Origin of the sequence: Streptomyces sp. NPDC102451, from assembly GCF_044765485.1 — a bacterium.
Lineage (GTDB): Bacteria > Actinomycetota > Actinomycetes > Streptomycetales > Streptomycetaceae > Streptomyces.
On sequence record NZ_JBIWKD010000008.1, the window covers coordinates 1 to 57,671 of the forward strand.

The window sequence follows — 57,671 nt, forward strand, 5'->3', positions numbered from 1 at the left end:
GCCAGGCAGACCGCGAGCCGCTCCGTGTCGGCGAGGGTCGCGAAGAGCCCCGCGTGGCCCGCGATCCCGCCGAGGACGGCCGCGTTCTCGTCGTGGACCTCTCCCATGACCGTCCTGCCGCGCCAGGGGCACCGCTCGGTCGCGACGGCCCGCTCCCGGTCCCCGGGGCCAGGTGCGAAACCGGTGTCCTCCATGCCCAGCGGGGTGCACACCAGCTCGTCCACCAGGGCGTCCAGCCCCTGCCCGCCCGCGTGTTCGGCGATGAGGCCGAGCAGCATGAAGCCCTGGGAGGAGTATTCGACCCGGACCCCCGGCGCCGACCGCAGCGGCAGGGTGCCCAGGCCGGTGAGCAGGGACTCCCGGGTGGGGTGGCCGCGGTACATGGGGACCCGTCCGGGCAGGCCCGAGGTGTGGGTGAGGAGTTCGGTGACGGTCAGCCGCGCCTTGTCGGTGTCCCGGTAGCGCGGGAGGAGTTCACCCACCGTGCCGGCCAGGGACAGCGCGCCGCGCTCACAGGCCCGTGCCCAGGTCGCCGGCCCGTGCCTCTCGGCGGGCCACCGCGAGCCCGGGCCGCCCGTCGGCCCCGAGCTCCGCGGAGACGCGCGGGCCGCGGCGCGGACCATCGGGCCGTACAGCTCGACGCCCGCGCGGTCCAGGGTGAAGACGAGCCCGGTGCGCCGCGCGGATCCGGCCGGGCAGCAGCTCCACGGCCCCCAGCGTGCGGGGAACCGCCGCCACCACCGGACCCGGCACGGGGTCCGGCACCAACCGCAAGGGAGAACGTTCATGCGCCATACGCCGACTCTGCCACGTGAGTGTTCCGGGGAGACAGCCGCATGAGTTACCGGAACCTGACCGGAACCACCTGGCTGGAGACGCGCGAGTCCGCCCCGGACGCCATCGCGCTGCTCCCCGTCGGCTCCCAGGAGCAGCACGCCGGGCATCTCCCGATGGGCACCGACACCCTTCTCGTGGAGGCCGTGCTCGACCGGGCCCTCGCCCTCCTCGACGAGGAGGCCCCGACGGAGGCACCGGCGCTCGTCCGGCGCTCCCCCAGGGCGTGCGACAGGCCTCCACTCCCCGGCGGACCGGGGGGGTGGAGGCCTGTGCGACGTGTGTGTGCGGAACCCGGCCCTCAGGCCTTGCGCTGCATGTCCCGGCGCGCGGGGTTGCCCTGCTGCTCCGCCTTGGGGTCCTTCTCGCCGGCCTTCGCGCGCACACCCTGCTCGATGCGCTTGCCGATGGCGCTGTCGATGTTCGACCAGTAGGTGAACGCGCGCTGGAGCACGGGCTCGGTCACGCCGTTGAGCAGGTGGCCGACCACGTTGTCCACCAGCCGGTCCCGCCCCGCGTCGTCGAGGACCTCCCGCACCATGGTGCCGGGCTGCCCCCAGTCGTCGTCCTCGGCGTGGTCGACATAGGCCGCCCGGGTGATGTCACCGTCCGCGTACCAGCTCGGCGGGGTCCCGTAACGCGCGGTGTCGGCCGCCGGGCCGCCCTTGGAGTTCGGCGCGTAGACCGGGTCCGTGGTCTTCCGGTACGCCATCGCCCCGTCCTTGGAGTACGTGTTCACCGGGACGACCGGGGCGTTGACGGGCAGCTGCTGGTAGTTGCCGCCGATGCGGTAGCGGTGCGCGTCCGCGTAGGAGAACAGCCGCGCCAGGAGCATGCGGTCCGGGCTCGGGCCGATGCCCGGCACGAAGTTGTTCGGCTGGAAGGCCGCCTGCTCGATCTCGGCGTGGTTGTCGGTGGGATTGCGGTCGAGCGTCATCCGCCCCACCTCGATCAGGGGGTAGTCGCTGTGCGGCCACACCTTGGTCAGGTCGAACGGGTTGAACCGGTAGTCCTTGGCGTCCTCGTACGGCATGATCTGGACCTTCAGCGTCCAGCTCGGGAACTCCCCGTCGCGGATGTGCTCGAAGAGATCACGCGTGTGGTAGTCCGTGTCCGCGGAGGCCATCTGGTCGGCCTCGTGCTGGGTGAACGTCTCGATGCCCTGGTCCGTCTTGAAGTGGTACTTCACCCAGAACCGCTCGCCCTGCGCGTTGATCCACATGTACGTGTGCGAGGTGTAGCCGTTCATGTGGCGCCAGGTGCGCGGGATGCCGCGGTCACCCATCAGCCAGGTGACCTGGTGCGCCGACTCCGGCGAGAGGGTCCAGAAGTCCCACTGCATGTCGTGGTCGCGGAGGTTGTTGTCCGCCCGGCGTTTCTGGGACCGGATGAAGTGCTGGAACTTCATCGGGTCCTTCACGAAGAACACGGGGGTGTTGTTGCCCACCATGTCGTAGTTGCCTTCGCTGGTGTAGAACTTCACCGCGAAACCGCGGGGGTCCCGCCAGGTGTCCGGGCTGCCCCGCTCCCCGGCGACGGTGGAGAACCTGATGACCAGGTCGGTCTTGGCGCCGGGCTGGAACAGCGCGGCCTTCGTGTACGCGGAGACGTCCGCGGTCACTTCGAAATTCCCGAAGGCGCCGCTGCCCTTGGCGTGCGGCTGGCGCTCGGGGATGCGTTCACGGTTGAACTGGGCCATCTGCTCGATCAGGTACGAGTCCTGGAGCAGGATCGGCCCGCCCGGGCCGACGGTGAGCGAATGCTCATCGCTCTCCACCGGGGCGCCCGAATCGGAGGTGGTCGGCTTGTGCGAGGTGTCGGTCATGTGCGTCGTTCCCCTTCGTCTGTCCCCTGCGCCTTGCACTGGTAACCCTCTACCAATGTAGGCAAACATGGACAACCGGCCAGTCAAGGGACGAGTCGGCATCCGTGGGGGAGCCGGTACCGATCGCCTGTCCGTACCGAGGGGATTCACACGTGGACGCGGTCTAGCACTCGATGATGTTCACCGCGAGCCCGCCGCGGGCCGTCTCCTTGTATTTGACGCTCATGTCCGCGCCCGTCTCCTTCATGGTCTTGATGACCTTGTCCAGGGAGACCTTGTGGCTGCCGTCGCCGCGCAGCGCCATCTTGGCCGCCGTGACCGCCTTGACCGCCGCCATGCCGTTGCGCTCGATGCACGGGATCTGGACGAGGCCGCCGACCGGGTCGCAGGTCAGGCCCAGGTTGTGCTCCATCCCGATCTCGGCGGCGTTCTCCACCTGCTCGGGCGAGCCGCCCAGGACCTCGGCGAGGGCGCCCGCGGCCATGGAGCAGGCGGAGCCGACCTCGCCCTGGCAGCCGACCTCGGCGCCGGAGATGGAGGCGTTCTCCTTGAAGAGCATGCCGATCGCGCCGGCGGCCAGCAGGAAGCGGACGATGCCGTCCTCCTTCTCGGCCTCCGTGCAGCCGCTCGCGGCGAACTTCATCCAGTAGTGCAGGACGGCGGGGATGATGCCCGCCGCGCCGTTGGTGGGGGCGGTGACTACACGGCCCCCTGCGGCGTTCTCCTCGTTGACGGCCATCGCGTAGAGGGTGATCCACTCCATCGCGTGCGTCTGGGGGTCGCCCTCGGCGCGCAGCTGCCTGGCCGAGTTCGCGGCGCGGCGGCGGACCTTCAGGCCCCCGGGCAGGATGCCCTCGCGGGACATCCCGCGCGCGATGCAGGCCTCCATGACGCGCCAGATCTCCAGCAGACCCGCCCGGATCTCGCCCTCGGTCCGCCAGGCCTTCTCGTTCTCCAGCATCAGGGAGGAGATGGACAGCCCGGTCTCCCGGGCGAGCCTCAGCAGCTCGTCACCCGTGCGGAAGGGGTGCTTCAGGACGGTGTCGTCCGGGACGATCGGGTTCTCACCGGCCACGGCGTCCTCATCGACGACGAAGCCGCCGCCCACCGAGTAGTACGTCTTCTCCAGGAGCGGGGCGCCGTCACGGTCGTACGCCAGGACCGTCATCCCGTTGGCGTGGTACGGCAGGGCCTTCCGCCGGTGCAGCACCAGCTGCTCGTCGGCGTCGAAGGGGATGTCGTGCATGCCCAGCAGGTTGATGCGGCCCGAGGCGCGGATCTCCTCGACGCGGGCGTCGGCGCCCTCGACGTCGACCGTGCGGGGCGACTCGCCCTCCAGGCCGAGCAGCACGGCCTTCGGGGTGCCGTGCCCGTGGCCGGTCGCGCCGAGCGAGCCGTACAGCTCGGCGCGTATCGACGCGGTGTGGGCCAGCAGGCCCTCGTTCTTGAGGCGGCGGGCGAACATGCGGGCCGCGCGCATCGGGCCGACCGTGTGGGAGCTGGACGGGCCGATGCCGACCGAGAAGAGGTCGAAGACCGAGAGGGCCACGGGAGTACTCCTAAGGCGTTGGTGGACGTCTTTGTCCGCCGGGTGGTGCGGGACGGGCCGGGTGGGCCCGGGAGCGCGGGGCAAAGGGGTGGGGGCACCGGGCTCACTGTGTTCAGTGTGCGCGGTGCCCCCACCCTGCGTGCAAATTGCGGGTGACTACTTGATGCCGGGGTACAGCGGGAACTTCTCGGCCAGAGCGATCACGCGCGCCTTGAGGTCGTCCGCGTCGTACGTCGGCTTCAGCGCGGCCGCGATGATCTCGGCGACCTCGGTGAAGTCCTCGGCCCGGAAGCCGCGGGTGGCCAGCGCCGGCGTACCGATGCGCAGGCCCGAGGTGACCATCGGGGGCCGCGGGTCGTTCGGGATGGCGTTCCGGTTGACCGTGATGCCCAGCTCGTGGAGCCGGTCCTCGGCCTGCTGGCCGTCCAGCTCGGAGTTGCGCAGGTCGACCAGGACCAGGTGCACGTCCGTACCGCCGGAGAGGACGGATACGCCCACCTCGGTGACGTCCGGCTGCACCAGGCGCTCGGCGAGGATGCGGGCGCCGTCCAGGGTGCGCTGCTGGCGCTCCTTGAACTCGTCGGTCGCCGCGACCTTGAAGGAGACCGCCTTGGCCGCGATCACGTGCTCCAGCGGGCCACCCTGCTGACCGGGGAAGACCGCCGAGTTGATCTTCTTGGCGAGCTCCTGTGTCGACAGGATCACGCCGCCGCGCGGACCGCCGAGGGTCTTGTGCGTGGTGGTGGTGACGACGTGGGCGTGCGGCACCGGGTTGGGGTGCAGACCCGCGGCGACCAGACCGGCGAAGTGCGCCATGTCGACCATCAGGTACGCGCCGACCTCGTCCGCGATGCGGCGGAAGGCGGCGAAGTCCAGCTGACGGGGGTAGGCGGACCAGCCGGCCACGATGAGCTTCGGCTTCGACTCCTTGGCGAGGCGCTCGACCTCGGCCATGTCCACGACGCCGGTGTCGTCGACGTGGTACGGGACCACGTTGTAGAGCTTGCCGGAGAAGTTGATCTTCATGCCGTGGGTCAGGTGACCGCCGTGGGCCAGGTTCAGGCCCATGATCGTGTCGCCCGGCTTCAGCAGCGCGAACATCGCGGCGGCGTTGGCCTGCGCACCGGAGTGCGGCTGGACGTTCGCGGCCTCGGCGCCGAAGAGCGCCTTGATGCGGTCGATCGCGATCTGCTCGACCACGTCGACGTGCTCGCAGCCACCGTAGTAGCGGCGGCCGGGGTAGCCCTCGGCGTACTTGTTCGTGAGGACGGAGCCCTGCGCCTCCATGACCGCGACCGGAGCGAAGTTCTCCGAGGCGATCATCTCGAGGGTGGACTGCTGACGGTGGAGCTCGGCGTCGACGGCGGCGGCGACGTCCGGGTCCAGCTCGTGGAGGGAGGAGTTGAGAAGCGACATCAGTTAAGTCCCTAAGGTCTCAGTTGCCGGAGAACGCGGTGTACTCGTCGGCGGAGAGAAGGTCCTTCGGCTCCTCCGCCACGCGCACCTTGAACAGCCAGCCGCCCTCGAAGGGAGCGGAGTTCACCAGCGACGGGTCGTCCACGACGTCCTGGTTGGCCGCGGTCACCTCGCCGGTCACCGGCGAGTACAGGTCGCTGACCGACTTGGTCGACTCCAGCTCACCGCAGGTCTCGCCCGCGGTCACCGTGTCACCGACCTCCGGGAGCTGGGCGTAGACGACGTCACCGAGCGCGTTGGCCGCGAACTCGGTGATACCGACCGTGGCCACGCCGTCCTCGAGGGCCGACAGCCACTCGTGCTCCTTGCTGTACCGCAGCTGCTGGGGGTTGCTCATGACCTGAATTCTCCTGTACGCGGGGGAGTGCTGATGAACGGTGGTCTTACGGTGTGAGACACGACTGCGTCACGTGCGCGGCGCGCGGTGTCACTTACGGCGCTTGTAGAACGGCAGCGCCACGACCTCGTACGGCTCGTGCGTGCCCCGGATGTCGACGCCGACACCCTCGGTGCCGGGCGCGGCGTGCGCCGCGTCCACGTAGGCCATGGCGATCGGCTTGCCCAGGGTGGGCGACGGCGCACCCGAGGTGACCTCGCCGACGACCTCCCCGCCCGCCACTACGGGGTAACCGGCGCGCGGCACCCGGCGGCCCTGGGCGACCAGGCCGACGAGCTTGCGGGGCGGGGTGGTCCCGGCCCGCTCGGCCGCGGCGGCCAGCGCCTCGCGGCCGACGAAGTCGCCCTCCTTCTCGAACTTCACGACCCTGCCCAGGCCCGCGTCGAAGGGCGTCAGCGCGGTGGTCAGCTCGTGCCCGTACAGCGGCATGCCCGCCTCCAGGCGGAGCGTGTCACGGCAGGAGAGCCCGCAGGGGATCAGGCCGTACGGGGCGCCCGCCTCGGTGAGGGCCTTCCACAGCTGCTCGGCGTGGGCCGGGTCCACGAAGAGCTCGAAGCCGTCCTCGCCGGTGTAGCCCGTACGGGCGATGAGCGCGGGGACACCGGCCACCGTTCCGGGGAGGCCGGCGTAGTACTTCAGGCCGTCCAGGTCGGCGTCCGTGACCGACTTCAGTACGGCGGGGGAGTCGGGGCCCTGGACGGCGAGCAGCGCGTACGCGTCGCGGTCGTCCCGCACCTCGGCGTCGAAGCCGCCGACGCGCTCGGTGAGGGTGTCCAGGACGAGCTGGGCGTTGCCCGCGTTGGCGACCACCATGTACTCGGGGGCCTCGGCGTCCGCCAGGCGGTAGACGATCAGGTCGTCCAGGATCCCGCCGTCCTCCGCGACGATCATCGTGTAGCGGGCCCGGCCCACGCCGACGGTGGCGATGTTGCCGACCAGCGCGTAGCTCAGGAAGGCCGCGGCCTGCGGGCCGGTGACGGTGATCTCGCCCATGTGCGACAGGTCGAACAGGCCGGCCCGGGTGCGTACGGCGTTGTGCTCGTCGCGCTCGCTGGCGTACCGCAGCGGCATGTCCCAGCCGGCGAAGTCGGTCATGGTCGCGCCCAGGGACCGGTGCAGGGCATCGAGGGCGGTGAGACGGGCAGTGCTCATGGACATGGCTCCAGGGCATGACGACAGGGGGTGGTTCCCTCCCCATCTGTCATCGGAACCTGAGAGGTTCGCCGAGAGCCCCTGAAAGGGTCCGGCTTGCACCTTGGGTGGAGCCGCAGAGCGGCCCGCTTTTCAGATCTGCCTCATCCACGCGGTACGGGGCCTGAGAGATTCAAGGGAGGAACTTGCTCCTTCGGCGCCCGGCGCACACAGTGACCGGGACTCTCCCGCGCGGATTCAAACGGCCGGTATGCAGTTGGCGGGGTCATCATCGCACGCATTGCGGGAGAGTGGGGCGTCCTGGTCCGCACCGGCGAAAGCCCCGACACGTACGGGTGGAACCGGTTGTGCCGCATTACCTTTTCTTTACACTTCTTGGGCAGGTCAGTGGGTGACTCGGCAGGGGGAGGGCGATGACGTTGCAGCGCTACGCGACCACCGCGGGGGCGGCACGCGGTGCGATGCCCCGGCAGCCGGGCGTCCCGGACCGGGAGCCGACGGGCGGGCACGCCCCGGTGGTGCGTGATCTGCGGGGCCGGGGCGGCCGGGTGCCGGGCAGCCTGGACTTCGCGGCCGGCGATGTGGTGGTGGTCTCGGGGCTGCCCGGCAGCGGGAAGTCGACGCTGATCCGGCGGGCGGTCCAGGAGCACGCGATCGACTCCCAGGACGCCAGGGACCGCTGGGCGGCGGCCGTGCCCGGCTTACTCCCGTACGCCCTCTACCGCCCCCTGGTGCGCGCCGCGCACTACGCCGGGCTGTGGCGGGCGCTGCGCTCGGGCGGATCCGTCGTCGTGCACGACTGCGGTACGCAGGCCTGGGTGCGGCGCTGGCTGGCGCACGAGGCCCGGCGGCGGGGCGGCGGCCTGCACCTCGTCCTGCTCGACGTCACCCCCCTGGTGGCCAGGCAGGGGCAGCGGGAGCGCGGGCGCGGGGTGTCCGGATACGCGTTCGCCCGGCACCGGCGCGCCGTCGGCCGGCTGCTGCGGGACACCGAGACCGGCCTGCTGCCGCCGGGGTGCGCCTCGGCGGTGCTGCTCGACCGGGACGCGGCGGCGGCGATCGGCCGGATCTCGTTCCCGGAGGCGCGGCTCCCGCAGCGGTAGGCCGCGCAGGCGTCACCGTTCGCATACGCACAGTTCGCAGGTGTCCGGCAGGCCGTCCGGTATCTGGACGGTGCCGTGGACAGGTGCGGTGGACCGGGCACCGCACCTGCCTGCGGCGCTGCCTTCGTGGCGCGACCCGGTCTATGGTTTCAGCCGCACCGCATGGCGAGAGAGGGACACAGACACCGTGGACATTCCGGCTCAGGCCCAGGCCCCGTCGCATCCGTCGCAGGGATGGCCGGCCAATGAGCTCGAAGAAGTGCTCAGCGCCTCGCTCGGCGTACCCGGGGCGGGCGGACGGCTGGTCGAGGTGCTGGGCCGCAGCCAGGTCTGGGTGCCCCTGCCGAACGGCGGCGGGCCCGACAGCACCGGCCTCGACCTGCCGACGGTCGACATCGACGGCGGCGCGTACGTCCCCGTGTTCAGCTCCGAGGCCCAGTTCCTCCAGTGCGTCGGCACGCATCTCTCCTTCACCGTCGCGCCCGCACGCGAGTTCGCCCGCGGTCTGCCGCCACAGCTCGGTATCGCGGTCAACCCCGGCGGTGCCGTCGGGGTCCCCCTGCCGCCCGGAGCCGTCGCCGAGCTCTGCCGGGCCGGGCGCACCCCGCTGGACGGCCCCGCGAGCGGCGGCCGGGTGCGGCTGTACGAGCCGGACTGGAAGGAGGACCCCGTCGACTTCCTCTCCGCGGTGTCCGCCGAGTTCCAGGAGACCGGGGTCGTGAACACCGCGCGCCGGACGCTGGCCAGCATCGAGGGCGACAGCCCCGTCCTCATAGTCGGAGTCGAGGCCGCCGTGTGGGACGCCGCCGCGCAGAGCGCCCCGCTGGAGGCCCTGGGCCGCGCACTGGGCCGGGTCCAGGTGCCCTGGCCGGTCAATCTCGCCCTGCTCGACGTGGCCCAGGACCCGGTCGGCGACTGGATGCTGGAGAAGGTACGCCCGTTCTACCGGCGCGACGCGTACTGAGAGCGGGGACCCCGGTCACCACGTGGCGTCAAGCCGGTGTCAGAGGCGGCGCATAAGCTGGTTGGATGACGAGGCCGCCCCGTGTGCCCGGGAGTGGCGCCACAGCACCGCGCTCCATGCGGAACAGCGGAACGAAGAGGGGCGGGACCCAGGGTGAGTGCGTCAGGCGCCGCGGCGGCCGGGCAGGTCGAGCACATGCTTCGCCAAGTGACCCCCGAGCGCCTCGACGCGTACGAGTCGCTGCTGCGCTCCCTGGCCGACGGCCAGGTCTGGATGCTGCTCTGGCACGGCACGGCGGGTTCCCCCGACGCCCAGTACGGCAACATGGAGGTTGGAGGCCTGGGTTACGCCCCGTGCGTGACCTCCGCCCAGGAGCTCTCGGCCAGCGGCTGGAACCGGGCCCACGAGGTGACCACGGGCCGCGACATCGCCCGTTCCCTCTTCCCCGACCGCTGGGGGATCTGGCTCAACCCGCATGCCCCCGGCGGCGGTGTCGGCATCCCGTGGCTGGATCTGCGGCGCATCGCCACCGGCCTCGACCGGATGCCCGCGGGACCGCTGCGGCTCACCGAACCCGCCATCGAGCTCCCGCAGTTCTACGCCCTGCTGTCGCAGAACGCCCACCGCACCTCCGCCGTCCGCGCGCTGCGCCGGGCCTGGGTGCAGCCCGCGCTGGGCGCCCCGTACCTCGCGATCGGGCTCGACCTCTACGACAACGGCCGGCCGGCCGTCGACGCGGCCCGCGCGATGATGCAGCAGTCGATCGGTGTGGTCCCCGAGGGGCTGCCCGTCTCCACGGTCTCGCTGTCCGACGAGTACGACCCCGTCGCGATGTGGCTGAACGCCAACTCGCGGCCGTTCTACGACCGGGAGGCGCACGCCCCGGCACCCGCCGCCACGGGGTACGGCTACCCGCCGGCCACCGGCCCGGCCCCGCACGCGTACTGAGGAAGCGTCAGCGGCCCATGGGGTCGAGAGGCAATTAGTGGCCTATTCAACGCTGTTGGGCGTCATGCCCGTTATAGCGGATTAGTGACCGAGTGGTCCGCTCACCAAGCACAGCTGTCCGCATAACGGAAGGTGCTTGGCAGCATCACGTTTGAGCAAACATTCCCTGTCAGGTCTGGCGGGTGATCGCAAAGTGGTTGAAGACTCCACACAGCAGGTGCTCCATGCCCGGCGAACCCCTCTTTCAAACAGGGTCAGTTCGGCATGCATGATCGCATCTGTCATGTTTTGTTAGAGCCGCTACAGCGGCGGTCACAGGCCGGCCACCGTCGGCCGAGAGGGGTCTCCAGCGCAATGACGGCACCTATCGAGACCACCAGGGCGGATGCGCAGCCCGAAGCGGTGCTGGAAGGCGCGGGCCGCAAGGAGATCGAGGGCCGCTCGCTCGGCCGCATCGCCTGGACCCGCTTCAAGCGGGACAAGGCCGCAATGGCCGGTGGCATCGTTGTCGTCCTGCTGATCATCACCGCGGTGCTGTCCAAGCCGCTCCAGTCGCTCCTGGGGCTCGACCCCAACGCCTTCAACCAGAGCCTGGTCGACCCCGTCATGCTGGCGCCCAAGGGCGCCCTGGGCGGCATCAGCTGGGACCACCCCCTCGGAGTGGAACCGCAGACCGGCCGCGACATCCTCGCGCGCATCCTCGAAGGCTCCTGGGTCTCCCTCGTGGTCGCCGTCGGCTCCACGCTGCTGTCCGTCGTCATCGGTGTCGTCATGGGCGTCGTGGCCGGGTTCTACGGCGGCTGGGTGGACAGCTTCATCAGCCGGCTGATGGACACCTTCCTCGCCTTCCCGCTGCTGCTCTTCGCGATCTCGATCTCCGCCTCCCTGCAGGGCAATGCCTTCGGGCTGGAAGGGCTCACGCTGCGGATCGCGGTCCTGATCTTCGTGATCGGCTTCTTCAGCTGGCCCTACATCGGGCGCATCGTCCGGGCGCAGACCCTGTCGCTGCGTGAGCGGGAGTTCGTCGAGGCCGCCAGGTCCCTGGGCGCCCGCGGGCCGTTCATCCTCTTCCGCGAGCTGCTGCCGAACCTGATCGCGCCGATCCTCGTGTACGCGACGCTGCTGATCCCCACGAACATCCTCTTCGAGGCCTCCCTGTCCTTCCTCGGCGTGGGTATCGCACCGCCGCAGGCGTCCTGGGGCGGCATGCTCACGCAGGCGGTCGACCTCTACGAGGTGGACCCGATGTTCATGGTCATCCCCGGTATGGCGATCTTCATCACCGTGCTGGCCTTCAATCTGCTGGGGGACGGGCTGCGTGACGCACTCGACCCTCGTGGCAAGTAATCGCGGCAGTGCCGCACCGGACTAGCGAGGGGGCTTTCCTCAGCATGCAGAACAGAAAGACAGCAGCGGCCATAGCCGTGGCCGTAGCGGTGTCGCTCGGCGCATCGGCGTGCAGCAGCAGCGACTCGGGCGGTGACGGAAACGGCGGTGGGGGCAACGCCAAGGCCGACGCGGCGCTGACCAGCGTCGTCAACGCGACCGACAAGAAGGGAGGGACGGTCACTCTGGAGCACGCGAGTGGTCCGGACTCCCTGGACCCGGGCAACACGTACTACGGCTGGGTGCAGAACTTCTCCCGCCTGTACGCCCGTTCCCTGGTGACCTTCAAGCCGGCCGCCGGCAAGGAGAGCCTGGAGGTCGTGCCCGACCTCGCCACCAGCCTCGGCAAGGCGAGCGCGGACGCCAAGACCTGGACGTACACGCTCCGCGAGGGCGTGAAGTTCGAGGACGGCACGGAGATCACCTCGAAGGACGTCAAGTACGCCGTCGAGCGCTCCAACTTCGCGCCGGAGGCCCTGTCCAACGGCCCGACGTACTTCAAGGCGTACCTCGACGGCGGCGACAAGTACAAGGGTCCGTACAAGGACAAGTCGGCCGAGGGCCTCAAGTCCATCGAGACCCCGGACGACCACACGATCGTCTTCAAGCTGAACAAGCCGTTCGCGGACATGGACTACCTCGCGGCGTTCTCGCAGACCGCCCCGATCCAGCAGAAGGCCGACACGGGCGCCAGCTACGTCCAGAAGATGGTCTCCTCGGGTCCGTACAAGGTCTCGGCGTACGACGAGAGCAAGGGCGCCACGCTGGTCCGCAACCCGGAGTGGGACCCGAAGACGGACCCGATCCGCAAGGCGCTGGCCGACAAGGTCGAGCTCAAGTTCAACGTCAACGCCACCACGATCGACGACCACCTGCTCAACGACGCCATCACCGTGGGCGCCGAGGGCACGGGTCTGCAGTCCAAGACCCAGCCCAAGGTCCTGGCGAAGTCCGCCGAGAAGGCGAAGACGGACAACCCGTACGCCGGCGCCCTCCAGTACCTGGCGCTGAACGTCAACGTGAAGCCGTTCGACAACGCCGAGTGCCGCAAGGCCGTCCAGTACGCGGTCGACAAGCAGAGCATGGTCGACTCCATCGGCGGCTCCGTCAAGGGCGACCCGGCCACCACGGTCATCCCGCCGTCCGTCGCCGGTTACAAGAAGTTCGACCTGTACCCGTCCGAGGGCAACAAGGGTGACGTCGCCAAGGCGAAGGAGCACCTGACCAAGTGCGGTCAGCCCAAGGGCTTCAAGACCACTCTGACGGCGCGCTCGGACCGTCCTGACGAGATCACCGCCGCCACGCAGCTCCAGGGCAGCCTGAAGGCGATCGGCATCACCGCCGAGATCAAGCAGTTCCCGGCCGACAAGTACTTCACGGACTTCGCGGGCGTCCCGGACTGGGTCCACAAGAACAAGGTCGGCATGATGATGATGGCCTGGGGTGCCGACTGGCCCACCGGCTTCGGCTTCCTCGACCAGATCGTGAACGGCTCGGCCATCAAGCCCTCCGGCGGCACGAACCTGATGGAGCTCGACGACAAGGTCATCAACGACCTCCTCGTCAAGGGCATCGGCACCGTCGACACCACGGAGCGCAACGCGACGTGGGGCGAGGTCGACCAGAAGGTCATGGAGAACGCCTCGGTCGTTCCGCTCTTCTACCGCAAGAACCTGCTCTACCGCCCGGACTCCGCGGCGAACGTCACGGTCACGGACGCGTACCTCGGCATGTACGACTACGTGCTGATGACGTCCACCAAGTAACACCTGTTCATCGACAGCATCCCCTGAAAGGCAGGTGAAGGCGCCGGGCCGGCGGGCGTACCCCGTCCGCCCGCCCGGCGCCGCACGGCTGTGGCTGCGTACATCATCCGACGCGTATTCGCCGCGGTGTTGCTGCTGCTGGTGGTCAGCGCAGTCACGTTCGCGATCTTCTTCCTGGTCCCCCGCCTCGGCGGGCAGACCCTCGACTCGATGGCCGCCCAGTACGTCGGGAAGAGCCCCGACCCGGACGTCATCGCCGCGGTCAAGAAGAACCTGGGGCTCGACCAGCCCCTGTACCTCCAGTACTGGAACTTCGTGAAGGGCATCGTCGTAGGCGCCGACTACCAGTTCGGCCCCGACCCCGTCACCTGCAACGCCCCGTGCTTCGGCTACTCCTTCAAGACCCACACCGAGATCTGGCCCCAGCTCGTCGACCGTGTCCCGGTCACGCTGTCGCTGGCCGTCGGTGCGGCTGTCCTCTGGGTCGTCTCCGGTGTCGCCATCGGCGTCCTCTCCGCCCTGAAGCGGGGCTCGTTCTTCGACCGCCTCTCCATGGGCGTCGCCCTCGCCGGCGTCTCGCTGCCGATGTTCTTCACCGGCCTCGTCGTCCTGGCGCTCTTCGGCAACGGGGAGTACGTACCCTTCGCCGACGACCCGGTCGCGTGGGCGGGCAGTCTCGTCCTGCCCTGGTGCACGCTTGCCCTGCTCTACTCCGCCCTCTACGCCCGGCTCACCCGGGCCGGGATGCTGGAGACGATGGGCGAGGACTACATCAGAACCGCGCGGGCCAAGGGCCTCCAGGAACGCAAGGTCGTCGTCAAGCACGGCCTGCGCTCCGCGCTCACCCCGCTCGTCACGATCTTCGGCATGGACTTCGCGCTGCTGCTCGGCGGCGCCGTCATCACCGAACGGGTCTTCTCCTTCCAGGGTCTCGGCGCCTTCGCCATCCAGGGCGTGACCACCGCCGACCTGCCCAAGGTGATGGGCGTGACCCTGGTCGCCGCCTTCTTCATCGTCATCTGCAACCTGCTGGTGGACCTCGTGTACGCCGCGATCGACCCCCGGGTGAGGCTCTCATGAGCGACGCAATCAAGAAGGACTCCCCGGCGGCGGACACCGTTCCGGCGCCGCGGTCCGGCGACGACAAGGAATTCCTTTCCGTACGCAACCTCAGCGTCCACTTCGACACCGACGACGGCCTGGTCAAGTCCGTCGACGGTGTCAGCTTCGACCTGAAGGCCGGTCAGACCCTCGGCATCGTCGGCGAGTCCGGCTCCGGTAAGTCCGTGACCTCGCTGGGGATCATGGGCCTGCACACCTCGGAGCGCGCCCGGATCGGCGGTGAGATCTGGCTCGACGGCGAGGAGCTGATCGGCGCCGGCCCCGAGCGCGTACGCAAGCTGCGCGGCCAGAAGATGGCCATGATCTTCCAGGACCCGCTGTCCGCCCTGCACCCGTACTACAGCATCGGCGCGCAGATCGTGGAGGCCCACCGGGTCCACAACAAGGTCGACAAGAAGGCCGCGAAGAAGCGCGCGATCGAGATGCTCGACCGTGTGGGCATCCCCGAGCCGCACCGCCGGTACGAGGACTACCCGCACCAGTTCTCCGGCGGTATGCGCCAGCGCGCGATGATCGCGATGGCCCTGGTCAACAACCCGCAGCTGCTCATCGCCGACGAGCCGACGACCGCCCTCGACGTCACCGTCCAGGCGCAGATCCTCGACCTCATCCGCGATCTGCAGAAGGAGTTCGGCTCCGCGGTCGTCATGATCACCCACGACCTCGGCGTCGTCGCCGAGATCGCGGACAACCTGCTCGTGATGTACGCGGGACGGTGCATCGAGCGCGGCAGCTCCGAGAAGGTGTTCTACGAGCCCCAGCACCCCTACACCTGGGGCCTGCTCGGCTCGATGCCGCGCATCGACCGGGAGCAGACCGAGCGGCTCATCCCGGTCAAGGGCTCGCCGCCCAGCCTCATCAACGTCCCGTCGGGCTGCGCCTTCCACCCGCGCTGCCCGTACGCCGACGTCCCGCCGGACAACATCACCCGCACCGAGCGTCCGGAGCTGCAGCAGGTCAGCGACGGGCACTACTCGGCGTGCCACATGTCGCGTGAGCAGCGCGACCGGATCTGGACCGAAGAGATTGCGCCGAAGCTGTGACTGATCTGAACAAGAAGACTCCCGCGTCTCCCGCGGCCGGGTCGGACGGGTCGGGGTCGGACGGCTCCGAGCCGCTCCTCAAGGTCGACAACCTGGTCAAGCACTTCCCGATCACCAAGGGCGTGCTGAAGCGCAAGGTCGGTGCGGTCCAGGCCGTGGACGGGCTCACCTTCGACGTGCGCCCCGGGGAGACCCTGGGCGTCGTCGGCGAGTCGGGCTGCGGCAAGTCGACCATGGGCCGGCTGGTGACCCGCCTCCTGGAGCCGACCGGCGGCACGGTCGAGTTCCAGGGCCGCGACATCACGCACATGTCCGCGGGGAAGCTGCGGCCGATGCGCCGCGACATCCAGATGATCTTCCAGGACCCGTACGGCTCGCTGAACCCGCGCCACACGGTCGGCGGGATCGTCAGCACCCCCTTCCGGCTCCAGGGCGTCAAGCCCGAGGGCGGTGTGAAGGCGGAGGTTCAGCGGCTGCTGGAGCTGGTGGGGCTCAACCCCGAGCACTACAACCGCTACCCGCACGAGTTCTCCGGCGGCCAGCGCCAGCGCATCGGCATCGCGAGGGCGCTCGCGCTGAAGCCGAAGCTGGTCGTCGCGGACGAGCCGGTCTCGGCGCTGGACGTGTCGATCCAGGCGCAGGTGGTGAACCTGCTGGACGACCTCCAGGACGAGCTCGGGCTCACGTACATGATCATCGCGCACGACCTGTCGGTGATCCGCCACGTCTCGGACCGGATCGCGGTCATGTACCTCGGCAAGATCGTCGAGCTCGCGGACCGTACGTCGCTGTACGAGGCGCCGATGCACCCGTACACGAAGGCGCTGATGTCCGCGGTGCCCGTGCCGGACCCGCGCCGACGCGGCGCCAAGAGCGACCGCATCCTGCTCAAGGGTGACGTGCCGTCGCCGATCTCGCCGCCGAGCGGCTGCCGGTTCCACACCCGGTGCTGGAAGGCGACGCAGGTCTGCGCGACGACCGAGCCGCCGCTGCTCCAGCTGAAGACCGGGCACCAGGTGGCGTGCCACCACCCGGAGAACGGCGAGGACCAGGCCCCGGGGGACGCGCCGCTCGTCGCGGACGTCATCACGGTGAAGTCCGCGGTCGCCACGGAGCCGGTCGTGACGGAGGAGACTCCGGAGCCCGCGGAGCCGGCTGTGACGGAGGAGACTCCCGAGCCGGAGACGCCCGCCGAGCCCGCCGCGTCGGAGGAGGCTCCCGAGCCCGCCGCCGAGGCGGACGACAAGGGTGCGTCCGAGACGCCCACCGGTGCGGAGGACAAGCCGAAGGAGTAGTACCGGCACAATTGCCCGGTGCTCAACGAACTCTTCACCCCCTCCGTCCAGCATGCGCTCGACATCGTCGGAATCTTCGTCTTCGCGATCTCGGGCGCCCTGCTCGCCGTACGCAAGAACTTCGATGTCTTCGGCATCGCGGTCCTCGCCGAGGTCACAGCGCTGGGCGGAGGGATCTTCCGTGACGTGATGATCGGCGCGATCCCTCCGGCGGCCTTCACGGATCTCGGCTACTTCGTGACCCCCCTGATCGCGGCCGGCCTGGTCTTCTTCCTGCACCCGCACGTGGAACGGATCCAGGTCGGCGTCAACGTCTTCGACGCGGCGGGGCTGGGGCTCTTCTGCGTGTCCGGCACGATCAAGGCGTACGAGTACGGCCTCGGCCTCACCTCGTCCGCCGCCCTCGGGCTGGCCACCGCGGTCGGCGGCGGTGTGCTGCGCGACGTCCTGGCCAACGAGGTGCCCTCGCTGCTGCGCTGGGACCGCGACCTGTACGCCGTGCCCGCGATAGTCGGCGCCGTCATGGTGGTCCTCTGCATCCGCTTCGAGGCCCTCGACGCCTACACCAGCGGCGCCGCCGCGATCACCGCGTTCGTCCTGCGACTGCTGGCCATGCGCTTCCACTGGCGGGCCCCGCGCGCCTACAACAGGCGCTCGGCCCGGGCGGAGGAGACGTCGCCCGTCATCTGAACGAAACAAAAGCTACCGCTCAGTAATACGATCGGTGTAGCGTGCATTCCATGGCACAGGCAGCAGCGCAGGAGTCGCGCGCAGTACAGGCGACCATCGGTGACAGCGAATTCGACCGCGACACCGCAGTCACTCTCCGGGAGGAAGGCGTCTACGACGCGGAACTCTCCGCGGGGTGGACGATCATCCACGCGGTCAACGGCGGCTACCTGCTCGCCATGCTCGGCCGCGCGCTCGGTGAGGCGCTCCCGCACTCCGACCCCTTCTCGGTCTCCGCGCACTACCTCACGGCCTCCGTCCCCGGCCCCGCGGTGATCCGTACGCAGGTCGTCCGCACCGGCCGTACGCTCTCCACCGGCCAGGCCTCGCTCTTCCAGTTCGCGGAGGACGGCTCGGAGATCGAGCGCATCCGGGTGCTGGCCACCTACGGCGACCTGGACGGCCTGAGCGACGAGGTCCGTACGGTGGCCCTGCCGCCGGCCATGCCGCCCCGGGAGCAGTGCCTCGGCGCGAGCGACGGGACGGCGCCGATCCCCGGCAGCTCCGCCATCACCGAGCGGCTGGACATCAAGCTCGACCCCGCGACGGTCGGCTGGGCCGTCGGCGCACCGTCGGGCAAGGGCGAGATGCGGGGCTGGTTCGGGCTCGCGGACGGCCGCGACCCGGATCCGCTGTCGCTGCTGCTCACCGTGGACGCGCTGCCGCCGACCTCGTTCGAGCTCGGGCTGAAGGGCTGGACGCCCACCATCGAGCTCACCACCCACATCCGCTGCCGCCCGGCCCCCGGGCCGCTGCGCGTCTCCATCACCACGCGCAACCTCGCGGGCGGCTTCCTGGAGGAGGACGCGGACGTCTGGGACAGCGCCGGCCGTCTGGTCGCCCAGTCCCGCCAGCTGGCCCGCGCGCCCCGCGGCTGAGTCCCCCGGCCGGTCCCGCGGCCCGGTCCCGTCATGATGGTGCCGTGAAGTCCGACCGGCTGCTCTCCATCCTGCTGCTGCTCCAGACCCGCGGGCTGGTCCCCGCCGGTGAGCTGGCCGAGCGCCTCGAAGTCTCCGTACGCACCATCTACCGGGACGTCGAGGCGCTCTCGGCCTCCGGGGTGCCCGTGTACGCGGAGCGGGGGCGCAACGGGGGGATCGCCCTGCTGCCGGGCTTCCGTACCGATGTCACCGGGCTCACCGCCGACGAGGCCCGCGCCCTGTTCGTCCTCGCCGCGCGGGGCGCCCACGCCGCGCTCGGTCTGGACGAGGCGCTCGGTTCCGCGCTGCGCAAGGTGATGGCCGCACTCCCCGCCCCGCACCGGCCCGCCGCCGAACAGACCAGTCGGCGCATCCTGGTGGACCCGGTCCGCTGGATGAGCGGCCCCCGGGCCGCCGTCGACGTGGGCGAGCTGCACGACGCGGTCTTCGCCGACCGGCGGCTGCTGCTCCACTACCGGCACAGCGGCACCGACACCCCGCGCGTCTACACCGTCGACCCGTACGGCCTCGTGGTGAAGGCGGGCATCTGGTACCTGATCGCCGACCTGGACGGCGCGCCCCGGCTCTTCCGCGCGGACCGGGTGGGGCGGGCGGCCGTCACCGGGGATCCCGTGGTGCGCAGGCCCGGCGTGGAGCCCGTCGACGTATGGGAGGAGCTGCGCCGGCAGGTCGAGGAGCGGCCCGGGGACGTACGGCTCCGGGTGCGCGTGCACCGTTCCCGGCTGGACCTCTTCGTACGCCTGCACACGGCGGTGCTGACCGGGCGGCCGGTCCCCGAAGAGGAGCCGGCGGGGGAGTGGCTGGTGGCCGAGCTCGCCGTGCCGGAGCTCGCCTGGGCGCGCTCCCTGCTCTCCTTCGGCCCGAACCTCGAAGTGCTCTCGCCTCCGGAGGCCCGCCGCGTGCTCATCGAAGCCGCGGCCGCGGTCACGGAGCTGTACGGAGGAAACGGGTGAGGGCCGCCGTGAGCTCGGCGGGCGCGTCCTCCTGGACGAGGTGCCCGGCCCCCTCGATCAGCCGCAGCTCTGCGCCCGGGACCATCCCGGCCAGCTGATGGCCGCGGGCGACCGGGATCCAGGTGTCCTCCGTGCCCCAGCACACCAGCACGGGCAGCTCCAGCTCCCCGTAGCGGTGCTGGATCTCGTCGGTGAACCGCTGATCGTTCTGGGCGATCTGCCGGTAGAACGCGGGCTGCCCGGTCTCCGTGCACCAGGGGGCCACGAGCCGGTCCAGCACCGCCGGGTGCAGCCCGCGGTGGCTCGCCGAGCCGACGTACTCGCGCACCAGCGCCCGGTGCAGCTCCGGCGACAGCTCGCCGAAGACCTCGGCCCGGCCGCCGAGCAGCCGGTAGGCGGGCGAGCCCCAGGGGGCCAGAGCCACCGGGTCGACGAGGGCCAGGCGCCGGTAGCGGGCGCCGTGCAGGAGGTGGGCGCGCAGGGCCACGCAGCCGCCGAAGTCATGCGCGGCCACGGCCGGTTCGTGGAGGCCCCAGTGTTCGATGAGCTCGGCGAGCACCCAGCCCTGGGCGCGGAGCGACACGTCCTGGCCGGCGTACTGCGCGGAGGCGCCGTAACCCGGCAGGTCCCAGACGTACACACGGTGGTCCTGCGCGAGCCCCCGGGCGATGCCGCGCCAGACGTACGAGGAGAAGGGCGTGCCGTGCACCAGGACCACCGGCGGGGCCTCCTCGGGGCCCAGCACGTCCCAGCGCACCTCGCCCGAGGAACTGATGAAGGTCCGGTCCAGGGTCCAGTCGCTCATGACGCCGACCCTACGGCGTCCCGTCCAGCCAGTGGGCCCGGCCCAGCGTGACCAGCCGCAGCCGGCGCCTCGCCACCCGGACGACCTCCTGCTCGCCCTGCGGGCCGGCGTCCAGCAGCGCCGAGGTGGTGAGCACCATGTGGTCGACGTACAGCCCGCCCAGCATCAGGAGGTCCTCCCGGTCCCAGCCCGCCGACGCGGGTTCCTCGCCGAGGGCCTGGGCGACCTCCTCGGCGAAGCCGCGCAGCTGGGCCGCGATGGCCTCGCGGACCTCCCCGACGCCGCCGTGCTGTTCACGGGCGATGAAGCGGAAGTGGGCGGGCTGCGCGGTGACATGACGGGATATCAGGTCGACGCTGCGGTCCAGCCGCTCCTCGCTGTCCCCCGTGTCGGCGAGGATCGCGCCGATCATGCCGTGCAGGCTGCCCAGGGTTTCCTCGACGAGGGCGACGCCCAGGGCCGCCGTGCCGTCGAAGTGGCGGTAGAAGGCGGTCGGGGTCACGCCCACGGCCCGCGTCACCTCACGCAGTCCCAGGCTGCTCAGGCTCTGGTGCTCCAGCAGTTCGAGGGCCGCGTCGAGCAGCGACTGGCGCGTCCTCAGCTTCTGGGCCTGGCGGATGCCGATGGTGTGACTCATGCCATTCAGTAAACAACCGTTCTCCGAGTCTTGGAAGGGGTGGAGGGTCTAGACTCAAGAGTCAGTGAACAGTCGTACTCTCAAAGCTCGCAGAAAGGCCCGGACATGTTCGTCCTCGTCGCCGCACTGCTCCTGCTGGGGGTCGTCCTCGGAGCGGTCGCACACCTTCCGCTCCCCGTGACCCTGACCGCCGCGGCCGTGATCGGTCTCTGGCTGGCGGTCTTCGGTGTCCGTGAACGCCTCGCCCGCCGCACCCGCTGACGAAGGAGACGCACCATGACGCTCACCACTGCCCGTACCGAACGCCCGGCGAGCACCGCACGCACCGCTCTGCGCGACACCCTTTCCGGCTCCGCCGATGGCCGTTCCGCGACCCGGGAGGCCGACGGGCTCGCCGTCGCCTCGTTCGTGCTCGGGCTGCTCGGCCTGCTCGTGATGAACATCCTGCTGGGGCCCGTCGCCATCGTCATGGCGCTCATCGCCCTCGCCCGCTCCACCGCCCGGCGGGGCCGCGCGCTGCTCGGACTGGCCCTCGGTGTCGCCGACCTGGTCGTCCTGGCCGTCCTGGTCACGCAGAACGGCACCGTCTCCTGGAGCCTCGCCGGCTGACCGTCCGTCAGGGATGCGCTCAGGCGCGGACCGAGCGCCAGATCCGCTCCGGCAGGAGGCGCGCCGCCTCGTCGAGGTCGACGTCGTCGATGCCCGACAGGGACCGTCGTGCGACCGCGACGACCGGGCCCATGACCAGGGACTCGATCAGCGGAAGAGGGAGCGGGGCCAGCTCCCCGGACTCGGTGCGGAGCCGGATCCACCGGGCCACCTCCGAGATCCTCGCCTCCTGGGAGTCCCGGAACTCCCTGCCCCGCGTCATGCTCTTGCGGTCGGCGAGAGGTGAGTGCAGGAGCAGAGCGGGGTCGCGGTGCTCCTGGACGAAGGTCAGATAGGCCCGCACCGCGGCGGCGATGCCCTCCCGCGCGGTGCCGGAGTCCCGCAGGGCCGTGGTCAGTTCGCCCAGCAGCCGGTCCAGCCAGCGGTGGCTGAGCGTGGCGATGAGACCGTCGAAGCTGCCGAAGTGGTGGTACAGGCTGCCGAGGCTGACGCCGCTGTCCTGGACGACGGCGTTGACCGTGAGGCCCTGCTCGCCCGAGGCGATGAACACCCGCAGTGCGGAGTCGAGGAGCAGTCCGGACGTGACTTCGCCGCGTTGCTGCTTGGGGCTCATCGAATGATCGTCCCTGTGGTCCGTGGGGCAGGCTCTTCCGCGTGAATTTCTGGAGTGACTTTCTAGAAGGCGCTTCCGCTTCCAGTATCCACTGGTCAGACTTCCCCTGGAACTGAAAAGGCGTGTCACGGGGGAGACGGTGTGGGCGTGTTGGACCTGATGGGCAGTGGGGCCAAGCCCCTGGAACCGGGTGATCCGGTACAGATCGGCGGGATTCCGCTCGCGGGAAAGCTCGGCTCCGGCGGGATGGGGCGCGTCTACCTCGGTGTCCACGAGGGGCGGTACGTCGCCGTCAAGCAGGTGCTGCCCTCGATCGCGGGGGAGGACCAGGACTTCGTCCGCCGCTTCGGGCACGAGCTGGACAACCTCTCCCAGCTGCCCGCGGAGGCCACCGCACCCCTGATCGCCAGCGACCGCGACGCCCGGCCGCCCTGGCTGGCGACCGCGTACGTCCCCGGGCTCACCCTGAGCGAGGCCATCGGGCTGCACGAGGGACCGCTGCCCGCCGCCACCCTGTGGTTCCTGCTGCGTGAGGCCGCCACCGGTCTCGTCGCCGTGCACGAGCTGGACATGGTGCACCGGGACCTCAAGCCGTCCAACGTCATGCTCACGGTCGAGGGCGCCACGGTCATCGACTTCGGCGTGGCCCGCGCCACCGAGCAGAGCCAGCTGACCAGAAGCGGCATGGTCGTGGGCACCCCGGCGTACATGGCTCCCGAACAGGCAACGACGAAGCGGGACCTGACCGGCGCCACCGATGTCTTCGCCCTGGGCTCGGTCCTCGCGTACGCGGCCGGGGGCAGCCCGCCCTTCGGTGAGGAGTCGGGCCCCGCCGTGCTGTACCGCATCGTGCACGAGGAGCCCGACCTGGATGCGGTGCGGGCGCTGGACCCCGGTCTCGCCGACCTCGTCGCCGACTGTCTCGCCAAGGACCCCGAGGCCCGCCCCACGGCGGCGGAGCTGGTGCGCCGTGCCGGGGAACACGGGCCGTTCACGGCGCCCCTGTGGCCCGAGTCCATCAGGGGGAACCTTGCGGAGAAGGCCGCGTTCGCGGCGGACGTCCAGGAGATCGAACTGCCGCCGCCCGTGTCCGTGGAGACGCGGAACCTCGGGCGGAAGGCCCGCCCGAAGTTCCGCGAGCGGCCGCGGCGGGCCCGCCTCCTCCTCGCCGTCGTCCCCGTCGTCGTGACGGTGGGCGGCGCGACGCTCGCCGTCCAGCTCCTGCCCCATGTCTCGGCGCCGGACGACCACGAGGCCGCCGGCCCGTCCGTCTCCGTCACGGCCCCCGTCGTGCCCGGCGCCTCCGCCTCGGGCGCGAGCCCGTCCGGCTCGGCGTCACCGGGGAAGTCGCCGACGGGGTCGGCGAAGGACAAGGAGAAGGGCGCGGGGGACGACAAGGGGGACGGGGCGGCGGAGGGCGCCTCGGCCCCCGCCCCGGGCGCCGGGGACAAGGGGGACGGGGCCGGCGGGTCCGACGGCTCCGGGGGGTCCGGTTCGTCCGGGGGCGCCGGTGCGGGCGGCTCCAGCGCCTCGGGAGGGTCGGCTTCCTCCGGTGGAGCCGGTTCCGGGGGCGGCACGGCTCCCTCCGGGGCCCACCGCTATCGCAACGCCGAGAACGGCAAATGCCTCGCGGCCCCGTACAACGGCTATCCGGCCACCGGCAACTGCGACGGATCGGGTGCCACCTGGACCGCCCGGCCGGTGTCCGGCGGGTCCTTCGAGCTCGTCCAGGAGTCGGGTCGCTCGTGCCTGAGCGCGGGCGCGGGAGGGGTCCTGCTGCTCTCCTGCAACCAGACCGAGAGCCGTCTCTGGCGCTCCGGGGCGGGAGGCACCCTGGTGAGCGTCGGGACCGGGGGCTGCCTGGGCGTGGGCAACGGGGGCGGCCTCCTCGCGGACAGCTGCTCGGGTGCGGCGTCCCAGCGCTGGACGACCGCCTGAGCCCGGCCGGGCGGGGGCCCCGGGCTCCGCGCCGGGCGCCCCCCGCCGGGAGCCCTTCGCAGGGTGGCTGACCAGGTGCGGGGCCCGGGAGGGCCGGGGCCCGGCCGGGTCGCCCCGGCCCGGACCGGCCTCCGCCCGGGCGTCCGAGGGGTGGGACGCCGATGCGCCCGGCACACCCCGCGCCACGGGCTCGTAGAATCGTCATCACCATGGCTTACCTCGACCACGCCGCGACCACGCCGATGCTTCCGGAGGCGATCGCGGCGATGACCGCGCAGCTCGCCGTCACCGGCAACGCGTCCTCACTGCACGCTGCCGGGCGCCGGGCCCGCCGTACCGTCGAGGAGTCCAGAGAGACCCTCGCCGAATCCCTCGGCGCACGCCCCAGCGAGGTGGTCCTGACCTCCGGCGGCACCGAGGCCGACAACCTCGCCGTGAAGGGCCTCTACTGGGCCCGCCGCGACGCCGACCCCCGGCGGACCCGGGTCCTCGCCAGCCCGGTGGAGCACCACGCCGTCCTCGACGCGGTGGACTGGCTCGCCGAGCACGAGGGCGCCACCGTCGAGTACCTCCCGGTCGACACGTACGGACGGGTGCACCCGGACGCCCTGCGTGAGGCCCTCGCCCGTAACCCCGACGACGTCGCCCTGGTCACCGTGATGTGGGCCAACAACGAGATCGGCACCATTATGCCGATACGTGAACTCGCCGAGGTGGCGCGCGAGTTCGGCGTCCCCATGCACGCCGACGCGGTGCAGGCGTTCGGGCAGCTGGAGGTCGACTTCGCCCGCTCCGGGCTGGCCGCCATGACGGTCAGCGCGCACAAGATCGGCGGCCCGTTCGGCATCGGCGCACTGCTGCTCGGCCGCGACCAGACCCCTGTGCCCGTCCTGCACGGCGGCGGCCAGGAGCGGCATGTGCGCTCCGGCACCCTCGACGTACCCGCCGTGGCCGCGTTCGCCGTGGCCGGACGGCACGCCGCCGACGGACGCGAGCGCTTCGCCCGTGAGATCGGCGCGCTCCGGGACGAGCTGGCCGCAGCCGTGCTGAAGGCCGTCCCCGACGCCCTCCTCGGCGGCGACCCGGCCCCCGGCGGGCGGCTGCCCGCCAACGCCCACTTCACCTTCCCCGGCTGCGAGGGCGACTCCCTCCTGCTGCTCCTCGACGCCCAGGGCATCGAGTGCTCGACCGGATCCGCGTGCACCGCCGGCATCGCCCAGCCCAGCCATGTGCTGCTGGCCACCGGCACCGACCCCGAGCTGGCGCGCGGCACCCTGCGCTTCTCGCTCGGCCACACCTCGACCGGACAGGACGTGGAAGAGGTCGCGCGTGCGATCGGCCCGGCCGTCGAGCGGGCGAGGACGGCAGGGCTCAGCTAGCAGTAGCACCGCCCGTGGACGCGGCGCGGACCAGCTTCATGTAGCGGCGCCAGTCCCAGTGCGGTCCGGGGTCGGTGTGGTCCGTGCCGGGCACCTCGACGTGGCCGATGATGTGCTCGCGGTCGATCGGGATCCCGTACCGCTTGCATATCGCTGCCGTCAGCCGCGCGGACGACTCGTACATCGCCCCGGTGAAGTCCTGCGGGCGGTCGACGAAGCCCTCGTGCTCGATGCCGACGCTGCGTTCGTTGAACGCGCGGTTGCCCGCGTGGTACGCCACGTCGAGCTCCCGGATCATCTGGGTCACCCGGCCGTTCTGCCCGACGATGTAATGCGTCGCCGCCTGGTGCGCCGGGTCCTGGAACACCTTGACCGCGCTGGCGTAGCTGCCCTGGGTGACATGGATGATCACCCGGTCCACGCCGTAGTCGTCGGGGCGGTCGGCCCGCCGCCAGTTCGCCTCGGAGGCCGAGACCCAGCTCGCCGGCGCGTAGTCCAGCTCGCCTGCCTTGCGGGGCTTCTCCACGCCCGGCACCCGCCACCAGACGCGCCGGATCTCCCCCGCGGCCAGAGCGGCCGTGCCCACCGCCGCGGCCCCGCCGCCGATCAGCAGCGAGCGCCGGCTGATGCCGTGACCCGGGCCTTTACCCGGTGACCCGGCACTCCCGTTGTTCCCCATCAGTACCTAGCCAGGGGACGCCCCGCTTCAGCGGGGTGGGGAATGGCTTCTGAGTCCTGCTCTGACCTCGACTGTGTGCACGTGCTGTTCACCTGTTCCTGCCTCTCTGCCGCACTAGACCTGTGACGCGTGTATAGTGATTGCGTGACCGTGGCCAGGAAAGTTCGCCGATTCTCCGGCGGCGTGTACGACCTCGGGCTCCACGTCGTGTGGTGCCCGAAGTACCGCCGTCCGGTCCTCGGCGGTCGGGTCGCGGAACGGCTGGACGAACTGATCCGGCAGAAGGCCGACGAGCGCGGCTGGGAGATCATCACCCTTGAGGTGATGCCCGACCACGTGCACCTTTTCGTGAAGCATGACCCGAAGTCGTCTGCCTCGTACGTGGCGAACCAGTTCAAGGGCTTCACATCCCACGTGCTGCGCGAGGAGTTCCCGCACCTGAAGTCGCGGATGCCCACGCTGTGGTCGTCGTCGTACTTCGCGGCCTCGGTCGGCGCCGTGTCGGCGGCCACGGTCGAGAAGTACATCAACACCCAGTGGGAACGCCCGTCGAAGAACGGGGACGGCTCGTGATCCGCGCGTACACGTTCCTCCTGCGCCCCACGGCCCGCCAGGCGGTCGCACTGGGCGAGATGCTGCGGGACCACTGCTCCCTCTACAATGGCGCGTTGCAGGAACGCCGGGACGCCTACCGGCACACCTCGAAGACCACCGTCCGCTACGGCGACCAGTCCGCCCAGCTCAAAGACATCCGCGCCTTCGACCCGGAGCGTCAGGGCCGCTGGTCGTTCTCCTCCCAGCAAGCCACCCTGCGCCGCCTCGACAAGGCGTTCCAGGCGTTCTTCCGCCGGGTCAAAGCCGGACAGACCCCCGGCTACCCCCGGTTCAAGGGCACCGGGCACTTCGACACCGTCACCTTCCCCAAGGACGGTGACGGCTGCCGCTGGGACTCCACTCCCCACGACACGCAGACCCGCGTCCGGTTCCAGGGCGTAGGGCACGTCCGCGTGCACCAGCACCGGCCCGTCAAGGGCCGGGTCAAGACGATCAGCGTGAAGCGCGAGGGGAAGTGCTGGTACGTGATCCTGTCCTGCGACAACGTGCCCGCCGAGGAACTGCCGCCCACCGGGGGAAACGTCGGTATCGACATGGGTGTCGCCCACTTCCTCACCACCTCGGTGGGCGAACACGTCGCCAACCCGCGCTTCCTTCAGGCGATGGCCGACGAGCTGGCCGAAGCGCAGCGGCACCTCGCGACGTTCCCGAAGCGGACCCGGCAGCGCACCAAGGCACATCGGGCCGCCGCCCGGAAGGTCGCCAAGCTGCATGCCAGGATCCGGCGGCAGCGCGCCGACTTCCACCACAAGACCGCCCGTGCCCTGGTCCGTGACCATGACGTGATCGCGCACGAGCGGCTCAACACGGCGGGCATGACCCAAGCCCCCGCACCCAAGGCCGACCCCGAGCAGCCCGGCAGCTTCCTGCCGAACGGCGCTGCCGCGAAGGCCGGACTCAACCGCAGCATCCTCGACGCGGGTTGGGCGCAATTCCTCGCAATCCTGGCGAACAAGGCTGAGAGTGCCGGTCGCCTGGTGGTTGCGGTGGACGCGCGCAACACCTCCCGCACGTGCCCCGAGTGCGGGCATGTCGCGAAGGAGAACCGCGTCACCCAGGAAAGGTTCCAGTGCACGGCGTGCGGGTTCGCGGCGAACGCGGACCACGTCGGCGCGACGAACGTCCTCAACAGGGCCGGGCTGGTCCTCTGCGTGGCGGCTTAGCCACCGACGCAGGAAGCCCGCGCGTTTACGCGTGGGTGGAGTCACGTGCTCCTCAACGCATATCCGCGAGCATTCGGTTCCCGGAGCCCCGTACTCTGGAGAAGCTATGACTCAGACCTCCCAGCGCCCCCTCCGTGTGCTCGCCGCCATGTCGGGCGGAGTCGACTCCGCCGTCGCGGCGGCCCGAGCCGCCGAGGCAGGCCACGACGTGACCGGTGTGCACCTCGCCCTCTCCGCGAACCCGCAGTCCTTCCGTACGGGCGCGCGAGGCTGTTGCACCATCGAGGACTCCCGGGACGCCCGCCGCGCCGCGGACGTCATCGGCATCCCGTTCTACGTCTGGGACCTGGCGGAACGCTTCCGCGAGGACGTCGTGGACGACTTCGTCGCGGAGTACGAGGCCGGGCGCACGCCCAACCCCTGCCTGCGCTGCAACGAGAAGATCAAGTTCGCCGCGCTGCTCGACAAGGCGCTGGCCCTCGGCTTCGACGCGGTCTGCACCGGCCACTACGCCACCGTCGTGCTGAACGACGACGGCACCCGGGAGCTGCACCGCGCCTCGGACATGGCCAAGGACCAGAGCTACGTCCTCGGCGTACTGGACGAGAAGCAGCTCGCCCACGCGATGTTCCCGCTGGGCGACACCCTCACCACCAAGGACGAGATCCGGGCCGAGGCCGAGCGCCGGGGCCTGGCGGTCGCCAAGAAGCCCGACAGCCACGACATCTGCTTCATCGCCGACGGCGACACCCAGGGCTTCCTCGCCGGACGCCTCGGCGGCCCGGCGGAGGGCGACATCCTCGACGAGTCCGGCACGAAGGTCGGCACCCACGAGGGCGCCTTCGGCTTCACCATCGGCCAGCGCAAGGGCCTGCGCATCGGTCACCCCGCCCCCGACGGCAAGCCGCGCTACGTCCTGGACATCTCCCCGGTGAACAACACGGTGACGGTGGGCCCGGTGGAGGCCCTGGACGTCACCGCGCTGGCCGCCATCAAGCCCCGCTGGTGCGGCACCGCCCCCGCGGGCCCCGGGACGTACACCGCCCAGCTCCGCGCCCACGGCGGCGAGACCGAGGTGACGGCGGAGCTCACCGGCGGCACGCTCTCCGTCACCTTCACCGAGCCGGTCCGCGGCGTGGCGCCCGGCCAGGCGGTCGTGCTGTACGACGGCACCCGGGTCGTCGGCTCGGCCACGATCGCGACGACGGTGCGCAAGGAGAAGGCGGCCTCGGCCGCCGGCTGAACGGACCTCCGGGCCGGCCGGGTCGCTCCCCTGCGACGACCCGGCCGAATCGGCGGCCCCTGCCGGCGTTCTCTAGGAGGCCGCCGTACGCAGGAACGGGTCGCGGGCGAAGAAGTCCGACAGCACCGGCGCGATCGCGTGCGGCGCCAGCTCACGGGTCATGCCCGTCAGGGTGCGGTGTCGGGCCCGGGGGATCGCGTCCGCGAGGGCGAGCGTGGTCCGGTGCGCCTGCTCCGTGCTGAAACCGCCCGTGACCACCAGGGTGCGCGCGGTCACGGAGGCGAACCGCCCGGCGGGCACCGAGCCGTCGCCCAGCAGGGCGTCGTCGTACGCGAGGGTGTGGGCCGCCCCTTCGAGGCCGGACCAGAGCGGGGCCCGGCGCATGCGGGCGATCGTCTCCTCCGGGACCCCGGTCCGCGACAGGTACAGCTCGACGGCGCCGCCCCGGTCACCGGCCGCCAGCAGCCGGTGCAGCAGGGCCGTGCAGCGGGATTTGAAGAGGAGGCCGTCGGTACCTGGGGTGTACGGCGGCTCGTAGACCGCGAGCAGGTCCACGGGCAGCCCCGCGGCCTGCGCCTCCAGGGCCAGCGCCCCGCCCGACAGCATCCCGAACAGCGATACGCCCTCACCCGCCACCGCCGCGACCGCCGCCAGGTCCTCGATCTCACGGCGGGGGGCGTACGGCCCGCCGTCACCGCTCGCCCCGCGGCCCCGGCGGTCGTACGTGACGACCGTGAAACGCGGGGCCAGCAGGGCGGCCAGCGGTGCCTCGTCGGCCGAGGTGCTCAGGGCACCGCCGACCAGGATCACCGGCGGCCCGTCACCGTGGCGGCGATACGCGATCGACGTACCGTCACGGGAGAGAGTCTTTTCCATGTGAGGGTGGACCGCCGGGCCCCGCGGAACTCATCGCCGTACGGAGAAATATTTCTGACGGTCAGTCGGGCAGGATCAGTCGGGGACGACTTCCGTGGCGTAGAAGCAGAAGTGGTCCTTGATCGCCGCAACTTGCTCCTTCGGCTCCGGGTAGGCCCACACGAGGTCCGCCGCGTCCGGCAACGACCAGTACGAGGCGTCACCCTTGAACGGGCAGTGCGTGCTGGTGTCCGAGGGTGTCAGCAGCTCCGTACGCACATCCTCGGGCGGCAGGTAGTAGCGGTCGGGACAGCCCGTCTCGCGCAGCACCAGGGGGCGGCTGCTCTCGGCGAGCACCTGCCCGCCGTGCACCGCGCGCACATGCACGGCCTCGGGTCCGACGGTGATGGTGTGTCCTGTGAGGGAGGTCATACGTGGTTCAGCCGAGGAGGAGCCCGGTTTCTTCCCGGGCCCTGGACCGGCCGTACGGTGTCCGCATGAACATCTGCGTCTTCCTCTCCGCCGCCGACCTCGACGACCGCTACACCGTGCCCGCCCGCGAATTCGCCGAGCTGCTGGGCCGGGGCGGCCACACCCTGGTCTGGGGCGGGTCGGAGAGCGGCCTGATGAAGGTCGTCGCCGACGGCGTCCAGGAGTCCGGCGGACGGCTCGTGGGGGTGTCGGTGGACTTCCTCGCGGCGAAGGCGCGGACGAACGCCGACGAGATGGTGATAGCCAAGGACCTGGCCGAGCGCAAGGCGCTGCTCCTGGAGAAGTCCGACGCGATCGTGATCATGGTCGGCGGGACCGGGACGCTCGACGAGGCGACGGAGATCCTGGAGCTGAAGAAGCACGGCAAGCACACCAAGCCCGTCGTCCTGCTGAACACCGCCGGCTTCTACGACGGGCTGCACCAGCAGTTCCGGCGCATGGAGGACGAGGGCTTCCTGCCGCTCCCGCTGACCGAGCTGGTCTTCTTCGCCGAGGACGGCGTCGGGGCGCTGGCCTACCTGGAGGAGTCCGCCGGCCTGCAGTGACAACAGCGCCCGCGGTGAGGCGAGCACCTGCCGTGATGCGAGCATGAGGGCATGCCTACTCACCTCATCACCGGCGCCGGCTCCGGCATCGGAGCGGCCGTCGCCCGCCGTCTCCTGGAGCGCGGCGACGAACTCGTGCTGCTGGCCCGGGACGCCGGGCGCGCCAAGGAACTGGCCGCGCTCCACCCCGGGGCCCGCACGCTCGTGGGCGACCTCGGCAACCCCGACCGGCTCTCCTGGGCGTTCGGGCAGCAGCCGATGCCCGAACGCCTCGACTCGCTGCTCCACATCGCGGGCGTCGTCGAGCTCGGCACCGTCGGCGACCTCACCCCCAAGGCCTGGCACTTCCAGCTCAACGCCAACCTGGTCTCCCCGGCCGAGCTGACCCGTCTCCTGCTGCCGCAGCTGCGCGTCGCCCAGGGTCACGTCGTCTTCGTGAACTCCGGCGCCGGGCTCGCGGCGCACGCCGAATGGAGCGCGTACGCCGCGAGCAAGCACGGGCTGAAGGCCCTCGCCGACTCGCTGCGCCACGAGGAGCACGGCAACGGCGTCCGGGTCACCTCCGTCTACCCGGGCCGCACCGCCAGCCCGATGCAGGCCAAGGTCCACCAGCAGGAGGGCAAGGAGTACGACGCTTCCCGCTGGATCGACCCGGAATCGGTGGCCACCACGATCCTGCTCGCACTCGATCTGCCCAGGGACGCCGAGATCAACGACCTCACGGTCCGCCCGGGCCGTTGAGCTGCGGCGAGCCCGCGCCCGGGGGCCCGTAGGCTTTCCGCGTGAGCGAGAAGAGCAGGTTCAGCGCGAGTGCAGCCACCGGGATCGGGTCCATGCCCGGAGGGGACGCCCGGGAGGCGGCGAAGACCGTCACCGGGTCCTTCGCCGACGGTCAGGGCATGCCGTATCTGGCGGAGCTGCCCGCGCGGGGCCCCGGCGCGGACATGATCGGGCGGACCGTCGGCCTGCTCACCGAGATGTACGGCCATGTCGAGCCCAGCGGCTGGCGGATCAGCGACCGCCCCGGCCGCGACACCCGCCGGGCCCGCTCCTGGCTCGGCGAGGACCTCGACGCGCTGGAGGAGTTCACCCAGGGGTACGAGGGGCTGCTCAAGGTCCAGGCCGTCGGACCCTGGACCCTGGCCGCCTCGCTGGAACTGCGGGGCGGCGAGGCCATGCTGGGCGACCCGGGCGCCTGCCGCGACCTGGCCGGCTCGCTGGCCGAGGGACTGCGCTCCCACCTCGCGGAGGTGCGGCGCAGGATTCCCGGCGCCGAGGTCGTGCTCCAGCTCGACGAACCCTCCCTCACCGCCGTACTGCTGGGGCGCGTCAGGTCAGCGAGCGGCTACCGCACCTACCGCGCCGTGGACCGCCAGGTCGTCGAGGGGACGCTCCGCGAGCTGCTCGCGGTGAACGGCGACGGGCCCACGGCCGTCCACTCGTGCGCCCCCGAGGTGCCGTTCGGGCTGCTGCGCCGCGCGGGGGCCGGCGCGGTCTCCTTCGACTTCTCGCTGGTCACCGAGCGTGAGGAGGAGGCGATCGGGGAAGCCGTCGAGGGCGGCACCCAGCTCTTCCTCGGCGTGGTTCCCGGCCACGACGCCGCCTCGACCGCATTGTCGGACCCGGGCGGTAGCGTCATGGGGGTCAGGACGTTGTGGAGCAGGCTGGGGCTGAATCCGGGGACTCTCAGCGAGTCCGTCGTGATCACCCCGTCCTGCGGGCTGGCGGGAGCGTCGCCCGCGTACGCGCGCGCCGCGCTCGCCCACTGCGCCCGGGCGGCGAGGTCGCTCGCGGACAACCCTGAGTAACGGGTCGAAGAGTCAACGGGGCAACGGGAGGAACAGGCGATGGCCGGCGAACAGCAGGCGCAGCAGCTGACCGGTGTGCCGGCGGAGGTGCAGGAACAGCACGCACTCCTCGCCGAGCAGATCGAGGAGCACCGCTTCCGGTACTACGTGAAGGACCAGCCGGTCGTCGACGACGCCGAGTTCGACCGGCAGATGCGCGCGCTGGAGGCCATCGAGGACGAGCACCCCGCGCTGCGCACACCGGACTCGCCGACCCAGAAGGTCGCCGGCCCGTACACCACGGAGTTCACCTCGGTCGAGCACCGCGAGCGCCTGCTCTCCCTGGACAACGCCTTCGACGACGCGGAGCTCGCCGCCTGGGCAGACCGCGTGGCCAAGGACGTGGGCAGGGGCGGATACCACTTCCTGTGCGAGCTCAAGGTGGACGGCCTCGCCGTCAACCTCACCTATGAGCACGGCAGGCTGACCCGCGCGGCGACCCGGGGCGACGGACGCACGGGGGAGGACATCACCCCCAACGTCCGTACGATCGCCGACATCCCGCTGCGCCTCAAGGGCGACCGCGTCCCCGACCTCGTCGAGGTCCGGGGTGAGGTCTTCTTCCCCATGGAGGCCTTCGAGGGGCTCAACGCCCGGCTGGTCGAGGCAGGCGACAAGCCCTTCGCCAACCCGCGCAACGCGGCCGCCGGATCGCTGCGGCAGAAGGACCCGAAGGTCACCGCGACCCGCCCGCTCCACATGGTGGTGCACGGCATCGGCGCCCGCGAGGGCTTCGACATCGAGCGGCTCTCCCAGGCGTACGAACTGCTGAAGGAGTGGGGCCTGCCGACCGCCAAGCACAACAAGGTGGTCGGATCCCTCGACGAGGTGCGGGAGTTCATCGCCTGGTTCGGCGAGAACCGCCAGTCCGTCGAGCACGAGATCGACGGCGTCGTCGTCAAGCTCGACGAGATCCCGCTCCAGGGCAGGCTGGGCTCCACCTCGCGCGCGCCGCGCTGGGCGATCGCCTGGAAGTACGCGCCGCAGGAGGTCAACACCAAGCTGGTCAACATCCGGGTCGGCGTCGGCCGCACCGGCCGGGTCACGCCGTACGCCCAGGTCGAGCCGGTCGAGGTGGCGGGGTCGGAGGTCGAGTTCGCCACCCTGCACAACCAGAACGTCGTGAAGTCCAAGGGCGTCCTCATCGGCGACACGGTGGTCCTCCGCAAGGCCGGCGACGTCATCCCGGAGATCCTCGGGCCGGTCGTCGATCTGCGCGACGGCAGCGAGCGCGAGTTCGTCATGCCGTCCGAGTGCCCCGAGTGCGGGACGCCGCTGCGCCCCATGAAGGAGGCCGACATCGACCTCCGCTGCCCCAACGCCCGCTCCTGCCCCGCCCAGTTGCGGGAGCGTCTGGCGTATCTCGCGGGCCGTAAGTGCCTGGACATCGACCACTTCGGCTATGTGGCGGCCGCGGCCCTCACCAAGCCCCTGGAGCCCGCCGAGCCGCCCCTGCTGGACGAGGGCGACCTCTTCGGCCTGACGGTGGACCAGCTGCTGCCGATCCGGGCGTACGTCCTGGACGCGGACAGCGGACTGCCCAAGCGCGACCCGAAGACGGGCGAGGAGAAGATCGCCAAGGTCTTCGTCACCGACAAGGGTGAGCCGAGGAAGAACGCGCTCGGCATGCTGGAAGGTATCGCGGCGGCCAGACAGGCCCCGCTCGCCCGTATCCTCACCGGACTCTCCATCCGCCACGTGGGACCGGTCGCCGCCGTCGAGCTGGCCCGGCAGTTCCGTTCCGTCGACCGCATCGACGAGGCGTCCGAGGAGGAGCTGGCAGCCGCGGACGGGGTGGGCCCCATCATCGCCGCCTCGGTCAAGCAGTGGTTCGCCGAGGACTGGCACCGCGAGATCCTGCGCAAATGGCGGGAGGCCGGGGTCCGCATGGAGGACGAGGGCGCGGGTGAGGACGAGGGGCCGCGGCCGCTGGAGGGACTCACCGTCGTGGTCACCGGCACGCTCGCCACCCATACCAGGGACGGGGCCAAGGACGCGCTCCAGAGCCAGGGCGCGAAGGTCACCGGATCCGTCTCGAAGAAGACCTCCTTCGTGGTGGTGGGCGACAACCCGGGGTCGAAGTACGACAAGGCGATGCAGCTGAAGGTGCCCGTCCTCGACGAGGACGGCTTCGCCGTGCTCCTGGAACAGGGGCCGGACGCGGCCCGGGAGGCCGCCGTCCCCGCCGAGGAGGTCTGATCGAGGCGCGATCGAGACGCCGGTGACGCGTGGTCATGGGCCAGGGGGGAAGCAATCGGACGGGAGAGGACGCGGAGGCCCGGTCCTGCCCGCCCGCATCACCCGTTCGGCGCTTATCAGACAGTGAGCAACGCAGGACCGCATTCGGGCAAGAGCTGCAGAGCGCTGCCCGCGGGGGCCCTCGTCGGCCTACTGTTGAACGAGCACCTGCCGTGCCCGGCCGCGTGGTGGGATTCGGGTCGTGGTGGCATGGGAGCGGGGGCCACCGTGGGACATCGGCACCGCCGGCTGTGAGAGGGACGGAATGAAACCGACCGAGAGCGCCGCACCGGTGTCGCGTCTGCGAGGTTTCGTGGGCCTCACGTCCACAGTGGGCGCCGTCGTCGTGGCGGTCGCAGCCGTGCAGCTCGCGACCGGCTTCTACCGGACGGTCCACGACGGACACGCCCTCTTCCCCGCCGGCACCGCGGGCTGGTCGCTCGCCCTGCTCACCGGAATCGTCGTGGGCCATCTCGTCGCCCTCGGCCGCGACCGCTGGTGGGGCGGCACCGGTTCCGGCGCGGCCCTCACCCTCGCCGTGCTGCTGCTCTACGGCTGGGTGGCCGCCGGGCTGGTCAGCCTCGTCGTCGTGGTGCTCGTCGGCATGGCCAGGCGTCACCGGTGGTGGCAGGGGCTGCTGCACGGGGCGGTGGACATACTCGGCATCGGGGCGGCCGCCCTGGTCCTCGCCGCCTTCGGCGAGGTGCCCAGCGTCGAAGCGCCCTGGCGGCCACTCCACTGGGGCATCGACGCCGTACCGGAAGTGCTGCTCGCCGCCGGCGCGTACCTCCTCGTCACCCGCTTCCTGCTCTGGTACGCCAGGGCGTCCCAGAGCGGCGGGCTGCCGACGATCGCCCGTACCGCAGTGCTGCGCCAGGGGCTCGTCGCGGTCGCCCTGCTCGGCATCGCCCCGCTGATCTGCGTGGTGGCCTCGGCCAAGCCCGTCCTGCTGCCCCTCTTCGCCGTCCCGCTGATCGCCCTGGACTCCACGCTCTGGATCGCCCGCGCGCGGGCCGAGGAGCAGCTGAGGGACCCGCTCACCGGCCTGCCCAACCGCCAGTGGCTCCTGGAGAGGACGTGGACGGCGCTGGAGGAGGCCGACGGCACCGGCACCAGGACCGCCCTCGTCCTCATCGACCTCGACCGCTTCCGGGCCGTCAACGACACCCTCGGCCATCTCGCCGGCGACCGGCTCCTGCTCCAGATAGCGGAGCGGCTGCAGCTCGCCCTGCCCCGCGGCGCGGAGGCAGCGCGGCTCGGGGGCGACGAGTTCGCCGTACTGCTGCCGACCGCGGACTCGACCACCAGTGCCCAGCGTGTCGCCCGGCACCTGGTCGCCGAGCTCTCCTCGCCCCTCGACCTCGACGGGCTCATCCTGGTGCTGGAGGCGAGCGCCGGGGTCGCCGTCCACCCCGACCACGCGCTCGACGCCGAGGGGCTGCTCAGGCGGGCGGACGTGGCCATGTACCAGGCCAAGCGGGACCGCACGGGCGTGGAGGTCTACGAGTCCAAGCGTGACAGCAACACCCCGGACCGGCTCGGCCTGCTGGGCGATCTGCGCCGTGCCCTGGACGCCCGCGAGGTGGAACTCCACTACCAGCCCAAGGTCCGTTTCGACGGCCAGGTGGCCGGCCTCGAAGCGCTCGTACGATGGGTGCATCCGGAGCGCGGGCGGGTCCCCCCGGACGAGTTCATCGCGATCGCCGAGTCCTCCGGGCTGATGCCCCACCTCACCGAGTACGTGCTGGAGACCGCGCTGGCCCAGGTGGCCCGGTGGAGGGCGCAGGGGCTGTTCGTCCCCGTCGCCGTCAACGTCTCGCCGCGCGACGTCCACACCCCCGGGTTCGCGGGCAGCGTCGCCGCACGGCTCGCCCGGCACGGCGTTCCCGCCGGTGCGCTCCAGCTGGAGATAACCGAGCACGTCCTGCTGGAGGACCCCCAGCGGGCCGCCGACACCCTGGCCGGGCTGACCGGGCACGGGGTGAAGATGTCCCTCGACGACTTCGGCACCGGCTACTCCTCCCTCGTCCACCTGCGGAAGCTGCCGGTCAGCGAGCTCAAGATCGACCGGTCGTTCGTCGCACGGCTGGCCGTGGACAACGAGGACGCCGAGATCGTCCGCTGCACCATCGACCTGGCCCACTCGCTCGGGCTGATCGTCGTCGCCGAGGGCGTCGAGGACGACGAGACCTGGGAGCGGCTGCGTGACCTGCGCTGCGACGCGGTGCAGGGGTGGCTGGTCGCCGCCGCGATGCCGCCGCAGGAGACGACGGCCTGGCTGCGGGCCCGGGGCGAGCACGGGTGGCGGCGGCCCTCGGAGCTGGAGGCCGCGGCCGCACCGGCGGTGGCCCCCGAGCAGGCGCCCCGGTCCGCGGGACGCGCGCTGAACCCGGGCCCGGCCACGGCCTGAGGGACGGGCCGGGCCCCCGGAGGACGGTGTGTCCCTCGGCGTGTCCCGCGACCCCATAGGATTGGGCCAAAACCACACACCAACCCCTGAGGATCGCTGCATGCCTGGCATCACGCGCGAGGAGGTCGCCCACCTCGCCCGGCTGGCGCGTCTGGAGCTGAAGGGCGAAGAGCTCGAGCACTTCGCCGGTCAGCTCGACGACATCATCGGCGCGGTCGCCCGCGTCTCCGAGGTCGCCGACCAAGACGTACCGCCGACCTCCCACCCGCTGCCGCTGACCAACGTCATGCGCGCGGACGAGGTCCGTCCGTCGCTCACCCCCGAGCAGGCGCTCTCCGGCGCCCCGGCCCAGGAGCAGCAGCGTTTCAAGGTGCCGCAGATCCTGGGGGAGGACTAACAGCCATGACGGACATCAGCACCATCATCAAGCTCACCGCGGCCGAGACCGCCGCGAGGATCGCCTCCGGCGAGCTGACGGCCGTCGAGGTCACCGAGGCCCACCTGGCCCGGATCGACGCCGTCGACGAGAAGGTCCACGCCTTCCTGCACATCGACCGCGAGGGCGCGCTCGCGCAGGCCCGCGCCGTCGACGCCAAGCGTGAGGCGGGCGAGAAGCTCGGCCCGCTGGCCGGCGTCCCGCTCGCGCTCAAGGACATCTTCACCACCCAGGACATGCCGACCACCGTCGGTTCGAAGATCCTGGAGGGCTGGGTCCCGCCGTACGACGCGACCCTCACGAAGAAGCTGAAGGCGGCCGACGTCGTCATCCTCGGCAAGACCAACATGGACGAGTTCGCCATGGGGTCCTCCACCGAGAACAGCGCCTACGGCCCGACCGGCAACCCCTGGGACCTCACCCGCATCCCGGGCGGCTCCGGCGGTGGCTCCGCCGCCGCGCTGGCCTCCTTCGAGGCCCCGCTCGCCATCGGCACGGACACCGGCGGCTCCATCCGCCAGCCCGCCGCCGTCACCGGCACCGTCGGCGTCAAGCCCACCTACGGCGGCGTCTCCCGCTACGGCATGGTCGCCTTCTCGTCCTCCCTCGACCAGGGCGGCCCCTGCGCCCGTACGGTCCTGGACGCGGCGCTGCTGCACGAGGCGATCGCCGGACACGACCCGATGGACTCGACCTCCATCGACGCGCCGGTCCCGCCGGTCGTCGAGGCCGCGCGCAACGGCTCCGTCCAGGGCATGCGCGTCGGCGTGGTCAAGCAGTTCGCGGGCGAGGGCTACCAGGCCGGGGTCGTCCAGCGGTTCAACGAGTCGGTCGAGCTGCTGAAGTCCCTCGGCGCCACGATCGTCGAGCTGGACTGCCCGTCCTTCGACCTCGCCCTGTCGGCGTACTACCTGATCGCGCCGTCCGAGTGTTCCTCGAACCTCGCGCGCTTCGACGCCATGCGCTACGGCCTGCGGGTCGGCGACGACGGCACCCGTTCCGCCGAGGACGTCACCGCGCTCACCCGCGAGGCCGGCTTCGGCGACGAGGTCAAGCGCCGCATCATCCTCGGTACGTACGCGCTGAGCTCCGGCTACTACGACGCGTACTACGGCTCGGCGCAGAAGGTCCGTACCCTCATCACCCAGGACTTCGAGAAGGCGTTCGAGCAGGTGGACGTCATCGTCTCGCCGACGACGCCGACCACCGCCTTCCCGATCGGCGAGCGCGCCGACGACCCGATGGCGATGTACCTCGCGGACCTGTGCACCATTCCGACCAACCTCGCCGGCAACTCCGCCATGTCGCTTCCCTGCGGCCTGGCCCCGGAGGACGGCCTGCCGGTCGGGCTGCAGATCATCGCCCCCGCCATGAAGGACGACCGGCTGTACAAGGTCGGAGCAGCCGTCGAGGCCGCTTTCGTGGAAAAGTGGGGGCACCCGCTGCTTGAGGAGGCTCCGTCGCTATGAGCGCAATGGCTAAGAAGGCCAAGAACTTCAAGAAGTCCAAGACCGGCGCGTACGTGTCCATGGGCACCACCGCCTTCGGCGCGCTCAGCGTGTTCAAGCAGGTGAAGATGGCCCGCCAGGAGAACGACACACTGCGGCTGATCGACGCCGCCGTATCCGCCGCAGCGATCGTGACCGGACTCGCGATCCTCTACCGCGAGCTCAAGCGTCTCGGCGACGACGACGTCCTGCTGGGCTGAGAGGGAAAGTTTCAGTGACTGTCATCGACCTGGAGTCGTACGAGGATGCCCTCGCGGCGTACGACCCCGTCATGGGCCTCGAGGTCCATGTGGAGCTCGGCACCAGGACCAAGATGTTCTGCGGGTGCTCCACCGAGCTCAAGCAGGACGCGAACTCGCAGACCTGCCCGGTCTGCCTCGGGCTGCCGGGCGCACTGCCGGTCGTCAACGAGATCGGCGTCGAGTCCGCCATCAAGATCGGTCTCGCGCTGAACTGCGAGATCGCCGAGTGGTGCCGCTTCGCCCGGAAGAACTACTTCTATCCGGACATGCCGAAGAACTTCCAGACCTCCCAGTACGACGAGCCGATCGCCTACGACGGCTATCTGGACGTCCAGCTGGAGGACGGGGAGATCTTCCGCGTGCAGATCGAGCGCGCGCACATGGAGGAGGACACCGGCAAGTCGACGCACGTCGGCGGTGCCACCGGCCGTATCCACGGCGCCTCCCACTCGCTGCTCGACTACAACCGCGCGGGCATCCCCCTCATCGAGATCGTCACCAAGCCGATCGAGGGAGCCGGAGCACGCGCCCCCGAGGTCGCCAAGGCGTACGTCGCCGAGCTCCGCGAGCTCATCAAGGCGCTCGGCGTCTCGGAGGCCCGGATGGAGATGGGCCAGATGCGCTGCGACGTCAACCTGTCGCTGCGCCCCAACGGCACCGAGAAGTTCGGTACGCGCTCCGAGACGAAGAACGTCAACTCGCTGCGCTCCGTCGAGCGTGCCGCCCGCTTCGAGATCCAGCGGCACGCCGCCGTGCTGAACTCCGGCGGGACGATCGTGCAGGAGACCCGGCACTTCCACGAGGAGGACGGCTCCACCACGGCCGGCCGCATCAAGGACAACGCCGAGGACTACCGCTACTTCCCCGAGCCGGACCTGGTGCCGGTCGCCCCTGCCCGCGACTGGGTCGAGGAGCTCCGCAAGGGGCTTCCCGAGCTGCCCCGGCTGCGCCGCAAGCGGCTGAAGGAGGAGTGGGGTGTCAACGATCACGACATGCAGTCCATCCTCAACGCGGGCGCGGTCGACCTGATCGTCGCCACGACGGACGCGGGTGCCCCGTCGGACCAGGCCCGCAAGTGGTGGATGGGCGAGCTCGCCCGTAACGCCAACGAGACCGGCCGCAGCCTGGACGAGCTGCCGGTCACCCCGGCGCAGGTCGCCCGGGTGGCGGAGCTCGTCGCCTCCGGTGACCTCAACGACAAGCTGGCGCGCCAGGTCCTCGAGGGCGTCCTCGCGGGCGAGGGCGACCCGGACACCGTCGTCGAGAAGCGCGGCCTGAAGGTCGTCTCGGACGAGGGCGCGCTGTCCACGGCCGTCGACGAGGCCATCGCGGGCAACGCCGCCATCGCGGACAAGATCCGCGGCGGGAAGGTCGCCGCCGCCGGTGCGCTGGTGGGCGCGGTCATGAAGGCCACCCGTGGCCAGGCCGACGCGGCGCGCGTGCGTGAGCTGATCCTGGAGAAGCTCGGCGTCGAGGGCTGATCCCGTCGGGCCCCTGGGGGCGGCGCATCCGTGGTCCGGATGCGCCGCCCCCTTTTTTGCGTTCTTCGCGCTTGGACTTTCCGTGACGCCCTGTTGGACGTTCATCGTCAGGCCGTACGACGGTCTTCCGGCAGCCACCCGGCGTGGCTAGTTTCCCGCCGTAGGAAAGCAATCGGGAGGCTCACTTGACCACGGACATGTCACGGCGGCGGCTCTTCGCGCTCGGGGGCGGCGCACTCGGCGCCGCTGCGGCGGGATCGTTCCTGCCCCCCTCGCTCCAGGCGGCGATCGCCGCACAGCCCGCGGGGGAACGGTCCGGCGGGGCGGGGCTGGACGCCATCGAGCATGTGGTGATCCTGATGCAGGAGAACCGTTCCTTCGATCACTACTTCGGGACCCTGCGCGGAGTGCGCGGCTTCGGGGACCGCAACGCGATCGAGCTTCCCTCCGGCAGGCCCGTCTTCGCACAGCCGGGGCCCCTGGGCTCCACCGTGCTGCCGTTCCCCGTGCGGGGGGCCGCACAGACGCAGAAGAAGGACCTCCAGTACATCGGCGCCCTCGACCACTCCTGGGACGGCGGCGCCAAGGCCTGGGCCGGCGGCTGGATGGACGGCTGGGTCACCGCGAAGACCGCCGCGACCATGGCGTACTACGACCGCGGCGACCTCCCGCTGCACTACGAACTCGCCGACACCTTCACCGTCTGCGACGCCTACCACTCCTCGATCCACTCCTCCACCAGCCCGAACCGCAACCACCTCTGGAGCGGGCGGACGGGGTACGAGCCGAACGGCGAGCGGGCCGTGGGCAACGACGCGTACGACGAGGGCACCCACCCCGGATACGACTGGGGCACGTACGCCGAGCGGCTGGAGAAGGCCGGGCGGAGCTGGAGGACGTACACGGAGTGGGAGAACTTCACCGACAACCAGATCGAGTTCTTCACCACCTTCAAGGCCGTCGCCCGCAAGGCCCTGGCGAGGACCGGCGGCCACACCTACATGGAGTCCTTCTACGCCACCGTGCGCGACGCGGACGACGCCGCCGAGCGGGAGCGGCTGCTGGGTCTGCTCGACGAGGGCGTCGCGGCGCTGACGGCGGCCGAGCGCAGTCTCTTCGAGCGGGGGCTGCGCCGGGTGGAGACGGGCACGCTCGCCGACGCGTTCGCCGAGGACGTGGCGGCGGGGACACTGCCCGAGGTCTCCTACCTGGTCCCGTCCGCGGTGGACTCCGAGCACCCGAGCGTCTCCTCGCCGGTGCACAGCGCGACGATCGTCTACAAGGTGCTGGACGCGCTCGGCCGGCACCCCGACGTGTGGCGGCGCACCGTCGTCCTCATCAACTACGACGAGAACGACGGGTTCTTCGACCACGTCCCGCCGCCGGTCGCCCCCGCGGAGGTGACCGAGGAGCACTGGGAGGGCAGGCCCACGGGGCTGGGCGTGCGGGTTCCGCTGCTCGTGGTCTCGCCCTGGTCGGTCGGCGGGTACGTCTGCTCCGAGGTCTTCGACCACACCTCGGTGATCCGTCTCCTGGAGCGCTGGACCGGGGTCGAGGAGCCCAACATCAGTGCCTGGCGGCGCCAGGTCACCGGCGACCTCACCTCGGCCTTCGACTTCAGCCGCGCGCGGCGGCAGCCCGGGACGGAGCAGCCCGCCGCGATCCCGCCCTTCGAGGGGCGCTGGCAGCCCGTGCCGCCGGCCGTCCAGCACATGCCCGCCCAGGAGCCGGGCGCCCGGCCGGCCCGGCCCCTGCCCTACCAGTGCGACGCGCAGGCCACGCGCGTGGACGGGGCACTGCGGGTGGACCTCAGCAGCACGGGCCGCTCGTCCGCGCACTTCGCGCTCTACCCCTACGCCCAGGAGTTCCCCGCACCGCAGCACCGCGACGTCAGGGGTACGGCGCGCTGGACGGTGCCGTTGACCGGCGCCGGATACCGCTTCACCGTCACCGGTCCGAACGGCTTCCGGCGGGAGTTCGAGGGAGCGGCCGACGGCGGAGCCGGAGTCTCCTCGCACATCGACGCCCACGAGCGGGACGTGCACCTCACGCTGCGCAACACCGGCAGGCGGACCCTGACCTACACCGTGCGGCCCCTCGGATACGTCGACGAGGACGACCTGCGGAACTGGACGCGGACGGTCGAGGTCAAGCCGGGCCGCAGCCGTACGGTCGTGCACTCGGCGGCCGACGCCCACGGCTGGTACGACCTGGAGCTGACGGCCGACGAGACGGGCTCCTTCCGGCGCCGGCTGATGGGCCACATCGAGAACGGCCGGGCGAGCGTCTCCGGCTGATGGTCCGAGCCGTGTGACCATGGCCACGAAAGCGGCAAATGGTGAGGGATGGCTGACAGAGTGAGGCTCTCAGGTCATGCGACTTCGCGGGATGTCATGTCATATCCCGCTACAGTCCACGAACCCCAGGAGCACCTCCGTTGGCCGCCCTCGCACGCTGGTGTCTCACGCACCGCCTCGCCACCGTCCTCATCTGGCTGATCGCCCTCGGGGGCACCGCCACCGCCGCGGGGTTCGCGGGGTCCGCGTACTCCAACGACTACGAGGTGCCGGGCACCGAGTCCGGGCGTGCGGGTGAACTCCTGCAGACGGGGTTCAAGGACCTCGGCGGCGACACCGGCACCGTCGTCTGGCACACCCCCGGCACCGCCGTCCGTGACCCCGGTGTCGAGCGGACGATGACCGGGACGCTCGACGCGATCCGCGCACTGCCGGGCGTCGGTGACGTCAGCGGTCCCTACGGGCCGACGGACCAGGGGCGGATCAGCGCGGACGGCCACACCGCCTACGCCACGGTCACCTTCGACCACCGGGCCGGCGAGATCCCGCCGGAACAGGCGCGGGCCGTCGTCGACACCGCGCGGGAAGCCGGTGGCGACGGGCTGCAGGTCGAAGTCGGCGGCACCGCGGCCGCGCTGACCGAGGCGCCCGCCCTCCACCTGAGCGAGGCCATCGGGGTGGCCGTCGCTGCGGTCGTCCTCTTCCTCGCCTTCGGCTCGCTCGCCGCGAGCCTGCTGCCCATCGCTACCGCCCTCGTCTCCGTCGGCACGGCGTACGCGGGCATCGTGCTGCTCGGCCATGTCATGACCGTCGCCGACTTCGCGCCGATGCTGGGCATGCTCATCGGGCTCGGCGTCGGCATCGACTACGCCCTCTTCATCGTCACCCGGCACCGGCGGGGCCTGCGGCGTGGTCTGTCCGTGCACGAGGCCGCACGGAACGCCGTCGCGACGACGGGGCGCGCCGTCGTCTTCGCCGGAGCCACCGTCTGCGTCGCCCTGCTGGGCATGCTGGTCCTGCGGCTCGGCTTCCTCAACGGAGTCGCGATCGCCGCCTCCCTCACCGTGGTGCTGACCGTCGCCGCCTCCGTGACCCTGCTGCCCGCGCTGCTCTCCTTCATCGGCACCCGGGCCCTGAGCCGGCGTGAGCGCGGACGGCTCGCCGAGCACGGGCCGCAGAGCGAACGGGCCACCGGTTTCGCCGCCCGCTGGTCGGCCTTCGTCGAGCGGCGCCCCCGGCTGCTGGGGGCGGTCGCCGCGGCCGTCATGGCGGTGCTCGCGGTGCCCACCCTCTCGCTGCACCTGGGCACCTCCGACCAGGGCAACAACCCCGCCACGGCCACCACCCGCCAGGCGTACGACCTGCTGGCCGACGGTTTCGGCCCCGGCGTCAACGGGCCGCTGACGATAGCCGCGCACCTCGACGGAGCCGACGACCGGCTCGCCCTGGACGGCCTGCCCGCCGTGCTGCGGGCCACCGACGGAGTCGCCTCGGTGAGCCCGGTGACGTACAACGGCAGCGGCGACACCGCGTTCCTCACCGTCGTCCCCGGCTCCGCGCCGCAGTCGCAGCGGACCAGCGAACTCGTCGACCGGCTGCGCCACGACGTCCTGCCGCCGGTGGGGGAGACCACCTCGCTCCGGATGCACGTGGGCGGGGTGACCGCCGGTTACGACGACTTCGCCGACATCATCATCGGCAAGCTGCCGCTCTTCGTCGGGGTGGTCATCGGGCTCGGCTGTCTGCTTCTGCTGCTGGCGTTCCGTTCCCTCGCCGTCCCCCTCAAGGCCGCCGTGATGAACGTGGCCGCGGTGGCCGCGTCCTTCGGCGTCGTCGTCGCGGTCTTCCAGTGGGGATGGGGGAGCGAACTGCTCGGGCTCGGCAGCGCGGGCCCCGTCGAACCGTTCCTCCCGGTGATCATGGTCTCGGTGCTCTTCGGGCTGTCCATGGACTACCAGGTCTTCCTCGTCGGCCGGATGTACGAGGAATGGCTGGAGACCGGCGACAACCGCCGGTCGGTGCGGGTCGGCCTGGCCGAGACCGGCCGGGTGATCAACTCCGCCGCGGTGATCATGATCTCCGTCTTCCTCGCCTTCGTCCTCAGCGGCGACCGCGTCATCGCGATGTTCGGCATCGCACTCGCCGCCGCCGTCGCACTCGACGCCTTCGTCCTGCGCACCCTGCTGGTGCCCGCGCTGATGCACCTGCTCGGGGGCGCGAACTGGTGGCTGCCGGCCCGGCTCGACAGGCTGCTCCCGCGCCTCAGCATCGAGCCGCCGGACCGTGTGGCACCCCGTGCGAAAATCCCGGGGGAGCGCACGGACGACGAGGCCCAGGTGGTCTCCCAGCGCGTGCACTGAGACATCACGGAGACCGAGGGAGATTCACTGTGTTCACGGTGTCACTGGGCGACGACGGGGCGGAGCTCCGCCCGATCGAGCCCTGGCAGGCGGCGGAGTTCCTGGCGCACATGGACCGGGCGCGTGCCCTGGTGGACCCCTGGATCCCGTTCGCCGCGGCCGCCACGGACCTCACCTCCGCCCGCGCCCTGCTCCAGCGGTACGCGGACAAGCAGGCCGCCGACACCGGCCGGCTCTACGGCATCTGGCTGGACGGCACGCTGGTCGGCGGCGTCCTGTTCCGGATATTCGAGGCGGACACGGGCAACTGCGAGATCGGCTGCTGGCTGGAGGCCGCCGCGGAGGGCCGGGGCCTGGTGACCCGCGCGTCCCGGAAGCTGATCGACTGGGCCGTCGGCGTACGGGGCATGCACCGCGTGGAGTGGGTCGCCTCCTCCGCGAACCGGCGCAGTGTCGCGGTGGCCGAACGGCTCGGGATGACCCGCGAAGGAGTACTGCGCGAGGCCTATCCGTACCGCGGCAAGCGTCACGACGAGGAGATCTGGGCCGTCCTGGCGCCCGAATGGCGTAAGCGACAGGGCTGAGGGGGCCAGTGTTAAGGAGGTTCTCATACGGGACCCCTAGCGTGCGGCGCATGAACACCTCCCCCACCACTGCGACCACTGACGACACCGAGGAGAAGAAGGCGGCCGACGGGACCGCCACCGCACCGGGCGTGACGAAGCAGGCCGGCCCGACGGACGACGCCGTTCCGGCCGACGTCGCACCGGGCGTGACCGCGTCGGACGTGACCGCCATGGACGTGGCCGCGACGGACGCGGCGGCGGAGGACGGCCTGGAGGCCGACCTGGAGCCCGACCCCTACGACGAGGCCGAAGCCGCCGCGGCGTCCGGGGTCGGGACCGGAGCCGCGGCGGTCGTGGCCGCCGGGCTCGGCATCATCTCCCTCTCGGGAGCCTGGACCGGCCGCGTCGCCGCCGAGCGCGAGACCCTGATGGGCCAGATCAAGACCTCCGGCGGCGGCAGCGCCGCCCAGCAGATCTCCGAGATCTACGGCGACGCGTGGCACAGCACGGCCCTCGTGAACGGGATCTTCGCGCTGCTCGCCCTGCTCGTCGGCGTCTTCGTCCTGGTCCGGCCCTCCTTCGGCACTCCCGCCCTCCACCCGCAGGCCGGCTGGGTCCGATCCGTGGCCGTCGCAGGCATCTCGCTCGGCGTACTCGGCCTGCTGCTCTCCGTCGGCATGTACTTCGACCTCTTCGTCGCCCTGCCCTCCGCGGCCGGCGGCTGAGGCCCTGCCGCAGACGGCTAAGGCATCCGTCACCGGGGCCTAAGGCCCCTCACCCGCAGAGATGCGGCACTCGCCCGATGTGGCGGCACCCCCTGGCGGACGAGAGTGGGGGCACGGCAAGGAACCGTGCCCCCACTTCTGCGTCCCACCAGGGAGAACACCATGTACGAGTACGAACTCCACCAGCTCGCCGTCGCCGAGCTGATCCGCAGGGCCGAGGAGCAGCGCACCGTCCGCCGGGCGGTGCTCGCCCGGCGCGCGCGACGGGACGACACCGAAGGGCGGGTGGGAAGGAACCGGAGCTGGTTCACCCGTGCCGCGTAGCGATGGACCTCGCGCGGAAATCCGCTGCCGGGGTGTCGTACACGTATGCGATGCTCAGCGGCGTGGAGACCAACACCGTCAGCCCCGTCTTCGTCGGCCGCGCCGGTGAACTCGCCGCGCTCACCGAGACGCTCGCCCGCGCCGCCGGCGGAGAACCGCAGGCCCTGCTCGTCGGCGGTGAGGCGGGCGTCGGCAAGACCCGGCTGGTCGAGGAGTTCATCACGGCGGCCTGCCGCAGGGACGCCGTGGTGGCCGTCGGAGGGTGCGTGGAGATCGGGGCCGACGGCCTGCCCTACGCCCCCTTCGCGACGGCGCTCCGTGCCCTGCGCCGGGCGCTGCCCGAGGAACTGACCGAGGCTCTGGCCGGGCAGGAGGGCGAGCTCGCCCGGCTGCTGCCCGAACTCGGCGAGGCCGACCGGGCCCCCGACGACGAGCACGGCACCGCCCGGCTCTTCGAGCTCGCCGCCCGGCTGCTGGAACGGGTCTCCGCCTCCCGTACGGTCGTCCTCGTCCTGGAGGACCTGCACTGGGCGGACGCCTCCACCCGCCATCTCCTCGCCTACCTCTTCCGCACCCTGCGCAGCGGCCGCCTCGTCGTGATCGGCACCTACCGCGCCGACGACGTCCACCGCCGCCACCCGCTGCGCCCGCTCCTCGCCGAGCTGGACCGGCTCCGCACGGTCCGCCGGATCGAACTCGACCGCTTCAGCCGCGCCGAGGTCGGCAGGCAGCTCACCGGGATCCTCGCGATGGTCCCCGACGCCGCGCTGGTCGACGACATCTTCGAACGCTCCGACGGCAACGCCTTCTTCGTCGAGGAGCTCGCCCGCAGCGTGGAGTGCTGCGGCGACAGCTCCGGGCTCTCCGACTCCCTCCGTGACCTCCTCCTGGTCCGCGTCGAGGCGCTCCCCGAGAACGCGCAGCGGATCGCCCGGATCATCGCCGAGGGCGGCTCCACGGTCGAGCACCCGCTCCTCGCCGCCGTCGCCGGCCTCTCCGAGGACGACCTCGACGAAGCGCTGCGGGCCGCGGTCGGCGCCAATCTGCTGCTGCCCGCCCCCGACACGGACGGATACCGCTTCCGGCACTCCCTGGTCCGGGAAGCCGTCAGCGACGACCTGCTGCCCGGCGAACGCACACGCCTCAACCGCCGCTACGCCGAAGCGCTGGAGGCCGACCCGTCGCTCGTACGCGCCGACGAGCGCGCCGCACGCCTCGCCAGCTACTGGTACGCCGCGCACGACGCGGTCAAGGCGCTGCCCGCGGTGCTCCAGGCAGCGGTGGCGGCCCGGCGCCGCTATGCGTACAGCGAGCAACTCCGGCTGCTGGAAAGGGCCATGGAGCTCTGGGACGACGTCCCCGACACCGTACGTGCCACCCTGCGGCCCCTCGACCACGCCGAGGCCTACCCGGGGTGCGGCTGCGAGCCGGCGGATCCGCTGCGCTACCTCGACCTGATGGCCGAGGCTACGGTGGCCGCCCGCTTCGGCGGTGATCGCGAACGGGCCCTGGCCGTCGCGAAGAAGGCGCTGCGCATCCTGGACCGGGAGATGGACCCGCTGCGCGCGGCGTGGTTCTGGGTGCAGCGCTCCCTGCTGACGCAGAGCCTCTCCCGGGGGGACGGCCGGGAGGAACTGGCCACCGCCGAGGAGCTGGTGCGGGGTCTGCGGCCGTCCGCCGTGCACGCCGATGTCCTGGCGTCCGTCGCCAGCTGGGGTGCCCTGCACCGGCCGGGACCCGAGACGCTGGTCGCGGCCGACCGGGCCGTGGAGTACGCCCGGCTCGTCGGCGAGGAGTCCATCGAGCTGCAGGCCAGGCTCACCCGTGGCTGGCTCACGATCGACGCGGGGGACGTCGAGGAGGGCCTCGCCGAGATGTACGCCGTCCGGGACCGGGCCGAGGAGCTGCACCTGGTGGGCGTCATGAGCCGTGCCGCCGTCAACCTGCCCTCCTCGCTGGAGTCCTGCGGCCGCTCCCTGGAGGCGGTGGCGGCCGCCGACCACGGCATCGCGATCTGCCACGGCCACGGGGTCCCCGAGTCCGAGGCCTGGACCCGGGCCAACCAGGCGCAGTCGTACTTCTCGCTGGGGTACTGGGAGGAGAGCGGGGCGGCGGCGGAGGCCGCGGCCCCGCTGGCCCGGTCCCGCAAGTCGAACGCCCTGGTGGCCGCCCGCCGCACGGATCTGGCCCTGGCCAAGGGGAACTTCGAGGAGGCCGAGGAGCAACTGGCCCTGAACCGCCGTCACCTCGGCCACGACCCGCAGCCGCAGCACCTGATCTGCCCGGTCCGGCACGCCATGGTCCTCGCGGCCCAGCAGGGCAGGCTCCCCGAGGCGCGGGCCGCGTTCGAGGCGCAGTCCGAGACCGGTCTGCCACCCGGAACCCAGCGGTACTCCCTGCCGCTGCTCCACGCCGCCGCGGCGATCGAGGCCGACGCACGCGGGCTGCCCGCCACCGACCCCGGGCGGCCGGCAATCCTGAAGCGCATCCGGGACCACCTCAAGCGGCTGCCGATGCTGGTGCCCGTCTGGGCGGCGTACGGGATGCTGATCGAGGCGGAACTGGCCCGCGCGGAAGGCGCGGACACCCCGGACCACTGGTGCCGCGCCGCCACCGCCTTCGCCACGCTCCAGCGCCCCTACGAGCTGGCCCAGATCCGTCACCACTGGGCGGAGGCGATCCTCACCGCGTCCGGTGACCGGACGCCCGCCGCGGCACTCCTGCGCGAAGCCCACGCGGAGGCGGTACGGCTGGGAGCGCGCCCGCTCGCGGAGAACGTCGAGCTGCTGGCCGGCCGGGCCCGTATCGCGCTCACCGGGCCGGGCGCCCCGGCCGAGGACGAAGCCTCCCGGCCCGACGCACCCGCCCCGGCGGTGGACGCCATCGAGTCGTTCGGGCTCACCTCGCGGGAACAGGAGGTGCACCGGCTGGTCGCGGCGGGATACACCAACCGCCGGATCGCGGAGGAGCTGTACATCTCGCCGAAGACCGCCAGCGTGCACGTCTCCAACATCCTCGCCAAGCTGAGCGTCTCCAGCCGTGGCGAGGCGGCCGCCCTGGCCCACAGGTTCCGGCTGTACACGGCGGTGTGAGACCGGGCGGGGCCCCGGGACGCGCGCTACCGCACCTTCAGGAGCAGGATCCTGTCGTCGCCCGGCTTCGCGGTGCCGCGGCCGTCCGTGTTGCTCGTGACCAGCCACAGCTTGTCGCCACCGGCGGCGAGCACCGTGCGCAGACGGCCGTACTTCCCGTCGAGGAACGACTGGGGGGCGGCCAGCGGCTCCCCGTCCGCCTTGCCCGACAGGGGGATCCGCCAGAGCCGCTCCCCCCGCAGCCCGGCCATCCAGATCGACCCCTCGGCGTACGCGATGCCGCTCGGCGAGGCCTCGGAGGTCTTCCACTGGGCCACCGGGTCGACGTAACCCGGCTTCCCCTTCTTGCCCTCGACATCGGGCCAGCCGTAGTTCTTGCCCGGCTCGATCAGATTCAGCTCGTCCCAGGTGTCCTGGCCGAACTCCGATGCCCAGAGCCGCTTCGAGCCGTCCCAGGCCAGGCCCTGCACATTGCGGTGCCCGTAGGAGTAGACCGGAGAGTCGGCTTCCGGATTGCCGTGCACCGGCTCACCGTCGGGCGTCATCCGCAGGATCTTGCCCGAGGGGGACGCCTTGTCCTGGGCGAGGCCCGTGTCACCCGTCTCGCCCGTGCCCGCGTACAGCATGCGGTCGGGACCGAACGCGATCCGGCCGCCGTTGTGGATGGCGCCCTTCGGGATGCCCCGGAGGATGGTGTCCGGGGCGCCCAGCTGCTGGCCCGGTGGCTTCTTCTCGTCGTACTGGAGGCGGGCGATGCGGTTGTCCGACTCGGTCGTGAAGTACACGTAGATCAGGTGGTCCGCGCCGAAGGTCGGGGGGACGGCGAGGCCGAGCAGGCCGCCCTCACCGGCGGGCGCGACCCCGGGCACCGAGCCCAGCAGAGTCTTCTCACCGCTCTCCCCGTCGATCCGGGTGATCGTCGCCTCGTCGCGCGAGCCGACCAGCAGATCACCCCCGGGCAGCGCCGCCAGGCCCCAGGGGGAGGCGAGGCCCTCCGTCAGGGTCTTCTCCACCTTGACCGAGCCCTTGGCCGGCGGCAGGTCCGCCGACGGGCTCGCCGATGCCGGAGCGGACGTGGCGCTCGCCGGGGGCGAGGAGGCGCCCTCACCGGCCGCCGGGCCGTCATCGGACGAGCAGGCGGACAGCAGGAGGGAGGCCGAGGCGAGCAGGGCCACGATCCCCTTGCGCAGTACGGGAGTTTGCACAGCACCGATCCTTTCGACGGTCGCACGACTACTGTTCTTACACGCCGCCCGGCCCCGGGTTACCGATCTCCGCCCATTCTCCCGCTTCCGGCGTTCCGGTTCAGTCCCACGAGCCGAGGGCCCGCGGCAGCCCCGCGATCTCGGCCAGGTCCCGGTCCGTGAGCACCAGCCCCGCCGCCCCCGCGTTCTCCACGGCCCACTGCTCCCGCTTCGCGCCGGGCACGGGCACCACATGCCGGCCCTGCCGCAGGACCCATGCCAGAGCCACCTGCGCGGGGGTGGCACCGTGCCGCTCACCGACCCTGCGCAGCCCCGACACCACCGGCTGGTTGGCCGCCATCATCTCCGCGGTGAAACGGGGGTGCCTGGCCCGCGGATCGTCCGGCTCGAACCCCTGGCCGGGCTTGAGCGTCCCCGTGAGATAGCCGCTGCCCAGCGGCATCGCCGCCAGCACACCCACGCCCCGGGCCGCGCACCACGGCAGCAGGTCCTCCAGCGCCTGGGGCGACCACACGGAGAGTTCCGCCTGGACCGCGCTGACGGGAAAGACCTGCTGCATGCGCTCCAGCTGCCGGATGGTCCCGTCGTGCATCCGCGCCCCCGGCCCGCGACCCGCCCTGGCGCCCACCGCGCACAGCCCGAGCGCCCGTACCTTGCCCGCCGTCACCAGGTCGGCCATCGCGCCCCAGGTCTCCTCGACCGGCACCTCGGGATCCGCCCGGTGCAGCTGGTAGAGATCGATCACATCGGTCTGGAGCCGTCGCAGCGAGGCGTCGCAGGCCCGGCGCACGTACCCGGGCCGCCCGTTGGCCACGATGTGCTGATCGCCCACCAGCAGACCGCACTTGGTGGAGAGGAAGGCCTCGGACCGGCGGCCCTTGAGCGCCCGGCCGACGAGCAGCTCGTTGGTGAAGGGCCCGTACATGTCGGCGGTGTCGAGCAGTTGGACGCCCGCGTCCAGCGCGGCGTGCACGGTCCGCAGCGAGCGGTCACCGCGCTGCTGCGACGTGGTGTAGGCCCAGCTCATCGGCATACAGCCCAGCCCGACCGCACCCACGGCGAGCGCCGCCGCACCGATAGTCCTGCGCTCCAACTCCCCGAACCCTTCCTCGGTCCCGTGATCACGGGGCCACCAGCACCCCAAAGTAACCTCTGCGGTTTCTTGCCCTTCGCATAGCCTCCTGACCATGACTTCTACATCTGCCACCGACGTATGGCTGCCGTTCGCCGCCGATGAGATCGAGGGGCTCCCCGAGGGCCTCGACTACCGTTTCTGGGACGGCGGCCGGGAGTACCCGGCGGATCCCGCCGACTGCGCGTTCTACGTCGTTCCGTACATGAAGGGCCCGGAGGTCGCGGTCCGTCCGCTCAAGGGGATGCGGTCCGTCCAGGTCGTCCAGACGCTCTCCGCCGGCATCGACCACGTGGAGCCGGGGCTCGGACTGCTGCCCGCCGGAGTGCGGCTGTGCAACGCCAAGGGTGTGCACGAGGCCTCGACGGCCGAGCTCGCACTGGCCCTGGTCCTCGCCTCGCTCCGGGGGTTCCCCGGCTTCGCGGAGGGCCAGGAGAAGGAGGAGTGGCGGTCCGGCTTCTACCCGGCGCTCGCCGACAAGTCCGTCCTCGTGGTGGGGTACGGATCGATCGGCGCGGCCATCGAGGACCGGCTCGAACCCTTCGAGTGCGCGCGGGTGGTGCGCGTCGCACGCTCCGCACGGACAACCGCGCGCGGCCCCGTACACGCGATCGACGAGCTTCCCGCCCTGCTTCCCGAGGCCGACGTCGTCATCCTGTCCACTCCGCTGAACCCGTCCACACAAGGGCTGGTGGGCCCCGGCTTCCTCGCCGCGATGCGGGACGGCGCCCTGCTGGTGAACGTCGCGCGGGGCGGCGTCGTCGACACCGCCGCCCTGCTGGCCGAACTCGAGTCCGGGCGGCTGCGTGCCGCGCTCGACGTGACCGATCCCGAACCGCTGCCCGCCGGCCACCCGCTCTGGCATGCTCCCCACACACTGATCACCCCTCATGTGGGCGGCAGCACCTCCGCGTTCCTGCCGCGGGCCAAGCGGCTGCTGGCCGGACAGCTCACCCGCTTCGCCGCGGGGGAGCCGGTCGGCAACCTCGTGCTCACCACCGGCTGACCACGCTCCGGAGCGGGCCGGCCGCACTACGTTCCGGTAATGTTCCAGGTGGTAACGGAGAGTAGAGAAGCTATGTCCCTGAGTGACGACTCTGGTGTATCGTCCCAAGGGGGGCTGCGCCGTGGAAGGGACGGCGTCGGAGGGGAAGCGGAACGCGAGGGGGCGACGGGCGATGTTCGGCCAGTGGAGAGACGATCCGACGCGACGGGGCGGGCAGACGGGTCCAGCGGCAGCGAGGGCGCCGGGGACGGCCCGTGGAGCTCTCCGGTGAGCGCCCTCGGGACCCTGCTCTCCCGGCAGCCGGCCACCGGGCGGGCTGCGGGGCTGCGCTCCCAGCTCGTCCTCGGTGCCGTCTGCGCGGGATACGCGGTGGGGGCCGCGTTCGGCTGGGGATCACCCGGAGTCGCTCTGTTCATGGGTGACTTCGGCCTCTGTGCCGCCGCCCTGATCGCCGCGGTCTCGTGCTTCCTCTACGCCCGTTCCGGCGGAAGCCGGTTCCGGCCCGCCTGGCTCCTGTTCTCCCTCTCCTCGGCCATGGCGGCCGGAGGCAACGCCGTCTGGGGGTGGTACGAGGTGGTGCTGAGGCGCCCGGTGCCCTCCCCCTCCCTCGCCGACCTCTTCTTCCTCTGCTTCGCGCCGCCCGCCATCGTCGGGCTGCTCGTCCTGGCCAAGCGCCCCGTCACCCGGGCCGGCTGGGTCTGTCTGGTGCTGGACGCCTGGCTGATCGGCGGATCCCTGCTGACGCTCTCCTGGAGCCTCGCGCTGGCCCACACCGCCCACATGGCCAACGCCGCGGGCGAGAGCGTGGCCAGGGCGGCACTCTCGCTGGCCTACCCGCTGCTCGACATCGTGCTGGTCTCCATGGTCCTCGCGCTGCACTTCCGGCGGGTCAACGTGAACCGCTCCGCGGTCAACACCGCCATCGCGGGCCTCGCCCTGACCGTGCTGTGCGACGCCCTGTTCACGGCCCCGCTGCTGCGCTCGGCGTACCAGTCGGGCCAACTGCTGGACGCCGGCTGGTTCGCCGGTTCCCTGCTCCTCGCGTACGCCCCCTGGGGCGCCCGCCGCAGCCAGGACAACGCTGTCGAGGCCCCGGAGGCGCGACCCGTGAGCCGCCCGATCGCCGGGTCCCTCGCCGCGCTCACGCCCTACCTGGCCGCGGCGGTCTGCACGCTCGGCATCCTGTACAACGTGGTGGAGGGCCGCAGGGTCGACCGTGTCGTGGTCCTCACCGGCTGCACGGTCGTGCTCGCCCTGGTCCTGCGGCAGGCCATCATGCTCCTCGACAACGTCGCGCTCACCCAGGAACTCGCCCAGAAGGAGAACCACTTCCGCTCCCTGGTGCAGGGTTCCAGCGACGTCATCATGATCGCCGAGCCCAGCGGTGTGCTCCGCTACGTCAGCCCCGCGGCGGCCGGGGTCTACCGCCGGGACGCCGAGGACCTCGTCGGCGCGGAGCTGTCCTCGATCATCCACCCAGACGACCTCGGGGGAGTGGTCCACGAGCTGCGGCGCTTCCTCGCCGCACCGCCCCGGGAGGAGCCCACCACCCGGATCGAGTGCCGCTTCGGATCGGGCACCGGGGACTGGCTCCACGTCGAGTCCACCGTCAACCGCCACCAGGGCGGCCTGCTGCTCAACAGCCGCGACGTCACCGAGCGGGTCAGGCTGCAGGCGCAGCTCCAGCACAACGCCGAGCACGACCCGCTCACCGACCTGCCCAACCGCTCGCTGTTCACCACCCGGGTCGGCCAGGCGCTCGGGGGCCGCCGGTCCGGCGACCCGGGCACCGCCGTGCTCTTCATCGACCTCGACGGCTTCAAGGCGGTCAACGACTCCATCGGCCACCAGGCGGGCGACGAACTCCTCGTCCAGGCCGCGCGCCGCCTCCAGGAATCCGTGCGCACCTCGGACACCGCCGCCCGCCTCGGCGGCGACGAGTTCGCCGCGCTCATCGTCGGCGACGGCACCCGCGACCAGGCCGCCAGGGAGTACCAGGTCCACGAGATCGCCGACCGGCTGCGCCTCAGGCTCTCCCAGCCGTACCGGATCGGCACCGGCGACGTCCGGGTGGCCGCCTCCATCGGGGTCGCCTTCGCCGAGCCCTCCATCACGCCCAAGGACCTCATGCGCAACGCCGACCTCGCCATGTACCGGGCGAAGGCGGGCGGCAAGGACCGGGTCGAGCTGTACGCCCCCCAGATGCAGGCGGACGTCGTGCGCCGCTCCGAGCTCGCGGCGCGGCTGCGCACCGCCCTGCGCGACGGCGAGTTCGCGCTGCTCCACCAGCCCGTCGTCCACCTGGCCAGCGGCACGGTCGCGGCCGTCGCCGCCCAGGCCCGCTGGCGCTCCGCCCAGGGCATCCTGTTCACCCCCGCCGAATTCCTCCGCGTCTCCGAGGACAGCGACCGCGCCGCCGAGCTGGGCACCTGGCTGCTGGAGGAGGCGGTCGAACAGGCCGCGGACCGGGCCAGGGCCGGGCACCCGGTCTCCGTCTCCGTCCGGGTGTCGGCCGCCCGGCTGCTGGACCGCGCCCTGCCCCCCGGATCCGTCGAAGCGCTCCTCACCCGGCACGGGCTGCCCTCCGGCGCCCTGATGATCGAAGTGGCCGACAGTGACCCGCGGGTCTCCTTCGACGAGCTGGAGCAGCGGCTGGTCGCGCTGCGCCGCCTCGGTGTCCGTATCGCTCTCGACGGCTTCGGCAGCGGGTACGCGGCGGTCAACGCCCTGCGCCGGCTCCCCATCGACGTACTGAAGCTGGACCGGTGTCTGGTGGAGGGCGTCGTCGAGTCCGCGCGGCTGCACAAGATCACCAGCGGGCTGCTGCGCATCGCCGGAGACCTCGGTATGCAGTCCGTGGCCGACGGCGTGGACGTGCCCGAACAGGTGCGCGCGCTGAGGGCCATGGGGTGCACGCACGGGCAGGGGATGGCCTTCGCCGGGCCGCTCGACGAGTACCGGCTGCGGCGCACCCTGATCCGGGGGAAGTACCCGGTCCCGGGCATCGTCCCGGCCGTTCAGCCGGTCCTCGCGGGCGGCGGGATCCCGCTCCAGAGCCGCTCACATGATGAGACTCCCGTCCCACCCACTTGACACCGTGTGCGTGCCGGAGAGAGGGTCAATGCCATGCGCACCCGAATTCTCGTACTTGGAAAGCGCGTCGGCTGAAGCAGGGTCACTCATGGACACCTTGCAGACCGCACCGGCGCGCTCCCCTCGCTTGCCTCACGGCACGAGGGGTTTTTTGTTGCACCGGGACCTGTCAAAACCCCGCAAAAACACCGCATAAACCCTCAGCTTCGAGAAGAGAATGCCGATGACCGAGCAGGCCACCGGGGCCCAGCACCCGCAGCCGCGGGCCCGTAACGGCGGACCGTCCTCCGCCTCCGTTGAGCACCTCACGGGCGCGCAGTCCCTCATCCGTTCTCTCGAGGAAGTCGGCGCCGACACGGTATTCGGCCTCCCCGGCGGCTGCATCCTTCCGGCGTACGACCCGCTGATGGACTCCACCCGGGTCCGCCACATCCTCGTCCGTCACGAGCAGGGCGCGGGCCACGCGGCCACCGGCTACGCACAGGCCACCGGCAAGGTCGGTGTCTGCATGGTCACCTCGGGGCCCGGTGCCACCAACCTGGTCACCCCGATCGCCGACGCCGCCATGGACTCCGTGCCCATGGTCGCGATCACCGGCCAGGTGGCCTCCGCCGCCATCGGTACGGACGCCTTCCAGGAAGCCGACATCTGCG

At 71.4% G+C, this 57,671-nt stretch carries 50 protein-coding genes, 1 pseudogene and 1 riboswitch (1 of these 52 running past the window's edge); of the genes and pseudogenes, 37 read left to right on the top strand and 14 right to left on the bottom strand.

The window, feature by feature from the left end; genetic code table 11:
- The coding region (locus ACIRD8_RS19695; protein ID WP_403992872.1) for a serine hydrolase domain-containing protein at positions 1-788 on the bottom strand (788 nt) is incomplete at its 3' end.
- Between the two features lie 48 nt (positions 789-836).
- On the opposite strand from ACIRD8_RS19695, the pseudogene ACIRD8_RS19700 reads away from it, so the two are divergent.
- Positions 837-1,046, top strand: a pseudogene (locus tag ACIRD8_RS19700) (creatininase family protein); the annotation flags it as partial.
- A gap of 89 nt (positions 1,047-1,135) precedes the next feature.
- On the opposite strand, the gene ACIRD8_RS19705 reads toward ACIRD8_RS19700, so the two are convergent.
- From ACIRD8_RS19705 to gcvT, 5 genes are all read right to left on the bottom strand, one after another.
- Positions 1,136-2,659: a catalase gene (locus tag ACIRD8_RS19705; RefSeq protein WP_382985710.1), complete on the bottom strand. Its 1,524-nt coding sequence runs from the start codon at positions 2,657-2,659 to the stop codon at positions 1,136-1,138.
- Positions 2,660-2,822: 163 nt separating this feature from the next.
- Positions 2,823-4,208 (bottom strand): L-serine ammonia-lyase, encoded by a 1,386-nt coding sequence (locus ACIRD8_RS19710; protein WP_403992875.1) that lies wholly within the window; start codon positions 4,206-4,208, stop codon positions 2,823-2,825.
- A 156-nt stretch (positions 4,209-4,364) separates the two neighbouring features.
- On the bottom strand, positions 4,365-5,624 hold the full coding sequence (gene glyA, locus ACIRD8_RS19715) for a serine hydroxymethyltransferase (protein ID WP_403992877.1): 1,260 nt from the start codon (positions 5,622-5,624) through the stop codon (positions 4,365-4,367).
- 19 nt (positions 5,625-5,643) lie between these two features.
- Positions 5,644-6,021 carry a glycine cleavage system protein GcvH gene (gene gcvH, locus ACIRD8_RS19720; protein ID WP_099174367.1) on the bottom strand — a complete coding sequence of 126 codons (378 nt, stop codon included), beginning with the start codon at positions 6,019-6,021 and terminating at the stop codon, positions 5,644-5,646.
- Between the two features lie 90 nt (positions 6,022-6,111).
- Positions 6,112-7,233 carry a glycine cleavage system aminomethyltransferase GcvT gene (gene gcvT, locus ACIRD8_RS19725; RefSeq protein ID WP_403992880.1) on the bottom strand — a complete coding sequence of 374 codons (1,122 nt, stop codon included), beginning with the start codon at positions 7,231-7,233 and terminating at the stop codon, positions 6,112-6,114.
- 142 nt (positions 7,234-7,375) lie between these two features.
- Positions 7,376-7,473, bottom strand: a riboswitch (glycine riboswitch).
- Positions 7,474-7,646: 173 nt separating this feature from the next.
- Between gcvT and ACIRD8_RS19730 the strand changes: the two genes are divergently transcribed.
- From ACIRD8_RS19730 to ACIRD8_RS19780, 11 genes are all read left to right on the top strand, one after another.
- Positions 7,647-8,336 (top strand): AAA family ATPase, encoded by a 690-nt coding sequence (locus ACIRD8_RS19730; protein ID WP_403992882.1) that lies wholly within the window; start codon positions 7,647-7,649, stop codon positions 8,334-8,336.
- Between the two features lie 187 nt (positions 8,337-8,523).
- The gene (locus ACIRD8_RS19735) at positions 8,524-9,300 is read left to right on the top strand and encodes an enhanced serine sensitivity protein SseB (RefSeq protein ID WP_403992885.1); all 777 of its coding nucleotides are present in this window, start codon (positions 8,524-8,526) and stop codon (positions 9,298-9,300) included.
- Positions 9,301-9,453: 153 nt separating this feature from the next.
- Entirely contained in the window at positions 9,454-10,248 is a 795-nt protein-coding gene (locus ACIRD8_RS19740; protein ID WP_403992887.1) for an enhanced serine sensitivity protein SseB C-terminal domain-containing protein, read from the top strand.
- Positions 10,249-10,602: 354 nt separating this feature from the next.
- Complete coding sequence (locus ACIRD8_RS19745; RefSeq protein WP_403992890.1) at positions 10,603-11,595, top strand: ABC transporter permease; 993 nt, start codon at positions 10,603-10,605, stop codon at positions 11,593-11,595.
- 44 nt (positions 11,596-11,639) lie between these two features.
- A complete protein-coding gene (locus ACIRD8_RS19750; RefSeq protein ID WP_403992893.1) occupies positions 11,640-13,400 on the top strand; it encodes an ABC transporter substrate-binding protein in 1,761 nt (586 codons plus the stop codon).
- A gap of 90 nt (positions 13,401-13,490) precedes the next feature.
- Entirely contained in the window at positions 13,491-14,480 is a 990-nt protein-coding gene (locus ACIRD8_RS19755; RefSeq protein ID WP_164493637.1) for an ABC transporter permease, read from the top strand.
- On the top strand, positions 14,477-15,565 hold the full coding sequence (locus ACIRD8_RS19760; protein WP_403992896.1) for an ABC transporter ATP-binding protein: 1,089 nt from the start codon (positions 14,477-14,479) through the stop codon (positions 15,563-15,565). Before ACIRD8_RS19755 ends, ACIRD8_RS19760 begins: the two co-directional genes overlap by 4 nt.
- Complete coding sequence (locus ACIRD8_RS19765; RefSeq protein WP_403992899.1) at positions 15,562-16,860, top strand: ABC transporter ATP-binding protein; 1,299 nt, start codon at positions 15,562-15,564, stop codon at positions 16,858-16,860. The genes ACIRD8_RS19760 and ACIRD8_RS19765 overlap by 4 nt, the downstream gene beginning before the upstream one ends.
- Before the next feature lie 18 nt (positions 16,861-16,878).
- Positions 16,879-17,550: a trimeric intracellular cation channel family protein gene (locus ACIRD8_RS19770; RefSeq protein WP_403992902.1), complete on the top strand. Its 672-nt coding sequence runs from the start codon at positions 16,879-16,881 to the stop codon at positions 17,548-17,550.
- A gap of 50 nt (positions 17,551-17,600) precedes the next feature.
- The gene (locus ACIRD8_RS19775; RefSeq protein WP_403992905.1) at positions 17,601-18,467 is read left to right on the top strand and encodes a thioesterase family protein; all 867 of its coding nucleotides are present in this window, start codon (positions 17,601-17,603) and stop codon (positions 18,465-18,467) included.
- A gap of 44 nt (positions 18,468-18,511) precedes the next feature.
- Positions 18,512-19,483 (top strand): helix-turn-helix transcriptional regulator, encoded by a 972-nt coding sequence (locus ACIRD8_RS19780; protein WP_403992908.1) that lies wholly within the window; start codon positions 18,512-18,514, stop codon positions 19,481-19,483.
- On the opposite strand, the gene ACIRD8_RS19785 is transcribed toward ACIRD8_RS19780, so the two are convergent.
- Positions 19,455-20,288, bottom strand: coding sequence for an alpha/beta fold hydrolase (locus ACIRD8_RS19785; protein WP_403992911.1), 834 nt, complete (start codon positions 20,286-20,288; stop codon positions 19,455-19,457). The two genes, ACIRD8_RS19780 and ACIRD8_RS19785, sit on opposite strands and share 29 nt — an antisense overlap.
- Before the next feature lie 10 nt (positions 20,289-20,298).
- Positions 20,299-20,925, bottom strand: coding sequence for a TetR family transcriptional regulator (locus ACIRD8_RS19790; protein WP_403992914.1), 627 nt, complete (start codon positions 20,923-20,925; stop codon positions 20,299-20,301).
- A gap of 105 nt (positions 20,926-21,030) precedes the next feature.
- On the opposite strand from ACIRD8_RS19790, the gene ACIRD8_RS19795 reads away from it, so the two are divergent.
- Together ACIRD8_RS19795 and ACIRD8_RS19800 are read left to right on the top strand one after the other, a co-directional pair.
- Complete coding sequence (locus ACIRD8_RS19795) at positions 21,031-21,186, top strand: hypothetical protein (protein ID WP_099174352.1); 156 nt, start codon at positions 21,031-21,033, stop codon at positions 21,184-21,186.
- 15 nt (positions 21,187-21,201) lie between these two features.
- Entirely contained in the window at positions 21,202-21,534 is a 333-nt protein-coding gene (locus ACIRD8_RS19800) for a DUF4190 domain-containing protein (protein ID WP_403992917.1), read from the top strand.
- A 19-nt stretch (positions 21,535-21,553) separates the two neighbouring features.
- On the opposite strand, the gene ACIRD8_RS19805 is transcribed toward ACIRD8_RS19800, so the two are convergent.
- On the bottom strand, positions 21,554-22,147 hold the full coding sequence (locus tag ACIRD8_RS19805; protein ID WP_403992920.1) for a TetR/AcrR family transcriptional regulator: 594 nt from the start codon (positions 22,145-22,147) through the stop codon (positions 21,554-21,556).
- 147 nt (positions 22,148-22,294) lie between these two features.
- Between ACIRD8_RS19805 and ACIRD8_RS19810 the strand changes: the two genes are divergently transcribed.
- Both ACIRD8_RS19810 and ACIRD8_RS19815 read left to right on the top strand, forming a co-directional pair.
- Complete coding sequence (locus tag ACIRD8_RS19810; protein ID WP_403993486.1) at positions 22,295-24,085, top strand: protein kinase; 1,791 nt, start codon at positions 22,295-22,297, stop codon at positions 24,083-24,085.
- A gap of 209 nt (positions 24,086-24,294) precedes the next feature.
- Complete coding sequence (locus ACIRD8_RS19815) at positions 24,295-25,464, top strand: cysteine desulfurase family protein (protein ID WP_403992923.1); 1,170 nt, start codon at positions 24,295-24,297, stop codon at positions 25,462-25,464.
- Here ACIRD8_RS19815 and ACIRD8_RS19820 read toward each other — a convergent pair.
- Positions 25,457-26,143, bottom strand: coding sequence for an N-acetylmuramoyl-L-alanine amidase (locus ACIRD8_RS19820; RefSeq protein WP_403992926.1), 687 nt, complete (start codon positions 26,141-26,143; stop codon positions 25,457-25,459). The genes ACIRD8_RS19815 and ACIRD8_RS19820 overlap by 8 nt on opposite strands.
- Before the next feature lie 150 nt (positions 26,144-26,293).
- On the opposite strand from ACIRD8_RS19820, the gene tnpA reads away from it, so the two are divergent.
- The 3 genes from tnpA (at position 26,294) to mnmA (ending at position 29,164) form a co-directional block, all read left to right on the top strand.
- The gene (tnpA, locus tag ACIRD8_RS19825) at positions 26,294-26,716 is read left to right on the top strand and encodes an IS200/IS605 family transposase (protein WP_403993489.1); all 423 of its coding nucleotides are present in this window, start codon (positions 26,294-26,296) and stop codon (positions 26,714-26,716) included.
- Positions 26,713-27,921: an RNA-guided endonuclease InsQ/TnpB family protein gene (locus ACIRD8_RS19830; protein WP_403992929.1), complete on the top strand. Its 1,209-nt coding sequence runs from the start codon at positions 26,713-26,715 to the stop codon at positions 27,919-27,921. Before tnpA ends, ACIRD8_RS19830 begins: the two co-directional genes overlap by 4 nt.
- Before the next feature lie 106 nt (positions 27,922-28,027).
- On the top strand, positions 28,028-29,164 hold the full coding sequence (gene mnmA, locus ACIRD8_RS19835) for a tRNA 2-thiouridine(34) synthase MnmA (protein WP_403992932.1): 1,137 nt from the start codon (positions 28,028-28,030) through the stop codon (positions 29,162-29,164).
- A 72-nt stretch (positions 29,165-29,236) separates the two neighbouring features.
- Here mnmA and ACIRD8_RS19840 read toward each other — a convergent pair whose 3' ends face one another.
- Positions 29,237-30,040 carry an alpha/beta fold hydrolase gene (locus ACIRD8_RS19840; RefSeq protein WP_403992935.1) on the bottom strand — a complete coding sequence of 268 codons (804 nt, stop codon included), beginning with the start codon at positions 30,038-30,040 and terminating at the stop codon, positions 29,237-29,239.
- Positions 30,041-30,115: 75 nt separating this feature from the next.
- Positions 30,116-30,451 carry a DUF427 domain-containing protein gene (locus tag ACIRD8_RS19845; protein WP_403992938.1) on the bottom strand — a complete coding sequence of 112 codons (336 nt, stop codon included), beginning with the start codon at positions 30,449-30,451 and terminating at the stop codon, positions 30,116-30,118.
- 65 nt (positions 30,452-30,516) lie between these two features.
- Between ACIRD8_RS19845 and ACIRD8_RS19850 the strand changes: the two genes are divergently transcribed.
- The 15 genes from ACIRD8_RS19850 (at position 30,517) to ACIRD8_RS19920 (ending at position 50,582) form a co-directional block, all read left to right on the top strand.
- Positions 30,517-31,056 (top strand): TIGR00730 family Rossman fold protein, encoded by a 540-nt coding sequence (locus ACIRD8_RS19850; RefSeq protein WP_099174345.1) that lies wholly within the window; start codon positions 30,517-30,519, stop codon positions 31,054-31,056.
- A gap of 51 nt (positions 31,057-31,107) precedes the next feature.
- Positions 31,108-31,797, top strand: coding sequence for an SDR family oxidoreductase (locus ACIRD8_RS19855; protein WP_403992942.1), 690 nt, complete (start codon positions 31,108-31,110; stop codon positions 31,795-31,797).
- Between the two features lie 41 nt (positions 31,798-31,838).
- Positions 31,839-32,864: a methionine synthase gene (locus ACIRD8_RS19860; protein WP_403992945.1), complete on the top strand. Its 1,026-nt coding sequence runs from the start codon at positions 31,839-31,841 to the stop codon at positions 32,862-32,864.
- Between the two features lie 39 nt (positions 32,865-32,903).
- Entirely contained in the window at positions 32,904-35,102 is a 2,199-nt protein-coding gene (ligA, locus tag ACIRD8_RS19865; RefSeq protein ID WP_403992948.1) for an NAD-dependent DNA ligase LigA, read from the top strand.
- A 304-nt stretch (positions 35,103-35,406) separates the two neighbouring features.
- The gene (locus ACIRD8_RS19870) at positions 35,407-37,551 is read left to right on the top strand and encodes a putative bifunctional diguanylate cyclase/phosphodiesterase (protein WP_403992951.1); all 2,145 of its coding nucleotides are present in this window, start codon (positions 35,407-35,409) and stop codon (positions 37,549-37,551) included.
- Positions 37,552-37,651: 100 nt separating this feature from the next.
- Positions 37,652-37,948, top strand: coding sequence for an Asp-tRNA(Asn)/Glu-tRNA(Gln) amidotransferase subunit GatC (gene gatC / locus ACIRD8_RS19875; RefSeq protein ID WP_014153935.1), 297 nt, complete (start codon positions 37,652-37,654; stop codon positions 37,946-37,948).
- Positions 37,949-37,953: 5 nt separating this feature from the next.
- On the top strand, positions 37,954-39,456 hold the full coding sequence (gene gatA, locus ACIRD8_RS19880; protein WP_403992954.1) for an Asp-tRNA(Asn)/Glu-tRNA(Gln) amidotransferase subunit GatA: 1,503 nt from the start codon (positions 37,954-37,956) through the stop codon (positions 39,454-39,456).
- On the top strand, positions 39,453-39,695 hold the full coding sequence (locus tag ACIRD8_RS19885) for a hypothetical protein (protein ID WP_350991065.1): 243 nt from the start codon (positions 39,453-39,455) through the stop codon (positions 39,693-39,695). The genes gatA and ACIRD8_RS19885 overlap by 4 nt, the downstream gene beginning before the upstream one ends.
- Positions 39,696-39,709: 14 nt before the next feature.
- Positions 39,710-41,218 carry an Asp-tRNA(Asn)/Glu-tRNA(Gln) amidotransferase subunit GatB gene (gene gatB, locus ACIRD8_RS19890; RefSeq protein ID WP_403992957.1) on the top strand — a complete coding sequence of 503 codons (1,509 nt, stop codon included), beginning with the start codon at positions 39,710-39,712 and terminating at the stop codon, positions 41,216-41,218.
- 185 nt (positions 41,219-41,403) lie between these two features.
- Positions 41,404-43,515, top strand: a complete 2,112-nt coding sequence (locus ACIRD8_RS19895; protein ID WP_403992960.1) for a phosphocholine-specific phospholipase C — start codon at positions 41,404-41,406, stop codon at positions 43,513-43,515.
- Between the two features lie 140 nt (positions 43,516-43,655).
- Positions 43,656-45,875: an MMPL family transporter gene (locus tag ACIRD8_RS19900; RefSeq protein ID WP_403992962.1), complete on the top strand. Its 2,220-nt coding sequence runs from the start codon at positions 43,656-43,658 to the stop codon at positions 45,873-45,875.
- A 29-nt stretch (positions 45,876-45,904) separates the two neighbouring features.
- A complete protein-coding gene (locus ACIRD8_RS19905) occupies positions 45,905-46,459 on the top strand; it encodes a GNAT family N-acetyltransferase (protein WP_403992965.1) in 555 nt (184 codons plus the stop codon).
- Between the two features lie 50 nt (positions 46,460-46,509).
- Entirely contained in the window at positions 46,510-47,166 is a 657-nt protein-coding gene (locus ACIRD8_RS19910) for a hypothetical protein (RefSeq protein WP_403992968.1), read from the top strand.
- A 126-nt stretch (positions 47,167-47,292) separates the two neighbouring features.
- Positions 47,293-47,490, top strand: coding sequence for a hypothetical protein (locus tag ACIRD8_RS19915; RefSeq protein WP_403992971.1), 198 nt, complete (start codon positions 47,293-47,295; stop codon positions 47,488-47,490).
- Positions 47,491-47,540: 50 nt separating this feature from the next.
- The gene (locus tag ACIRD8_RS19920) at positions 47,541-50,582 is read left to right on the top strand and encodes an AAA family ATPase (protein WP_403993492.1); all 3,042 of its coding nucleotides are present in this window, start codon (positions 47,541-47,543) and stop codon (positions 50,580-50,582) included.
- A gap of 26 nt (positions 50,583-50,608) precedes the next feature.
- On the opposite strand, the gene ACIRD8_RS19925 is transcribed toward ACIRD8_RS19920, so the two are convergent.
- Positions 50,609-51,787: a PQQ-dependent sugar dehydrogenase gene (locus ACIRD8_RS19925; protein WP_403992974.1), complete on the bottom strand. Its 1,179-nt coding sequence runs from the start codon at positions 51,785-51,787 to the stop codon at positions 50,609-50,611.
- Positions 51,788-51,887: 100 nt separating this feature from the next.
- Positions 51,888-52,844 carry an aldo/keto reductase gene (locus ACIRD8_RS19930; protein WP_403993495.1) on the bottom strand — a complete coding sequence of 319 codons (957 nt, stop codon included), beginning with the start codon at positions 52,842-52,844 and terminating at the stop codon, positions 51,888-51,890.
- Between the two features lie 130 nt (positions 52,845-52,974).
- On the opposite strand from ACIRD8_RS19930, the gene ACIRD8_RS19935 reads away from it, so the two are divergent.
- The 3 genes from ACIRD8_RS19935 to ACIRD8_RS19945 form a co-directional block, all read left to right on the top strand.
- On the top strand, positions 52,975-53,925 hold the full coding sequence (locus ACIRD8_RS19935) for a 2-hydroxyacid dehydrogenase (protein ID WP_403992976.1): 951 nt from the start codon (positions 52,975-52,977) through the stop codon (positions 53,923-53,925).
- A gap of 267 nt (positions 53,926-54,192) precedes the next feature.
- A complete protein-coding gene (locus ACIRD8_RS19940) occupies positions 54,193-57,018 on the top strand; it encodes a putative bifunctional diguanylate cyclase/phosphodiesterase (protein ID WP_403992979.1) in 2,826 nt (941 codons plus the stop codon).
- A 217-nt stretch (positions 57,019-57,235) separates the two neighbouring features.
- Positions 57,236-57,671 carry the beginning of an acetolactate synthase large subunit gene (locus ACIRD8_RS19945; RefSeq protein WP_403992982.1) on the top strand. Its footprint extends 1,421 nt past the window's final position, so 436 of the gene's 1,857 nt are visible here — the first part of the coding sequence; it begins with the start codon at positions 57,236-57,238; its stop codon lies off the right edge, out of view.

Excerpts from the sequence above, each read along its gene's own strand:
- ACIRD8_RS19705 (WP_382985710.1), bottom strand. The coding sequence starts at position 2,659 with ATGACCGACACCTCGCACAAGCCGACCACCTCCGATTCGGGCGCCCCG.
- glyA (WP_403992877.1), bottom strand. The coding sequence starts at position 5,624 with ATGTCGCTTCTCAACTCCTCCCTCCACGAGCTGGACCCGGACGTCGCC.
- gcvH (WP_099174367.1), bottom strand. The coding sequence starts at position 6,021 with ATGAGCAACCCCCAGCAGCTGCGGTACAGCAAGGAGCACGAGTGGCTG.
- gcvT (WP_403992880.1), bottom strand. The coding sequence starts at position 7,233 with ATGAGCACTGCCCGTCTCACCGCCCTCGATGCCCTGCACCGGTCCCTG.
- ACIRD8_RS19730 (WP_403992882.1), top strand. The coding sequence starts at position 7,647 with ATGACGTTGCAGCGCTACGCGACCACCGCGGGGGCGGCACGCGGTGCG.
- ACIRD8_RS19745 (WP_403992890.1), top strand. The coding sequence starts at position 10,603 with ATGACGGCACCTATCGAGACCACCAGGGCGGATGCGCAGCCCGAAGCG.
- ACIRD8_RS19750 (WP_403992893.1), top strand. The coding sequence starts at position 11,640 with ATGCAGAACAGAAAGACAGCAGCGGCCATAGCCGTGGCCGTAGCGGTG.
- ACIRD8_RS19760 (WP_403992896.1), top strand. The coding sequence starts at position 14,477 with ATGAGCGACGCAATCAAGAAGGACTCCCCGGCGGCGGACACCGTTCCG.
- ACIRD8_RS19775 (WP_403992905.1), top strand. The coding sequence starts at position 17,601 with ATGGCACAGGCAGCAGCGCAGGAGTCGCGCGCAGTACAGGCGACCATC.
- ACIRD8_RS19785 (WP_403992911.1), bottom strand. The coding sequence starts at position 20,288 with ATGAGCGACTGGACCCTGGACCGGACCTTCATCAGTTCCTCGGGCGAG.
- ACIRD8_RS19790 (WP_403992914.1), bottom strand. The coding sequence starts at position 20,925 with ATGAGTCACACCATCGGCATCCGCCAGGCCCAGAAGCTGAGGACGCGC.
- ACIRD8_RS19795 (WP_099174352.1), top strand. The coding sequence starts at position 21,031 with ATGTTCGTCCTCGTCGCCGCACTGCTCCTGCTGGGGGTCGTCCTCGGA.
- ACIRD8_RS19800 (WP_403992917.1), top strand. The coding sequence starts at position 21,202 with ATGACGCTCACCACTGCCCGTACCGAACGCCCGGCGAGCACCGCACGC.
- ACIRD8_RS19805 (WP_403992920.1), bottom strand. The coding sequence starts at position 22,147 with ATGAGCCCCAAGCAGCAACGCGGCGAAGTCACGTCCGGACTGCTCCTC.
- ACIRD8_RS19815 (WP_403992923.1), top strand. The coding sequence starts at position 24,295 with ATGGCTTACCTCGACCACGCCGCGACCACGCCGATGCTTCCGGAGGCG.
- ACIRD8_RS19820 (WP_403992926.1), bottom strand. The coding sequence starts at position 26,143 with ATGGGGAACAACGGGAGTGCCGGGTCACCGGGTAAAGGCCCGGGTCAC.
- mnmA (WP_403992932.1), top strand. The coding sequence starts at position 28,028 with ATGACTCAGACCTCCCAGCGCCCCCTCCGTGTGCTCGCCGCCATGTCG.
- ACIRD8_RS19840 (WP_403992935.1), bottom strand. The coding sequence starts at position 30,040 with ATGGAAAAGACTCTCTCCCGTGACGGTACGTCGATCGCGTATCGCCGC.
- ACIRD8_RS19845 (WP_403992938.1), bottom strand. The coding sequence starts at position 30,451 with ATGACCTCCCTCACAGGACACACCATCACCGTCGGACCCGAGGCCGTG.
- ACIRD8_RS19850 (WP_099174345.1), top strand. The coding sequence starts at position 30,517 with ATGAACATCTGCGTCTTCCTCTCCGCCGCCGACCTCGACGACCGCTAC.
- ACIRD8_RS19855 (WP_403992942.1), top strand. The coding sequence starts at position 31,108 with ATGCCTACTCACCTCATCACCGGCGCCGGCTCCGGCATCGGAGCGGCC.
- ligA (WP_403992948.1), top strand. The coding sequence starts at position 32,904 with ATGGCCGGCGAACAGCAGGCGCAGCAGCTGACCGGTGTGCCGGCGGAG.
- ACIRD8_RS19870 (WP_403992951.1), top strand. The coding sequence starts at position 35,407 with ATGAAACCGACCGAGAGCGCCGCACCGGTGTCGCGTCTGCGAGGTTTC.
- gatC (WP_014153935.1), top strand. The coding sequence starts at position 37,652 with ATGCCTGGCATCACGCGCGAGGAGGTCGCCCACCTCGCCCGGCTGGCG.
- gatA (WP_403992954.1), top strand. The coding sequence starts at position 37,954 with ATGACGGACATCAGCACCATCATCAAGCTCACCGCGGCCGAGACCGCC.
- ACIRD8_RS19885 (WP_350991065.1), top strand. The coding sequence starts at position 39,453 with ATGAGCGCAATGGCTAAGAAGGCCAAGAACTTCAAGAAGTCCAAGACC.
- ACIRD8_RS19910 (WP_403992968.1), top strand. The coding sequence starts at position 46,510 with ATGAACACCTCCCCCACCACTGCGACCACTGACGACACCGAGGAGAAG.
- ACIRD8_RS19920 (WP_403993492.1), top strand. The coding sequence starts at position 47,541 with ATGCTCAGCGGCGTGGAGACCAACACCGTCAGCCCCGTCTTCGTCGGC.
- ACIRD8_RS19935 (WP_403992976.1), top strand. The coding sequence starts at position 52,975 with ATGACTTCTACATCTGCCACCGACGTATGGCTGCCGTTCGCCGCCGAT.